The organism is Cryobacterium sp. TMT1-2-1, assembly GCF_004403955.1.
GTDB classification, from domain to species: domain Bacteria; phylum Actinomycetota; class Actinomycetes; order Actinomycetales; family Microbacteriaceae; genus Cryobacterium; species Cryobacterium psychrotolerans.
The window spans coordinates 1-47,634 of sequence record NZ_SOHC01000082.1 but is presented as its reverse complement, the minus strand read 5'-3'; the positions used below and the strand labels follow the sequence as shown (position 1 = coordinate 47,634).

At 68.6% G+C, this 47,634-nt stretch carries 45 protein-coding genes and 2 pseudogenes; 19 read left to right on the top strand and 28 right to left on the bottom strand.

What is annotated here, in order from left to right; genetic code table 11:
* A partial coding sequence (locus E3T33_RS14740; RefSeq protein WP_134575689.1) for a DHA2 family efflux MFS transporter permease subunit occupies positions 1-1,389 on the bottom strand: 1,389 nt, incomplete at its 3' end.
* Positions 1,390-1,476: 87 nt separating this feature from the next.
* Between E3T33_RS14740 and E3T33_RS14735 the strand changes: the two genes are divergently transcribed.
* The 3 genes from E3T33_RS14735 to E3T33_RS14725 all read left to right on the top strand — a co-directional run bounded on the left by E3T33_RS14735 (position 1,477) and on the right by E3T33_RS14725 (position 3,823).
* Positions 1,477-2,400 (top strand): phosphoribosylaminoimidazolesuccinocarboxamide synthase, encoded by a 924-nt coding sequence (locus E3T33_RS14735; RefSeq protein ID WP_092321515.1) that lies wholly within the window; start codon positions 1,477-1,479, stop codon positions 2,398-2,400.
* A gap of 93 nt (positions 2,401-2,493) precedes the next feature.
* The gene (locus E3T33_RS14730) at positions 2,494-2,871 is read left to right on the top strand and encodes a VOC family protein (protein WP_092321514.1); all 378 of its coding nucleotides are present in this window, start codon (positions 2,494-2,496) and stop codon (positions 2,869-2,871) included.
* Between the two features lie 124 nt (positions 2,872-2,995).
* The gene (locus tag E3T33_RS14725; RefSeq protein ID WP_092321513.1) at positions 2,996-3,823 is read left to right on the top strand and encodes a VOC family protein; all 828 of its coding nucleotides are present in this window, start codon (positions 2,996-2,998) and stop codon (positions 3,821-3,823) included.
* 215 nt (positions 3,824-4,038) lie between these two features.
* On the opposite strand, the gene E3T33_RS14720 is transcribed toward E3T33_RS14725, so the two are convergent.
* From E3T33_RS14720 to E3T33_RS14685, 8 genes are all read right to left on the bottom strand, one after another.
* The gene (locus E3T33_RS14720) at positions 4,039-5,253 is read right to left on the bottom strand and encodes a family 1 glycosylhydrolase (protein ID WP_092321512.1); all 1,215 of its coding nucleotides are present in this window, start codon (positions 5,251-5,253) and stop codon (positions 4,039-4,041) included.
* 11 nt (positions 5,254-5,264) lie between these two features.
* Positions 5,265-6,185 (bottom strand): alpha/beta hydrolase, encoded by a 921-nt coding sequence (locus E3T33_RS14715; RefSeq protein WP_134575687.1) that lies wholly within the window; start codon positions 6,183-6,185, stop codon positions 5,265-5,267.
* Entirely contained in the window at positions 6,182-7,963 is a 1,782-nt protein-coding gene (locus E3T33_RS14710) for an ABC transporter ATP-binding protein (RefSeq protein ID WP_134575685.1), read from the bottom strand. The genes E3T33_RS14715 and E3T33_RS14710 overlap by 4 nt, the downstream gene beginning before the upstream one ends.
* Positions 7,960-8,892 (bottom strand): ABC transporter permease, encoded by a 933-nt coding sequence (locus E3T33_RS14705; protein WP_134575683.1) that lies wholly within the window; start codon positions 8,890-8,892, stop codon positions 7,960-7,962. Before E3T33_RS14705 ends, E3T33_RS14710 begins: the two co-directional genes overlap by 4 nt.
* Positions 8,889-9,869, bottom strand: a complete 981-nt coding sequence (locus E3T33_RS14700; protein WP_092321508.1) for an ABC transporter permease — start codon at positions 9,867-9,869, stop codon at positions 8,889-8,891. The genes E3T33_RS14705 and E3T33_RS14700 overlap by 4 nt, the downstream gene beginning before the upstream one ends.
* A gap of 116 nt (positions 9,870-9,985) precedes the next feature.
* Positions 9,986-11,647 (bottom strand): ABC transporter substrate-binding protein, encoded by a 1,662-nt coding sequence (locus tag E3T33_RS14695; protein WP_092321507.1) that lies wholly within the window; start codon positions 11,645-11,647, stop codon positions 9,986-9,988.
* Positions 11,648-11,893: 246 nt separating this feature from the next.
* Positions 11,894-12,985, bottom strand: a complete 1,092-nt coding sequence (locus E3T33_RS14690) for a LacI family DNA-binding transcriptional regulator (protein WP_134575681.1) — start codon at positions 12,983-12,985, stop codon at positions 11,894-11,896.
* Positions 12,982-13,701 (bottom strand): TetR/AcrR family transcriptional regulator, encoded by a 720-nt coding sequence (locus tag E3T33_RS14685; RefSeq protein ID WP_092321505.1) that lies wholly within the window; start codon positions 13,699-13,701, stop codon positions 12,982-12,984. Before E3T33_RS14685 ends, E3T33_RS14690 begins: the two co-directional genes overlap by 4 nt.
* 164 nt (positions 13,702-13,865) lie before the next feature.
* On the opposite strand from E3T33_RS14685, the gene kynA reads away from it, so the two are divergent.
* From kynA to purQ, 5 genes are all read left to right on the top strand, one after another.
* On the top strand, positions 13,866-14,720 hold the full coding sequence (kynA, locus tag E3T33_RS14680) for a tryptophan 2,3-dioxygenase (RefSeq protein ID WP_092321707.1): 855 nt from the start codon (positions 13,866-13,868) through the stop codon (positions 14,718-14,720).
* Positions 14,717-15,625, top strand: coding sequence for a hypothetical protein (locus E3T33_RS14675; RefSeq protein WP_092321504.1), 909 nt, complete (start codon positions 14,717-14,719; stop codon positions 15,623-15,625). Before kynA ends, E3T33_RS14675 begins: the two co-directional genes overlap by 4 nt.
* A gap of 62 nt (positions 15,626-15,687) precedes the next feature.
* Positions 15,688-16,938 carry an aminotransferase class V-fold PLP-dependent enzyme gene (locus E3T33_RS14670; RefSeq protein WP_241982974.1) on the top strand — a complete coding sequence of 417 codons (1,251 nt, stop codon included), beginning with the start codon at positions 15,688-15,690 and terminating at the stop codon, positions 16,936-16,938.
* Between the two features lie 76 nt (positions 16,939-17,014).
* Positions 17,015-17,284, top strand: coding sequence for a phosphoribosylformylglycinamidine synthase subunit PurS (purS, locus tag E3T33_RS14665; protein WP_092321502.1), 270 nt, complete (start codon positions 17,015-17,017; stop codon positions 17,282-17,284).
* Positions 17,284-17,982: a phosphoribosylformylglycinamidine synthase subunit PurQ gene (gene purQ / locus E3T33_RS14660; RefSeq protein WP_092321501.1), complete on the top strand. Its 699-nt coding sequence runs from the start codon at positions 17,284-17,286 to the stop codon at positions 17,980-17,982. The genes purS and purQ overlap by 1 nt, the downstream gene beginning before the upstream one ends.
* 190 nt (positions 17,983-18,172) lie before the next feature.
* Here the strand turns inward: purQ and mgrA are convergent, their stop codons facing one another.
* The 9 genes from mgrA to E3T33_RS14615 all read right to left on the bottom strand — a co-directional run bounded on the left by mgrA (position 18,173) and on the right by E3T33_RS14615 (position 27,334).
* Positions 18,173-19,198 (bottom strand): L-glyceraldehyde 3-phosphate reductase, encoded by a 1,026-nt coding sequence (gene mgrA / locus E3T33_RS14655; RefSeq protein ID WP_134575677.1) that lies wholly within the window; start codon positions 19,196-19,198, stop codon positions 18,173-18,175.
* A gap of 116 nt (positions 19,199-19,314) precedes the next feature.
* The gene (locus tag E3T33_RS14650; RefSeq protein ID WP_134575675.1) at positions 19,315-20,847 is read right to left on the bottom strand and encodes a tripartite tricarboxylate transporter permease; all 1,533 of its coding nucleotides are present in this window, start codon (positions 20,845-20,847) and stop codon (positions 19,315-19,317) included.
* Position 20,848: 1 nt separating this feature from the next.
* Positions 20,849-21,376, bottom strand: a complete 528-nt coding sequence (locus E3T33_RS14645; RefSeq protein WP_134575673.1) for a tripartite tricarboxylate transporter TctB family protein — start codon at positions 21,374-21,376, stop codon at positions 20,849-20,851.
* Positions 21,373-22,374: a tripartite tricarboxylate transporter substrate binding protein gene (locus E3T33_RS14640; protein WP_198417097.1), complete on the bottom strand. Its 1,002-nt coding sequence runs from the start codon at positions 22,372-22,374 to the stop codon at positions 21,373-21,375. The genes E3T33_RS14645 and E3T33_RS14640 overlap by 4 nt, the downstream gene beginning before the upstream one ends.
* 126 nt (positions 22,375-22,500) lie before the next feature.
* Positions 22,501-23,679: an acetyl-CoA C-acyltransferase gene (locus E3T33_RS14635; protein ID WP_134575671.1), complete on the bottom strand. Its 1,179-nt coding sequence runs from the start codon at positions 23,677-23,679 to the stop codon at positions 22,501-22,503.
* Positions 23,679-24,455 carry a 3-oxoacyl-ACP reductase FabG gene (gene fabG, locus E3T33_RS14630; RefSeq protein WP_092321706.1) on the bottom strand — a complete coding sequence of 259 codons (777 nt, stop codon included), beginning with the start codon at positions 24,453-24,455 and terminating at the stop codon, positions 23,679-23,681. The genes E3T33_RS14635 and fabG overlap by 1 nt, the downstream gene beginning before the upstream one ends.
* A gap of 50 nt (positions 24,456-24,505) precedes the next feature.
* Positions 24,506-25,696: an acyl-CoA dehydrogenase family protein gene (locus tag E3T33_RS14625; protein WP_134575670.1), complete on the bottom strand. Its 1,191-nt coding sequence runs from the start codon at positions 25,694-25,696 to the stop codon at positions 24,506-24,508.
* A gap of 17 nt (positions 25,697-25,713) precedes the next feature.
* Positions 25,714-26,133, bottom strand: coding sequence for a thioesterase family protein (locus E3T33_RS14620; protein ID WP_166784510.1), 420 nt, complete (start codon positions 26,131-26,133; stop codon positions 25,714-25,716).
* Complete coding sequence (locus E3T33_RS14615; protein ID WP_134575668.1) at positions 26,126-27,334, bottom strand: CoA transferase; 1,209 nt, start codon at positions 27,332-27,334, stop codon at positions 26,126-26,128. The genes E3T33_RS14620 and E3T33_RS14615 overlap by 8 nt, the downstream gene beginning before the upstream one ends.
* 148 nt (positions 27,335-27,482) lie before the next feature.
* Here E3T33_RS14615 and E3T33_RS14610 point away from each other — a divergent pair, with 148 nt between their 5' ends.
* The 7 genes from E3T33_RS14610 (at position 27,483) to purL (ending at position 35,833) form a co-directional block, all read left to right on the top strand.
* Positions 27,483-28,409: a LysR substrate-binding domain-containing protein gene (locus E3T33_RS14610; protein ID WP_092321493.1), complete on the top strand. Its 927-nt coding sequence runs from the start codon at positions 27,483-27,485 to the stop codon at positions 28,407-28,409.
* 110 nt (positions 28,410-28,519) lie between these two features.
* The gene (locus tag E3T33_RS14605) at positions 28,520-29,686 is read left to right on the top strand and encodes an acyl-CoA dehydrogenase family protein (RefSeq protein ID WP_092321492.1); all 1,167 of its coding nucleotides are present in this window, start codon (positions 28,520-28,522) and stop codon (positions 29,684-29,686) included.
* A gap of 13 nt (positions 29,687-29,699) precedes the next feature.
* Positions 29,700-30,683, top strand: coding sequence for a tripartite tricarboxylate transporter substrate binding protein (locus tag E3T33_RS14600; RefSeq protein ID WP_134575666.1), 984 nt, complete (start codon positions 29,700-29,702; stop codon positions 30,681-30,683).
* A 3-nt stretch (positions 30,684-30,686) separates the two neighbouring features.
* Positions 30,687-31,139: a MaoC family dehydratase gene (locus E3T33_RS14595; protein WP_092321490.1), complete on the top strand. Its 453-nt coding sequence runs from the start codon at positions 30,687-30,689 to the stop codon at positions 31,137-31,139.
* 161 nt (positions 31,140-31,300) lie between these two features.
* Positions 31,301-31,771 carry a DUF3817 domain-containing protein gene (locus tag E3T33_RS14590; protein ID WP_092321489.1) on the top strand — a complete coding sequence of 157 codons (471 nt, stop codon included), beginning with the start codon at positions 31,301-31,303 and terminating at the stop codon, positions 31,769-31,771.
* An 85-nt stretch (positions 31,772-31,856) separates the two neighbouring features.
* Positions 31,857-33,482 carry an AMP-binding protein gene (locus E3T33_RS14585; RefSeq protein WP_134575664.1) on the top strand — a complete coding sequence of 542 codons (1,626 nt, stop codon included), beginning with the start codon at positions 31,857-31,859 and terminating at the stop codon, positions 33,480-33,482.
* Positions 33,483-33,526: 44 nt separating this feature from the next.
* Positions 33,527-35,833: a phosphoribosylformylglycinamidine synthase subunit PurL gene (purL, locus tag E3T33_RS14580; protein WP_134575662.1), complete on the top strand. Its 2,307-nt coding sequence runs from the start codon at positions 33,527-33,529 to the stop codon at positions 35,831-35,833.
* A 100-nt stretch (positions 35,834-35,933) separates the two neighbouring features.
* Here the strand turns inward: purL and E3T33_RS14575 are convergent, their stop codons facing one another.
* From E3T33_RS14575 to E3T33_RS14535, 9 genes and pseudogenes are all read right to left on the bottom strand, one after another.
* Positions 35,934-36,269 carry a DUF6804 family protein gene (locus tag E3T33_RS14575; protein WP_134575660.1) on the bottom strand — a complete coding sequence of 112 codons (336 nt, stop codon included), beginning with the start codon at positions 36,267-36,269 and terminating at the stop codon, positions 35,934-35,936.
* Positions 36,270-36,449: 180 nt separating this feature from the next.
* Complete coding sequence (locus E3T33_RS14570; protein WP_092321485.1) at positions 36,450-37,385, bottom strand: SDR family NAD(P)-dependent oxidoreductase; 936 nt, start codon at positions 37,383-37,385, stop codon at positions 36,450-36,452.
* A complete protein-coding gene (locus E3T33_RS14565) occupies positions 37,382-37,744 on the bottom strand; it encodes a chorismate mutase (protein WP_092321484.1) in 363 nt (120 codons plus the stop codon). The genes E3T33_RS14570 and E3T33_RS14565 overlap by 4 nt, the downstream gene beginning before the upstream one ends.
* 42 nt (positions 37,745-37,786) lie before the next feature.
* On the bottom strand, positions 37,787-38,728 hold the full coding sequence (locus E3T33_RS14560) for a DMT family transporter (RefSeq protein WP_092321703.1): 942 nt from the start codon (positions 38,726-38,728) through the stop codon (positions 37,787-37,789).
* 209 nt (positions 38,729-38,937) lie between these two features.
* Positions 38,938-40,224: an adenylosuccinate synthase gene (locus tag E3T33_RS14555; protein ID WP_092321483.1), complete on the bottom strand. Its 1,287-nt coding sequence runs from the start codon at positions 40,222-40,224 to the stop codon at positions 38,938-38,940.
* A 152-nt stretch (positions 40,225-40,376) separates the two neighbouring features.
* Positions 40,377-40,766: pseudogene (locus E3T33_RS15630) on the bottom strand (DUF3151 domain-containing protein); the annotation flags it as partial.
* 154 nt (positions 40,767-40,920) lie between these two features.
* Positions 40,921-42,051 (bottom strand): hypothetical protein, encoded by a 1,131-nt coding sequence (locus tag E3T33_RS14545; protein WP_134575658.1) that lies wholly within the window; start codon positions 42,049-42,051, stop codon positions 40,921-40,923.
* 104 nt (positions 42,052-42,155) lie between these two features.
* A complete protein-coding gene (locus tag E3T33_RS14540; RefSeq protein WP_092321480.1) occupies positions 42,156-42,530 on the bottom strand; it encodes a DUF4440 domain-containing protein in 375 nt (124 codons plus the stop codon).
* Positions 42,527-43,183, bottom strand: coding sequence for an RNA methyltransferase (locus E3T33_RS14535; RefSeq protein ID WP_134575656.1), 657 nt, complete (start codon positions 43,181-43,183; stop codon positions 42,527-42,529). Before E3T33_RS14535 ends, E3T33_RS14540 begins: the two co-directional genes overlap by 4 nt.
* Before the next feature lie 74 nt (positions 43,184-43,257).
* Here E3T33_RS14535 and E3T33_RS14530 point away from each other — a divergent pair, with 74 nt between their 5' ends.
* The 4 genes from E3T33_RS14530 (at position 43,258) to E3T33_RS14515 (ending at position 46,939) form a co-directional block, all read left to right on the top strand.
* Positions 43,258-43,953 carry a VTT domain-containing protein gene (locus E3T33_RS14530; protein ID WP_134575654.1) on the top strand — a complete coding sequence of 232 codons (696 nt, stop codon included), beginning with the start codon at positions 43,258-43,260 and terminating at the stop codon, positions 43,951-43,953.
* Positions 43,954-44,010: 57 nt separating this feature from the next.
* Positions 44,011-45,306, top strand: a complete 1,296-nt coding sequence (locus E3T33_RS14525; protein ID WP_134575652.1) for an Nramp family divalent metal transporter — start codon at positions 44,011-44,013, stop codon at positions 45,304-45,306.
* Between the two features lie 133 nt (positions 45,307-45,439).
* Entirely contained in the window at positions 45,440-46,084 is a 645-nt protein-coding gene (locus E3T33_RS14520) for a metal-dependent transcriptional regulator (protein WP_092321476.1), read from the top strand.
* A 54-nt stretch (positions 46,085-46,138) separates the two neighbouring features.
* Complete coding sequence (locus E3T33_RS14515; protein WP_092321475.1) at positions 46,139-46,939, top strand: HAD-IIA family hydrolase; 801 nt, start codon at positions 46,139-46,141, stop codon at positions 46,937-46,939.
* A gap of 78 nt (positions 46,940-47,017) precedes the next feature.
* Here the strand turns inward: E3T33_RS14515 and E3T33_RS15360 are convergent.
* Positions 47,018-47,634: pseudogene (locus E3T33_RS15360) on the bottom strand (septum formation family protein); the annotation flags it as partial.

Below are 47,634 nucleotides of genomic sequence, written 5' to 3'. Positions count from 1 at the left end.
CGGCAGGAACAACGCCTGGCCCATGGCCGCGCTGAACCCGGCCTGCAGCGCCTCCGGGAGGCCTCCGGCTCCGGCCGTGCCGCCCTGCGCCGCCGCGCCAGCACCCGCGGGCAGCTCGGCCGAGAGGCGCGCCTGCATGATGGCCGCGATGCCGGCGCTGCCGAGCACGGCGCCCACCTGGCGGGTCGTGTTGTAGACGCCGGATCCGGCACCCGCGTCCCGGGGCGGCAGGTTGCGCGTCGCGGTGGTCGCCAGCGGCGCCCAAATGCCCGCGCTCGCGAACCCGAGCAGGGACAGCGGCAGGAGGAGGTGCCAGATCGGGACATCCTCGGTCAGGATCGAACCGAGCCAGAACAGCGAGCCGGACAGGAAGACCAGGCCGACGAGCGCAATGTACTTGGGGTTCATCCGGTCAACGAGCTTGCCGACGACAGGGGCGAGTGCGCCGGTGATCACGGCCATCGGAACGAAGAGCAGGGCCGACTGGGTGGGGGTGAGCCCGCGCACCGTCTGCGCGTAGATCATCAGCGGGATCGCCATCCCGGTGAAGGCGAAGCCCACCGTGGTGATGGCGAGGTTGGAGAGCGAGAAGTTGCGTTCGGCGAACAGGCCGAGCGGAAGCAGCGGTTCGCCCTTCTGCACCGCCTGCCAGATCACGAAGCCGGCCAGCACGAAGATGCCCGCGAAGATGAGTCCGAGCACGGTGAACGGGCCGGAGATGAGGCCCCAGTCGTAGCGCGGGCCCTCCTGGATTCCGAAGACGATGAGGAACATGCCGACGGCGCTGAGCACGACGCCGAGCAGGTCGAAGCGGTGCTGGTGGGTGGTGAGGGTCGGCACGAGCCGCCAGGCCAGGATGAACGCGACCACGCCGACAGGAGCGTTGATGAAGAAGATCCACTCCCAGCCGGCCGCGTCGACGAGCACGCCGCCGAGGATCGGCCCGGCGAGCGTGGCGACGCCGGCGACGGCGCCCCACAGGCCCATGGCCTGGCCGCGGCGATCCGGCGGGAAGATGCGCGTGATCACGGCCATGGTCTGCGGCGTCATCAGCGCCGCGCCGAGCCCCTGCACCACGCGGGCCACGATGAGCATGGTGATGTCCCCGGAGAGGCCGCACCAGACGGATGCCGCGGTGAAGATCACGAGGCCGCCCAGGTACATGTTCTTCGGGCCGAACCGGTCGCCGAGCCGGCCGGTGATCAGCAGCGGCACCGCGTAAGCGAGCAGGTAGGCGCTCGTCACCCAGATCACCGCGTTGATGTCCGCGTCCAGCCCGGTCATGATCGCCGGGGTGGCGACGGACACGATGGTGCTGTCGACGAGGATCATGAAGAATCCGATGACGAGCGCCCAGAGCGCCGGCCACGGTTTCGTGACGTTTTCCATGTGCTCGGGTCCTTGCTGGAGAGAGTGGGATCGAGGTCTCGCTGACCAACTTCAGTAGCGTACGCGCAGTTGCGAGAGAATGGAGCCGTGACCGCATCCAGCCAGCCGACCGCATCCGCCGCCCTCGACCTTCCGGGCTGGCGGCACGCCTACTCGGGCAAGGTACGCGACCTCTACGTTCCGGACGGAGCGCCGGACCTCGCGGCCGCCGAACGCGTGCTCGTCGTGGCCAGCGACCGGGTGAGCGCGTTCGACCACGTGCTCGAGCCGGGCATCCCGGGCAAGGGCGAGCTGCTCACGACCCTCAGCCTCTGGTGGTTCGACCGGCTGACGGGGGTACCGAACCACCTGCTGCCCGAGCACACCCTGTCCGGGAGCCTGATCCCGGCCGCCGTCGCCGGCCGCGCCATGCTCTGCAAGACCCTCGACATGTATCCGGTCGAATGCGTCGTGCGCGGCTACCTCACCGGCTCCGGCTGGAAGGAATACCAGGCCTCGCAGACGGTGTGCGGCATCCCGCTGCCGGCCGGCCTGCACGACGGCGACCGCCTGCCGGAGCCCATCTACACGCCGGCCTGGAAGGCTCCGCTGGGCGCGCACGACGAGAATATCTCCTTCGAGCGCACGGTCGAGCTGGTCGGGGCGGATGCCGCGGCCGAGCTGCGCGCCCTCTCGCTCGAGATCTTCGGCCGGGCATCCGCGATCGCGGAGGATGCCGGCCTGATCCTCGCCGACACGAAGTTCGAGTTCGGCGCCGACCGGGAGACCGGGCTGACCCGGCTCGCCGACGAGGTGCTCACGAGCGACTCGAGCCGCTACTGGGATGCCGCGGCGTGGCGCTCCGGCCGGACGCCGGCCGAGCGCATGGCCAGCTTCGACAAGCAGATCGTGCGCGACTGGCTCGCCGCACACTGGGACCAGTCCGGAGAGCCGCCGCTGCTGCCGGCCGAGATCGTGGAGCAGACCGCTTCCCGCTACCGGGAGCTGCTGGAGCGGCTGACCGGGGCGTAGCGCCGGCCCCTCGCCGTTTCCGCTGGGTGCCGGACCCCGGCGGCGCGGATGCTCGGATGCGCTCCGGGCGGGGGGCCGGGTAGCCTGCTGCTCATGCGAATCAAGATGTGCAGCATCCATGTCGACGACCCGGCGGCGGCCTTCGAGTTCTACACGCGCACCCTCGGCTTCGAGGAGCTGGTCGTGATGCCCGACTACCTGCTGTACGTGGTGAAGTCGCCCGACGACCCTGACGGGGTCGGCCTGCTCCTCGAGCCGAGCGACAACCCGGTCGCGAAGGCGTACCAGCAGGGTGTGCACGCCCTCGGGCTGCCGGCGATCGTCTTCGGCACCCCCGACGTGCGGGCCGAACACGAGCGGCTGCGCGCCCTCGGCGTGCGTTTCACCGCCGAGCCGACGACGGATCCGGCCGGCACCACGGCGGTCTTCGACGACGGATGCGGCAACCTGATCCAGCTCCACCAGGACTAGCCCGAGTACCGGGCGGGGCGGGGCGGGGAATAGGGCAGGCCCGCGGAATACGGCGGGGGCGGCATCCGTTACTGGTGTCGTGACTACTCGATCTGCAAACGACCTGCTGGCCGCCGACACAGGGATGGGCGCGGTGACCCTGCGCGTCGGCAACCTCGACGCGATGATCGCCTACTACCGCGACGCCGTCACCCTCGAGCTGCAGAGCCACGACGGCCCGGTCGCCGTGCTCGGCCGTGGGACCACGCCGATCGTGATCCTGCAGCACGCACCCGAGCTGGCCGCGCCGGAGCCTCGCTCGGCCGGACTGTTCCACACGGCCATCCTGTTCGACACCCAGGCGCAGCTCGCCGCGGCGGTCTACTCGGTCGGCACGAGGCATCCGGGCAGCTTCACCGGCAGCGCGGACCACCTGGTCAGCCAGGCCTTCTACTTCACCGACCCCGAGGGCAACGGCATCGAGCTCTACTGGGACCGCGACCGGTCCGCCTGGAGCTGGACCCACGGACAGGTCGAGATGGACACCCTCCACCTCGACCCGAACGCGTTCATCTCGGAGCACCTCACCGAGGAGGGACAGGCCCACCCGTCGTTCGGCAACGCCATCGTCGGGCACGTGCACCTGTCCGTCGGCGATGTCGGAAGCGCCCGGGCGTTCTACGTGGACAAGCTCGGCTTCGAGGCCACCGCCACGTTGGGCCCGTCCGCGCTGTTCGTGTCGGCCGGCGGCTACCACCACCACATGGCGATGAACACCTGGAACAGCGCGGGCTCGGGCAAGCGGCGCCTGGCGCTCGGCCTCGGCGAGGTCGACATCATCGTGCCCACCGGCGACGACCTCGGCGCGCTCGGCGAACGGATGTCCCACTTCCGCGTGCAGACCCGCCACGACGGTCAGACCCTCAGCTTCGACGACCCCTGGGCGAACCAGATCACCGTCCGCACGGCGTAGGCGCGAGTCGCCCCGCGCCGAGTTGGCCCGTTCCGGTCGAGTTTGATCGGCACACCAGGCAAACTCGACCGCAAGTGGCAAGGTCGGCGCACCGATGCCGCGGCGTCGCGTCGTTCCCAGGCCGCCGAGAGTCGCCGTTTACGCCGAGGTGACCCGGTAGAACAGCGACACTCGGCGTAAACGGCGACTTTGGGCGAACGCGGGGCGGGGCGCGGCTAGGCGGCGGGGACCGCGACCGGCGCCTCAACGGGCACGTCGGGCAGCGCGTTGGCCTTCGCGACCTCGCCGAGCCAGGCGAGGCTCGGCTTGGGGGTGCGCACGAACGTCTCCCGGTCGACCGCGATGAGCCCGAACGTCGGGCGGAATCCGCTCGCCCACTCGTAGTTGTCCAGGGCGCTCCAGTGCAGGTAGCCGAGCACGTCGATGCCGTCGTCCATGGCCGCCTTCAGCCCGCGCAGGGCGCCGTCGGCGTAGGCGATCCGGCGGGTGTCGTCGGCCGTGGCGATGCCGTTCTCGGTGACCATGACCGGCACGTGCCCGCTCAGCTCCCAGGCAGCGCGCACGCCGAGTTCGAGCGCCGGCGGGAAGAACTCCCAGCCGGTCAGCGTGGTCTCGACGTCGCCCCGAACCGGGATGGGGCCGTCCGGGCCGATGAACGTGCGCGTGTACGCCTGCACGCCGATGAAGTCGTCGCCGCGGGCGTTCTCGAGGTACCAGTCGTCGCTCGGGTAGGCGTATTCGCGCAGCTTCTCGTCCGCGCCGGGCTCGCCCGTGGAGTGGAAGGCCTGGGTGGCGACGGTCCAGCCGGACTTGAGCCCGCTGACCGAGGACAGCACCTCGCGCGAGCGTTTGTGCGACTCGAGCAGGGCATCCGCCACCTGCAGGTCGGGCCGCGGCAGGCCGAACGCGACCAGGTTCGCGGCGGTCTCCCCGCCGGCGAGCATGGCCGCGATGTTCGGCTCGTTGATCGTGCAGACGTAGTCGACGCCCTCGGCGACGATCGGCAGCGCGGCCTCGGTGAAGCGGGCGAACAGGTCGGGCGCGTCGGGGTTGCGCCAGAAGCCGCGCGCGAACATCCACTGCGGCACGGTGAAGTGCATCAGGGTCACGACGGGGTTCAGGCCGAACTCGTGGGCGGTGTCGACCATGCGCCGGTAGTGGTCGATCTCGGCGCGGGAGACTTCGCCGGGCGCCGGCTCGATCCGGCTCCACTCGATGCTGAAGCGGTAGGAGTTCAGGCCGGCATCCGCGAGCAGCTTCATGTCCTCGCGGTAGCGGTGGTAGCTGTCCATCGCGTCGCCGCTGGGCTCGACGATCTGCGTGCCGGCGGCGTGCTCCTTGACCCACCAGTCGTTGTTGACGTTGTTGCCCTCGACCTGGTGCGCGGCGGTCGCGGCGCCCCAGAGGAATCCGTCGGGAAAGTTCTGCATGGTGCTCCTTGTCATCTGGGCTGCCCGGGTTCCGGGCGTGCCCTGCTGTCGGTGGGGTCGGGCGCTGCGGGCGCCTGGCGCCCCCAGAAGTCGTGGAGCACGGCGGCGGTCGCGCCGGGGTTCTCGCGCTGCGGCGAGTGTGCGGCTCCGGGGATGACCAGGTAGGGCGCGTCCAGCCGGGCGGCCATGGCGCGTTGCCAGTCCTGCGGCCAGGCGGCGTCGTCGACGCCGTGGGCGACCAGCACCGGGAGCGCGGTTGCCGCCAGGTCGACGGTCGTGTCGGTCTCGTCGGCGAGAATGCGGATGGCGCCGAGGAGGTTCTCGTCGCTGGTGCGCGCCAGGCGCAGCCGCCTGAACGCCTGGTCGGCGGTGAGCTCCTCGTCGGGCCGGCCGACGAGGAGCGGGTTGTCCCGGTCCCACCAGGCGGCCGATCCTTTCGCCCGCACCAGGGCCGCGTTCTTCGCGTTGCGTCGCGGCCAGCCGTGCGGGCCGGAGCAGAGCAGCGTGATGTCGGCGAAGAGTGCCGGCGAGGCGATCGCGGCGGCGCGCGCCACGATTCCGCCGAAGCTGTGCCCGACGAGGTGCACCGGCCGGCCCTGGCCCACCTGACGCGCGACGGCGAGCAGGTCACCGGCGTACGCGTCCAGGCTGTACTCGTCGACGCCGACCGGGGCGACGGAGTCCGCCTGCCCGCGCTGGCTGTACGCCCAGGCCTCCCAGCCCTCGGCCGCGACGAGCGGCAGGAAATCGAGGAAGTCCTCCTTCGACCCGGTGAAGCCGGGCACGAAGAGCACCACGCCCCGAGGGGCGCCGACCGGCCGCGCGTGCAGCGCGGTCAGGAGCCCGACCGGAAGGGACAGCGCCACGACCTCCACACCGCTCGGCACGGGCATCCGCCCGAAGGGGTCGGTCGGGGCGTACTCGGGCGTCATGCCGAGCCGCCTGGGGTTCTCCGGCCGGGGTTGGGGATCGCGTCGAGCAACCGGACCGTGTAGTCGTGCTGGGGGTTCTGCAGCACGGATGCCGTATTGCCGGATTCGACGACCGCGCCCTTGTTGAGCACCATGATCTGGTCGGTGACCAGCCGCGCGCTCAGCAGGTCGTGGGTGATGTAGAGCATGCTCACGCCCCAGGTTTCGCGCAGGCCCTCGAGCAGGGCGAGCAGTCCGGCGCGCAAGGACACGTCGAGCATCGACACGGGCTCGTCGGCGATGATCACCTGCGGGTCGCTGGCGAGCGCCCTGGCGATCACGACGCGCTGGCGCTGGCCGCCGGAGAGCTGGTGCGGCAAACGGGCCGCGAACTGTTCGACCGGGGTCAGGCCGACGGTTTCGAGCAGTTCGAGCACGCGGCGCCTGGCGTCGCGGCCGCGCAGCCCCGAGTAGTTCACGACCGGTCGGGTGAGCGTGTACTCGACGGTGTGCAGCGGGTTCAGCGCCGCGTACGGGTCCTGGAACACCATCTGCACCTCGCGGTGCAGGCTCTTGAGCCCCCGGCGCTTGACCTTGTCGATCTGGAGGTCGCCGAAGGTGATGGTGCCAGAGGTCGGATGCTCGATCCCGGTGATCATCTTCGCGATCGTGCTCTTGCCGCTGCCGCTCGCTCCGACGAGCGCCATCGACGCTCCCGGTTCGAGGGTGAACGACACGTCGTCGACGGCCAGCACCGGCTGGTCGGCGCGGCTCGGCCGCGGGTACAGCTTGGAGACGCCGGACACGACGATCGCCTGGTGCGCGGCGCGGCCCTCCCGGGTGCGCGCGGGCGCGTGGGTTGGTGCAGGAGTCGGGGCAAGCTCGATGGTCTCGACCGGCTCGACCGGCTCGACCGACTCGACCGACTCGACCACCGGGGCGAGTGTCTCGACAGGCTCGACCACCGAGGCGCGGAGCGAGCCGCGCGACGCGAGCCCCGGCACCTCGACGACCTCCGCGCGCGGGTCGCCGTAGTGGCTGAGCAGCATTCGGGTGTACTCGTGCTGCGGAGCGTTCAGGATGTCCGCCGAGGACGCATCCTCGACGATCTGGCCCTCGTGCATGACCATGACCCGCTCGGTGACCTCGAGCACGATGCCGAGGTCGTGGCTGATCAGCACGGCGGTGAAGCCCATGGACTTCTGCAGCTCGCGAATGGTGTCCATCACGGCGTGCTGCACGAGCACGTCGAGGGCCGTGGTCGGCTCATCGAACACCATCAGCCGCGGTTCGAGCGAGAGCGCCAGCGCGATCGAGACGCGCTGCCGCATCCCGCCGGAGAGCTCCCCCGGGAACCGGTCGAGCACGCTGCCCGGCAGCTCCACCTTGCCGGCGAGCTCCTGCGCACGGGCCTCGCGGTCGCGTTTGGCAACGTGGCCGTGCGCCTCGAAGATGTCGAAGAAGTGGTTCCGGATGCTGCGCACGGGGTTCAGCGCGTTCATCCCGGACTGCAGCACCATGGCGAAGCCGCCCTGGCGCTGCACGCGCACGGCTTTGGGGTCCATCTCGGCGATGTCGACGCCGTCGAAGAGGATGCTGCCGCCGCCGATCATCGCCGGCGGCTTGGACAGCCGGGTCAGCGCGAAGCCGAGGGTGGACTTGCCGGAACCGGACTCGCCGACGAGGCCGACGAACTCGCCCGGCTGCAGGTCGAAGGAGACGTCCTTGACCGCGTAGACGCGTTCGGCGCCCTTCGACGCGTAGACGACGGACAGGTCACGAACGCTCATGAGGCTCATCGTGAGGCTCCTTCCCGGAGGCGCGGATTGCTCAGCCCGTCGACGCCGAAGTTGATCAGGCTCAGCGAGGTGGCGAGCAGGGAGATGCAGAGGCCGGGGGCGAAGAGCACGATCCACTGGCCGGTCAGCAGGGCGTTGCTGTTCTGCGCCCAGAAGAGCATGGTGCCCCAGCTGACGATGGTCGTGTCGCCGAGGCCGAGGAACTCCAGCCCGGCCTCGGCGAGGATCGCGGCGGTCGCCGCGGCGAAGAAGTTCGTCACGATCAGCGAGGTCATGTTCGGCAGGATCTCCCGGAACACGACCCGGCCGGGGCTCTCGCCGCTGAACACGGCGGCGGTGACGAAGTCCCGCGAGCGCAGCGACTGCGTCTGCGACCGGAGCACCCGGGCGCCGGACGCCCAGCCGGTGATCACGACAACGAGGATGATCATCCCGATGCCGCCGTTCTGCAGGTACGCGGCGATCACGATCATCAGCGGCAGCGCCGGGATCACGAGGAAGAGGTTGACCACGAAGTTGATCACGTCTCCGGCGACCGTGCGGATGTAGCCCCAGCTCAGGCCGACCAGCACGGCGATGAGCGTGGCGAAGATCCCGGCGGCGAAACCGACGAAGACGGAGACCCGCGCGCCCCAGATGATCTGGGACAGGACATCCTGCCCGGCGGCGGTCGTGCCCAGCCAGTGGGCCGCGCTCATGTCTTCGCTGCGGCCGAAGCTGTTGTCGGTGGCGCTGTACGGCGCGATCAGCGGGGAGAAGACGGCCAGGGCGATGAAAGCGCCGAGGAGCACGACGCCGATGCGCGCCTTGGGGACGCTCCAGATCGTCGCGATGGCCCGCCAGACGACGCGAAGCGGATTGGCCGGACCGTCGATCTCGGCCGGGACGCCCCGGTTCGGCAGCGCGGTGGACGTGTTCGTGGATGTCATCGCCGTGTCCTCGGGTCCAGGATGCCGTACAGGATGTCGACAATGAAGTTGGCCAGCAGCACGCTGATCGTGATGATCAGGAACAGAGCCTGCATGAGTGGGTAGTCCTGGTTGGTCACCGCCGTGTAGAGCAGGTAACCGACGCCCGGGTAGGCGAAGACCCGCTCGACGAGCAGCGAACCGCCGACGACGGCGCCGAGCGCGAGCCCGAAGGACGTGAGGTTCGGCAGAATGGCGTTCCGGGCCGCGTAGCGCAGCGCGACGGTGCGCGGGCGCAGGCCGTTCGCCTCGGCGAAGGTGACATAGTCCTCGCCGAGCGTGTTGATCATGGTGCTGCGCATCCCGAGGATCCAGCCGCCGAGGGAGGTGATCAGGATCGTCGTGGCCGGCAGGATCGCGTGGTACAGCGCGTCGCCCACGAAGGCGAGCGAGAACTCGGGCGTCGCCGATCGGCTGAAAGCGCCGGAGGTGGGGAACCACCCGCCGACGTAGCCGAGGAAGAAGACCAGCAGCAGTGCGGTCCAGAAGTACGGGAAGGCGCTGGCGAAGGTGCCGCCGACGGTGGGCAGCGTGTCGAGCCAGGTGCCCCGCTTCCAGGCGGCGAGCACGCCCAGCAGCGTGCCGAAGATGAAGGCGATGATCGTGACGAGCCCGACCAGGATGATGGTCCACGGCAGGGCGGCGGTGACGAGTCCGGCGACGCTCTGCGGGAAGAAGGTATAGGAGACGCCGAAGTCGAAGCGGGCGACACTGCCCAGGTAACTCAGGTACTGCTCCCACATGCTGCCGGTCGGCACGCCCAGCTGGGCCTCGACGGCGGCCTTGGTGGCGGGGCTGACCGGGCCGTTCTGCGCGAGCTTGGCGAGCGCGGCGTCGGCGGGCGACCCGGGCATGAGCCTGGGGAGCAGGAAGTTCAGCGTGATCGCTGCCCACAGCGTGAGCGCGAGCAGCCCGACCTTGTTGAGCACAAAGCGCACGGCGATCTCCTTTCGTTCTGGAGTCTGGCGGTGAGGCCGGTGAATCGAGGAAACGGGAGGCCGGCAGCGCGGGCGGGACAGGGCAACCGCCCCGCCCGCGCGTCAGGCCGAAAGGGCTAGGAAGCCTTTTTCAGGTTGGTCAGGATGAGCAACGGCGTCGAGTTCCACGTGTTCGGCGGCGCGTATGCGTTGTCCTCGGTGGGCCAGCCGGTGAAGTTCTTGTCGCTGTAGAGACCCCAGAGTCCGCCATAGAACATGCTGATCACGGGGAGCTGCTCGTACACGACGCCCTGGAGCTCCGCGGCGATCTGCTTCTGCTCTTCCTCGCCGGTGGCTGCCTTGAGGTCGGCCAGCAGGGCGTCGACCTTCGGGTCAGTGAAGCGCTGGAAGTTCGCGGTGGTCGAGGTTCCGACCGGGGTCGCGAACTCGCTGTTCAGCAGGCGGTTGAAGTCCTCGAAGACGCTGCCGGTGCCACCGAAGCCGGTGATCGCGATGTCGAAGTCACCGTTGTTGAGGGCCTTGTAGTACGCGGCCGGCTGCGGCTGGCTGAGCTTGACGTCGATCCCGAGCTTGCCGAGCTGCGCCTGGACCGTCTGCAGTCCCTGCAGCCAGTCGGTGTACCCGTTGGCGGTCGTGATCGTGATCTTGAGCTGCTTGCCGGCCTTGTCGACGAGCTTGTCGCCCTTCTTCGTGTAGCCCGCCTTCTCGAAGGCGGCAAGCGCCTTCTCGGTGTCCTGGCCGATGGCCCCGCTGTTCGGCAGGTCCTCGCTCAGCCATTCCTCCTGGTTGGGCAGCAGCAGACCGGACTGGCCGGCCGCCTCCACGTAACCCTGCTCGGCATCCACGGCGATCTTGTCGCGGTCGAGCGCGAAGCTCAGTCCCTCACGGAAGTCGAGGTCGTTGAAGGGCGCCTTGGTCAGGTTCGGGAGCAGGGCGATCGTGCCGCCCGGGGGGAACCAGTAGCTGTTGTGCTGCTTGTCGGCGTTGACCCAGGTGCCTTCGACGTCGGTCATGAACGCGTAGGCCCAGTCGTAGCCGTTGTTGACGACGTCGAGCTGGCTGTTGGCCGCGGGCAGCACGAGCTTGTCGACGGCGACCTTGTCGGCCTGCCAGTAGTCCTTGTTCTTCTTCAGCGTGTACTCGTTCGGGCTGAACTTGTCGAGCACGTAGGGGCCGCTGGCGACGGGCTCCTCGTTGGTGAAGGTCAGCGGGTCCTTGACGTCCTTCCAGATGTGCTCCGGAACGATGAGCTGCTGGTTGATGATGGCGACGGCCGGGACATCCTCCGCCTTGAGGTGGAAGACGACCGTGTCGTCCTTGACCTCGAGGCTCTTGATGTGCTGCCAGGCGCCCTGCACGTCCAGGGCCGGGGTGGCCTTGATCAGGTTGAACGTGAAGGCCACGTCGGCGGCGGTGAACGCTGTGCCGTCTGACCACTTCACGCCGGTGCGGATGTCGTAGACTACGGTCTGCGCGTCGGGCAGGGTGTTGCCCGTGGCCAGGAACGGCGTCGCCTTGCCGTCGAGGGTGTTGATGACCTGGAGCGGCTCGTACATGTAGGTGGTGGCCACGCGCTTGCTCGGGGAGAACGGGTTGAAGTTCTTCTCGAACGTGGGGGAGCCGTTGTCGGCGGCGACGAGCAGGGAGCCGTCACTCGCCGGAGCGTCGTTGTTTGCCTTGTTCTTGACGTCGATACTGCAGGCGCTGGTTGCCAGCACTGCAGTCACCCCGATTACGGCCAGGGCCGTGCGGGTGATGCGCCCTCTCAGATGCTTCATTGCAGTGGAACTTCCTTCGTGTCGTCGTTGACTGGGGCTGCTGCGGCCGACGTCCTGCCGGGAACAGGAGCGCGCAAAGCGAGTGACATTGAGTGTAAGCGCATACATTCAGCGAGTCAAGTCATTTCTCGCGCGAGGAACCATCCCCTCGCCAGGAGCCCGCTCCCGCTGAGTTGCGGACAAAGTACCTTCGTTGGGGCCATGAGGGTACTTTGTCCGCATCTCAACGCGATGGCGCCTGCCAGGCTAGGCGGACCCCTCGGAGCTTTCCCTCAGCAGCACCTGCACGGGCAGGCGCAGCGAGATGGGCGGCTGGTCGCGCTTGTCGAGCCGGCTGAGCATCGCCCGGACCGCTGCCCGGCCGAGGTCGACCATCGGCTGGTGCACGGTGGTCAGCCGAGGCGTCGACTGCCGGCCGGCCTCGATCCCGTCGAAACCGGTCACGATGACATCCTCCGGCACGCGGATGCCGCGCCGTCGCAGCACGTCGAGCACACCGAGGGCCATCTGGTCGTTGGAGCACACCACGGCGCGGGGCAACTCGCCAGCCGCCACCAGACCTTCGGCGATGGAGCGCGCCTGCATCCGCGAGAAGTCTCCGCGCAGCATCGGGAGGGCGGCGGGGTCGATGTCCCGGGCGGCCAGGGCCTGGACGAATCCCTCGTACCGCTCCGCGTCATCCGGGGAATAGACCGGGCCGCCGATGAAGACGGGAGCCCGCACGCCGTGCCGGTCGATCAGGTGTTCGGTCAGGGTGCGCATGCCTTCGACGTTGCTGACGCTCACATGGTCGAAGTTGTCGCCGCGGCGGGGGCCGGCGACGAGCACGATGGGTATCCTCCGGGAGATATGGTCGAGCAGCGCGTCGGGGACGCTTCGGGCGAGCACCGCCATCCCGTCGACGCGGCCGGCGATGTCGCTGACCATCTCCTCCGGGTTCGTCCCGCGGCCGACGCCCACCAGGAGCGCGAAGCCGCGGCGCCAGGCCTCGAGCTCACTCCCCCGCAGCACCTCGTCGAAGTACAGGTTGGGCGGGCGCACCTCACCCGAGTCGGGCATGTCGACGATGACGTTCACCGGCTCCGACTGGTTGAACTCGGCCTCGTCCAGCTCCTCCATCGCGTCGAACCCGGGGAAGTACAGGCCGAGCACTCCCGTGCGCCGGGCCGCGAGGCTTCGGGCGCTGGCGCTCGGCACGTAGCCGAGCTCCCGCACCGTGGCCAGGACGTGCTCGCGTGTGGATGCGCGTACATCATCGGGACGACGAAGCACCCGGGAGACCGTCGCAATCGACACGCCCGCATGCGCGGCGACGTCGTAGACGGTGGGCGGCTTCATCGGGCCCCGTTTCCTTTCGCCGAGCCGGAGCGGCGGGATGCGACCCGCCTGGCCCGGCGCGACAGGCCGTGCACGGTCGCCTGGAATTCGTTCGGGCTCAGCGGCCTGCCCGGCAGCTTCGGGCGGTCACGGGCGGGTTCGCGCAGGCCGTCGAGCACGATCCCGAGCTGGCGCCGCCACTGGCCGGCATAGCCGTCGCCGAGCGAGCCGAGTGAGCCGACCAGCGTCACGAGCAGGGCCAGGTCGACGGTCTCGACGTCGGCGCGAAGCTCCCCGTCGCGCTTGGCCTGGGCGACGAGCGACGCGATGAACTTGCCGAATTCGGCGGCGGGCTGCGCGGACGGGTCGACCGCGGCCATCCGCTTGAGGATGTGCGGCAGCGAGGGGTCGGCGACGAGCCACTCGGCGACGCGCTCCGCATAGACGACGACGCCGTCCCACGCGCTCGGCGCGGCAACGACTTCCTCGCGGACGGTCTCCAGCTGGGCGAGGGCGATGTCGTAGAGGGCGCGCACGAGGTCGTCCCTGGTCGGGAAGTTACGGTACAGCGTGGCCACGCCGACGTCGGAGCGGCGGGCGATCTCCTCGAGGGACGCGTCGACGCCGTTCTGGGCGATCATCGCCCGCGCCTCGGTGATCAGCCGGTCCCGGTTTTGCCTGGCGTCGCGGCGCCTCGGCAGGGTCCCCTCCTGCGGGCCGCGTGAGGAAGAAGTCATGGCCCCGAGTCTAGGACCACTGGGACCCAATTCACGGAGGGAATCCTCCGCCCAGGCGTCTCGCGGGCGCTGAGTTGCATGGGAAGCTCGTAACACTGAGAATTCAGACAATGGAACCTGGCATCGTGGCCACAAGCTCGCCCGGTTCGGAAAGGGAAATCCCCATGCCGGTTGAGCACAATACCCGCGAGTTCGATCCGGAGATCGTGACCGATTTCCGGGACAAGATGAGCTACGGCTCCTACCTCGCCCTCGACACGCTGCTCAGCGCGCAGAAGCCCGTCAGCACTCCCGAGCACCACGACGAGCTCCTCTTCATCATCCAGCACCAGACGACCGAGCTGTGGCTTAAGCTCGTGCTGCACGAGCTCCGGGCGGCGACCGAGTTCCTCCGCACCGACCAGCTCGCCCCTGCGCTCAAGGCGATCGCCCGGGTCAAGCACATCCAGCGCACGCTGACCGAGCAGTGGTCGGTTCTGGCCACGCTCACCCCGACCGAATACGCCCAGTTCCGCGGGTTCCTCGGCAACTCCTCCGGCTTCCAGTCCTACCAGTACCGCGCGGTCGAGTTCGCGCTCGGCAACAAGAACCGCCGCATGCTCAGCGTCTTCGACAGCGACCCGGATGCGCACGCCCTGCTCAGCGAGGTGCTTGACGCCCCGAGCATCTACGACGAGTTCCTCCGCTACCTGCACCGCGCCGGCCACGACATCCCGGCCGCCGTGCTCGAGCGCGATGTCACCGAGGCCTGGGAGCTGCACCCGGAACTCGTGCAGGTCTTCCGCCGCATCTACGAGAACGCCACGGAGCACTGGGCCGCCTACGAGGCGTGCGAGGAACTCGTCGACCTCGAGGACAACTTCCAGCTCTGGCGCTTCCGCCACCTCAAGACCGTGCAGCGCATCATCGGCATGAAGTCGGGAACCGGCGGATCGAGCGGCGCGGCCTTCCTGCGGAAGGCGCTGGAACTGACCTTCTTCCCGGAGCTCTTCGCCGTGCGCACGGAGGTCGGAACGTGAGCGGCACCGTGCTCCCCTGGTTCCTCGACGCCCACGTGCACCTGGCACTGATCGACCCCTCCGCCCTCGCCGCCGGCGGGATCGCCCGGGTCGTCGACCTGGGCGGCTGGACGCCGGAGCCCGGCGGCACCGCGGCGAGCGGGACCGGCTCTTCGCCGCTCGCAGTCGCCCACGCCGGCCAGTTCCTCGCCGCTCCCGGCGGCTACCCGGGCGCCCAGTCCTGGGCTCCGGCCGGCAGCGTCTGCGAGGTGGCGACGGCGGAGGATGCCGCCGCGGCCGTCGACCGCCAGCTGGCGGGAGGGGCATCCGTGATCAAGGTCACCCTCAACTCGGTGGCCGGCCCCGTGCTCGGCACCGACGTGCTCGCGGCGATCATCGCCCGGGCCCACGAGCGCTCCACGCCGGTCGTCGCCCACGCAGAGGGGGTCGGCCAGGCCGTGCGCGCCTTCATCGCCGGCGTCGACGTACTGGCGCACACCCCGTTCAGCGAGCGCCTCGTGGACGAACTCGTCGACGCGATGGCCGGGCAGATGACCTGGATCAGCACCCTGGACATCCACGGCTGGGGCGAGCCCACCGACGACTTCGCCCGCGCCTCCGACAACCTGCGCCGCTTCCACGCGCATGGCGGACGGGTGCTCTACGGCACCGACCTCGGCAACGGACCGCTGCCGCTCGGGCTCAACCGCCGCGAAATCGACGCGCTGCTTCGCATCGGGATGTCGCCGGACGAGGTGCTCGGTGCCCTCACCTCCGCCTTCCCCGCCGCCGGCTCGGCGAGCGCGAACGCGCACGGCACCGTTAGCGTTATACCCGGCGAGCGCCCGACCGATCCGGCCGGATTCGCCGAATGGGTGTGCACCGCACGCGCGCTCAGCCGCTCCGAGCTCGAGGAATACGTATGACCCCCAGCACCACCCCCGTCGTCGGCGGCGGCCTGGACGCCCACATCGCGTTCGCCCGGCGGATGGACCGCATCGACGGGCTCGCGCACTACCGGGCCAGGTTCGTCGGCACCGAGGCCGGCTCCGACCCGGACGGGCCGCAGCCTGACCCCGTGGCCTACCTGGACGGCAACTCGCTCGGCCGGCCCACACTGGCCGGCGTGGAGCGGATCACCGAGTTCCTGACCGGCGCCTGGGCCACCCGCCTGATCCGAGGCTGGGACGAGGAGTGGATGGAGCTGCCGCTCACCATCGGCGACGACCTCGGCCGCGCCGCGCTCGGCGCCGCTGGCGGGCAGGTCTTCATCGGCGATTCCACCACGGTACTGCTCTACAAGCTCGCCCGTGCCGCCGTGGACTCGCGCCCCGGCCGCACCGAGATCGTGCTCGACAGCGACAACTTCCCCACCGACCGCTACGTGCTCGAGGGCATCGCCGCCGAGCGCGGACTCACCCTCCGCTGGCTGCGCCCCGACCCGGCCGGCGGCGTCACCGTCGAGCAGGTGCGCCGCGCCGTCGGCCCGCAGACCTCGCTTGTGCTGCTCAGCCATGTCGCCTACCGCTCCGGCTTCCTCGCCGACATGCGCGAGATCACGCAGGTCGCCCATGCCGAGGGAGCCCTGGTGCTCTGGGACCTCAGCCACTCCGTCGGGTCCGTCCCGGTCGAGCTCGACCTGTGCGACGTCGACCTGGCCGTCGGCTGCTCCTACAAGTACCTCAGCGGCGGTCCGGGCGCTCCCGCGTTCGGCTACGTGCGCAGCGACCTGCAGGACGTGCTCACCCAGCCGATCCAGGGCTGGATGGGCACGAAGGATGCCTTCACGATGGGCCCGGGGTACGTGCCGGCCACCGGCATCCGCCGTTTCATGAGCGGCACGCCGGCCGTCGTCGGCATGCTCGCGATGCAGGACACCATCGCGATGATCGAGGAAGCCGGGATGGAGCAGCTACGGGCGAAATCCGTGGCCCTGACCGAATTCGCCCTGACCCTCGTCGACGCCTGGCTGGTGCCGCTGGGCGTGACCGTGGCGTCGCCGCGCGAGCATACCCACCGCGGGGGGCACCTCACCGTGAACCACCCGGCGATGCGCCAGGTCACGAAGACGCTCTGGGAGCACGACGTGATCCCCGACTTCCGCGCGCCCGACGGCCTGCGGATCGGCCTGTCGCCGCTGAGTACGAGCTTCGTCGAAACCTACGAGGGCGTCGCGGCGATTCGGGACGTGCTGCGGGGCATCCTGCTCGGCCAGAGCGGGCTCACCGCAGAAGCGTGACCGGCCGGGACAGGCCGGCCGGGGACGGCCTGTAGAATTGGGGAGTCCGCCCCCCGACGCCTCCGGAGTGAGCCCCATGCCAACCATCGTCGTAGAAGTTATGCCCAAGGCCGAGCTGCTTGACCCCCAGGGAAAAGCCGTCGCCGGCGCCCTCGGTCGGCTTGGTAAGACCCGTTTCTCCGGCGTGCGCGTCGGCAAGCGGTTCGAGATCACCGTCGCCGGTCATGTTGATGACGCCGTGCTCGCCGAGGTGCAGGAACTCGCCGACAGCGTGCTCTCCAACTCGGTGATCGAGGACGTCGTCGGCATCCACGTGCTGGAGGCGCCCGCCGGAGAGACGCACTGATGCGCATCGGCGTCGTCACCTTCCCGGGCTCGCTCGACGACCGGGACGCCCAGCGCGCGATCCGGCTCGCCGGCGCCGAGCCGGTCGCCCTCTGGCACGGCGAGCACGACCTGCACGGCGTCGACGCGCTCGTCCTGCCGGGCGGATTCAGCTACGGCGACTACCTGCGCGCCGGCGCGATCGCGAGCCTCTCGCCGATCATGGCCGAGGTCATCGACGCCGCGAACAAGGGGATGCCGGTGCTCGGCATCTGCAACGGCTTCCAGATGCTCGCCGAGGCGCACCTGCTCGAGGGCGGGCTGATCCGCAACGACCACGGCCGGTTCATCTGCCGGGACCAGAAGCTGCGCATCGAGAACAACGCCACCGACTGGACCGGCAGCTTCGAGGCCGGCCAGGAGATCACCATCCCGCTCAAGAACGGCGAGGGCGGCTTCACGGCCTCGGCCGACGCGATCGCCCGCCTCGAGGGCGAAGGTCGCGTCGTCGCGCGCTACCTCGAGGTCAACCCGAACGGCTCGCTGAACGACATCGCCGGCGTGTCGAACGCCCGCGGGAACGTCGTGGGCCTGATGCCGCACCCCGAGCACGCCGTCGAGCCCGGCTTCGGCCCCGACACCGCCGACGCAATGCGTTCCGGCGTCGACGGGCTCACGTTCTTCGCCTCCGCGATCGAACGGGCGCTGGTCTCGCGCTAGCGGGCCTGGTTCGCCGAGCTTGCCTGTTCCGGTCGACTTTGGCCGGCAGACCAGGCAAGCTCGACCGCATCCGTCAAACTCGACGCGCACCGCCCCGAGGCGTCGAAGTTCGCCGATTGCGCCGAGAATCGCCGGTCTAACGGCGACTCTCGGCAGGAACGGCGACTCTCGGCGGAACGCGCCGCGGGCGCTAGACGGCGCCCGACTCGGCCCAGAGGTTGATGGCCAGGTCGACGGCGTGCTCGTCGATGGCGGCGAGCTCGTCGGCGTCGAAGGCCAGGTTCGCGAGGGCCGCGACGTTGGTCTCCAGCTGCGCCACGGATGACGCGCCGACCAGCGCGGAGGTGACTGCGCCTCCGCGCAGGGCCCAGGCCAGGGCGAGCTGCGCGAGCGACTGCCCGCGGCCCGCCGCGATCTCGGTGAGCGCGCGGATGTGGCCGAGCGTCTCCTCGTTGATCATGCTGTCGCTCATCGAACCCGCCGAAGCCGCGCGGGAGCCCTGGGGCACCCCGGTCAGGTACCGGTCGGTCAGCAGGCCCTGCGCCAGCGGCGAGAACGCGATGCAGCCGGCGCCCAGGTCGGCGAGGGTATCGAGCAGCTCGCCTTCGATCCACCGGTTGAACATCGAATACGACGGCTGGTGGATGAGCAGCGGGGTGCCGAGGTCGGCCAGGATCGCGGCCGCCTGCCGGGTGCGCTCCGGCGAGTAAGACGAGATGCCGGCGTAGAGCGCCCGGCCGCTGGTGACCGCGGTGTGCAGCGCGCCCATGGTCTCTTCCAGCGGAGTGTCGGGGTCGGCGCGGTGCGAGTAGAAGATGTCGACGTAGTCGAGGCCCATCCGGTCCAGGGACTGGTCGAGGCTGGACAGCAGGTACTTGCGTGAGCCGAAGTTGCCGTACGGCCCCGGCCACATGTCGTAGCCGGCCTTGGTGGAGACGATCAGCTCGTCGCGGTGGGCGGTGAAGTCCTCACGGAAGATCCGGCCGAAGTTCGTCTCGGCGCTGCCGTAGGGCGGGCCGTAGTTGTTGGCCAGGTCGAAGTGCGTGATTCCGAGGTCGAAGGCGCGGCGCAGGATCGCGCGCTGCGTGTCGATCGGCCTGTCATGGCCGAAGTTCTGCCACAGGCCGAGGGAAATCGCGGGGAGCTGGAGGCCGCTCCGACCGGATCGCCGGTACGGCATGGACTCGTATCTGCTGTCAGAGGGCGCATAGGTCATCCCTCAATGCTGGCAGACCCGAGCCGCCGCCGCAGCCAGATGACGACGGCCCGCCATCGCCATCGCCTGAGCTTCGCACGTCCAATCGCTGCACGCGCGGCGTGCCTGCCGGGGCGCTACTTCGCGTCCACCCGGGTGTCCACGGGGACGGCGGCAGGAGCCGTGGCCTCCCGGGCGCGACGCCTGTTGTTGATGAACGAGTACGCGAGGAACACCGCGAGGATCCCAAAGATGGTCGCCGAGATCGGATCGGTAATGAAGATGTCGAAGCTTCCGCCGGAGATGAGCATCGACTGACGAAACGACCGCTCGAGAATCGGCCCGAGGATGAAGGCGAGGACGAGTGGTCCCGCGTCGAAACCGGTCTTGATCATGATCCAGCCGAAGACGCCGAAGATCAACACCACCCACATGTCGAAGGGATTGTTGTTGATCGAGTACACGCCCACCATGACCACCATGAGGGCGAAGGCCGCGAGGATGCCCGTTCGAACGCGCAGCATTTGAATGAAAATGCCGATCAGTGGGATGTTGAGAATCAACAGCATCACGTTGCCGACATACATCGACGCGATGACGCCCCAGAAGATGTCCGGGCGGTCCTCGATCAGCGAGGGGCCGGGTGTGATCCCCTGCAGCAACAACGCCCCGTAAAGCATCGCGAGCACAACGTTCGAGGGAATGCCGAGGATCAGGAGCGGTATGAAAGCGGATGTCGACGAGGCGTTGTTCGCCGTCTCCGGACCCGCAACCCCCTCAATCGCTCCCTTCCCGAACCTCGACGGGTCTTTCGCGCGCCGTTTCTCGAGCGCATAGGAGGCGAGGGAGGAAATGACGCCGCCGCCACCGGGCAGAACCCCGATCACGAAGCCGAGCAGTGAGCCGCGGGCGATGGCGCCGGAGGAGTCGCGAAAGTCCTTGCGCGATGGCCAGATATTCCTGATCTTCGTCGTGATCGCCTGCGCTTTCTCGGTGCGCTCGAGGCTGTGCAGCAGCTGGCCGACGCCGAACAGTCCCATGGCGATCGCCACAAAGTCCAGCCCGCCGAGCAGCGACGGGATGCCGAAGGTGAAGCGTGCCGTTCCCGTGATCGGGTCCTGGCCCACGGTCGAGAGCAGCAGGCCGATCGCGGCCATGCACAGGCTCTTCATGGTGGACCCCGTGCCCAGGGACGTGACGAGGAAGAGCCCCAGCACCATGATGGCCACGTAGGAGGCCGGCCCCACGGCCACGGCGACCTTCGCCAGCACGGGGGCCAGGAAGGTGAGGCCGATGATGGCCACGGTACCGCCGATGAAGCTGCCGATCGCGCTGATTCCGAGTGCGGGCCCGGCCCGGCCCTGCTTGGTCATCTGGTAGCCGTCAAAGGTCGTGACGACGGATGCCGCCTCCCCCGGGATGCGCAGCAGAACCGAGGTGATCGTGCCGCCATACATGGAGCCGTAGTAGATGCCCGCGAGCATGATCACGGCACTCGTGGCATCCATCGTGTAGGTGATCGGCAGCAGGAGAGCGATCGTGGCCGTCGGGCCGAGACCCGGCAGCACGCCGATGGCTGTGCCGATGACCACGCCCACGAAGACGAACAGGAGGTTCATGGGGTCGAAGGCAACGGAGAAGCCGAGGCCCAGATTGTTCAAGACGTCCATGTCACATTCCGATCAGTCGGGTGATGGTGCCCACGACGATGTCGTCGGGAAAGGGGACACCGAGCAGAACGGCGAAGCCCACGTAGAAGACGGCGGTGCCGCCGACGGCAAGTACGAGGGCAAGGCGCCAGGACTCCTCGCCGAACGCTCGCAACCAGAGCAGGAGCAGGAGGACGGAGGGAGCGACGAAGCCGATCGCCTCAAACAGCAGGATGAAGACGACGAGGCTCAGCACGCCCCCTGCGAGCATGGTCGTGCGCCTGGTCCATTTCTCGTAGGCTTCCGTGTCGGGAACGATCGCGAGGATGCCCGCCGCGATCGTGGCCGCGACGGAAACCACGAACGGCCAGAGCCCGGGTCCGGGGCTGTTGAGTTCGCCGAGCGTGAGGCGCCAGGATCCGATCACGGCAGCGATCCCCGTCGCAAGCAACACGAGCGGGACGAGGCGGTAGCGGCCCGCATGGCGGCCGGGCGTTGCGGCCGGATCGGCCTCAGTACCCTGGGGTGCCTCGAGCTTGATGGCACTCATTTTTGTCCGAGGATGGGTTCGTAGAGGTCCTGCATGTCGGCGAAGATCTCGTCGAGGGCCCCGGCGCCGCTGAACTGCTCCGGTATGAACATCTCGCCCACCTGTTTGATCACGGCCGGGTCGGCCGAACAGGTCTGGAGTTCGGCCTCGAGGGTGGATACGACAGCGTCGGGCAGGCCCTTCGGTCCGACAACGCCGAAGACCGACACGGCATTGACGAGCTCAGGGAATCCCTGTTCGGCCAGGGTCGGCACATCGGGGTACCAGCCCGCCCGTTCCGGGCTGCTCACGGCGAGCGGTACGAACGACCCCTCATCGATACGCGACTGCACGTCCTGGTGGTCGGTGATGAAGAGCGCGTCGACGTGACCGCCGAGCAGGCTCGTGGTCATCTCGGCGTTGCCGACGGCGGGAACGGCGGTGACCTCGATGTCATATTCGTCGCTCAGTCGCTTCAACTCGATGGCCGCGGAGGTCGTTGCCCCGGGGATGGCGACGCTGAGCTTGCCCGGGTGCTTTTCGGCCGCGGCGAAGAACTCGTCGGCGCTCTCGTAGGGGGAATCCTCACCGACCACGAGCACGGTGGGCATCTGCGCCATCACGCCGACCGAGGTGAAGTCTTCGATGCCGTAGTTGAGCTTGTTGATCATGGGGTTCATGACGAGCGGACCGTTCGTGCCCAGGGTCAGGGTGTAGCCGTCCGGTTTGGCACTCGACACCTCCTGCATGGCCAGGCCCCCGCTGGCCCCGGGCTGGTTCTCGATCACGAAGGGCTGCCCGAGACCCTTCTCGAGGCAGGAGGCGAAGGCCAGGGCCGTCACGGTGGAGGGACCGCCGGCGGCGAACGGCACCACGAAGGTGACCGGTTTCGACGGGTAGTCGGCTTCTGCAGCCTGGGAGCCGGCGGCACTGCAGCCGACGAGGCCCATCATGGCCAGTCCGGCGAGTGCGGGCAGGAATACAACGGTGTTCTTCTTCAAAGCTGACCTCATTGTCATCTGTTTTGCGCCTCATGGTGGGGTGATTCTCACCAGCCCATTTCACTGTCGCAGAATCTTAATTACATCTCCAATACTATTTCGCGGGCGTATTGATACCCCAGCCACATGAAAGCGGCGGGCGGCTCAGACCCGTTCGAGCAGCATCGCCGTGCCCTGGCCGAGCCCCACGCACATCGTTGCCAGGCCCCGGCGGGCACCCTCGCGCTCCATGCGGCCCATCAGGGTGATGGCGATGCGCGAGCCCGATGAGCCGAGCGGATGCCCGAGAGCGATTGCCCCGCCGTCCCTGTTCACGATCTGCGGGTCGAGCCCGAGGCGGCGGATGCAGGCAAGCGCCTGCACCGCAAACGCCTCGTTCAGCTCGATCGCCCCCACGTCCCCAACCGACCACCCCGCGCGGCTGAGCACCTTGCGGGTGGCCGGTACGGGGCCGATGCCCATGATCCGCGGGGGCACCCCGGCCGACGCCCCGTCGACGATGCGTGCCCGTGGCTGCAGGCCCAGTCGTTCGATGGCCCGGCCGCTGGCCACGATTACGGCGGAGGCGCCGTCGTTGAGCGTGCTGGAGTTGCCCGCCGTGACGATCCCGCCGGGCCTCACGACCGAGCGCAGGCCCGCCAGCGCCTCGAGGGTGGTTTCGCGCCTCGGACCCTCGTCGTGCTCCACGAGACCCCCTTTCGTGGCCACCGCAACGATTTCGGCCGCGAAGCGGCCGCCGTCGATGGCAGCGAGAGAACGCTCATGCGAGCCCAGGGAAAAGGCATCCGCGTCGTCGCGCGAGATCTTGTCGACCCCCGCGAGTTCCTCGGCCGTCTCGGGCATCGACAGGGTGCTGGTGGACGGAAATCTGGGGTTGATGAAACGTGCTCCGATGCTCGTGTCGGCGATCTCGCCCGGGCGCCCGAATGCCTTCTCGGGTTTAGCGAGCACCCAGGGAGCCCTGGACATGGATTCCACGCCGCCGGCCACGACGATGTCGGCGGCGCCGCTCTTGATCATCTGGGAGGCCAGGATGATGGCGCTCAGGCCGGAGGCACACAGACGGTTGACCGTGAGCCCGGGGATCTCGTCGGGAAAGCCGGCCAGCAGGCTCGCGAGGCGCGCCACATTGCGGCTGTCTTCGCCGGACTGGTTGGCGTTGCCGAGGATCACCTCGTCAATGGCGGCCGGATCGATGCCGGTGCGCTGCACGAGCTCGCCGAGAACCAGCGCCGCCAGGTCATCGGGTCGGATGCCCGACAGGGCTCCGCCATAACGACCAACGGGGGTGCGCACCCCGCCCACGAGAAACGCCTCGGCCATCAGCGCGCACCGCCGTTGATGTAGAGGGTCTGGCCGGAGACGTAGGAGGAATCGTCGCTCGCGAAGAAGGCGATCGCGGCGGCGACCTCCTCTGCAGCGCCCACCCGGCCGAGCGGGGTGCGGTCGGCGACCACCTGCTGGTGGTCCTCCGTGGTGCTTCCCACCCGCTCGGCCGTGGCCGCCGTCATGGCCGTGGCGATATAGCCGGGTGCCACGGCATTCACGGTGATGTTGAACGGGCCGAGCTCGAGCGCGAGGGTGGCAGTCAGACCCTGGATCGCCGCCTTGGCCGCCGCATAGTTCGCCTGCCCCCTGTTGCCGAGGGCCGAGCGGCTGCTCAGGCTCACGATCTTGCCGTACCGCGCCGGCACCATGAATCTCTGGGCCGCCTGGGCGCACAGGAACGCGCTCGTGAGGTTGGTCACGAGCACAGAGTCCCAGTCGGCACGCCCCATTTTGAAGAAGAGGTTGTCGCGCGTGATCCCGGCGTTGTTCACGAGGATGTCGAGGCGGCCAGCCGTTGCGAACACCTCGTCGAACGCCTCGGAAACCCTGAGCTCGTCGGTGACGTCGCAGACGAGGCCGCGGGCAGACCCGCCGGCCGCGACGACCGCGTCAGTCGAGGAGATCTCCTCGGCCGTGGCCGCCGCGCGGTCCCCGTTGAGGTCGAGGATGGCCACCTGCGCGCCTTCTGCCGCCAGGCGCAAGGCCGTGGCCGCACCGATGCCCTGGGCTCCGCCGGTGATCACGGCGACCCTGTTGCTCAGCCTGTTCATTGAATCTCCCTTGATCATTCGTTCTGGTTGTGTGGTCGCGGGCCGCGGGCTCACGCGAACGCGGAAATTCCGGTGATGTCGCGGCCGATCAGCAGCGATTGGATGGAGTCCGTGCCCTCGTAGGTGTGCACGACCTCCATGTCGGTGAGGTGCCTGGCCACGTGGTTCTCCAGCAGCAACCCATTGCCGCCGAGGATGTCGCGGGCCTCCTGGCAGATCCAGCGCCCCTTCTGGGCGGTGTGCATTTTGGCGACGGAAGCCATGGCGCCGGTCATCTTGCCCTGGTCGGACAGGGCGGCCAGGCGAAAGCAGATCAGGTGCATCGCGGTGAGTTCGGCAAGCATGTTGGCGAGCTTGTTCTGCACGAGTTGGTAGCTCGCGATGGGCTTGCCGAACTGCACCCGGTCACGGGCATACGTCACGGCGGCCTCGTAGGCGGCGATGCCGTGCCCGAGGGCCTCCCAGGAGGCCCCGCCCCGGGTGGAATTGAGCACTCGAACGGCGTCCTTGAAGGAATTGCCTTCGACCAGCTTGTTCTCGGCGGGAATGCGAAGGTTGGTGATCATGATGTCCGGCTGCAGAATCGCCCGCTTGCCGATTTTGCCCGTGATGACGGTCGCTTCGTAGCCATCCGGGAACGACCCGTCTGCGTTCTTCTCCATCACGAACGCCTTCACGTGCCCGTCGGACTCGTCGCGGGCCCAGATGACGACGACGTCGGCAAAGCTGGCATTGCCGATCCAGCGTTTGGCTCCGTTGAGCACGTAGTGCGCGCCATCGCGGCGGGCGCTCGTTTCGAGGGCCACCGAGTCGGATCCGTGCCCCGGCTCCGTGAGCCCGAACGCACCCACTAGGTCGAGCGCAGCCAGGCCGGGCAGCCAGCGCTGTTTTTGCTCCGTGCTGCCGAGCATGTTGATGGTACCCATGGTGAGGCCGGTCTGCACGCCGATGAAGGTATTGATCGACCCGTCGGCGCGGGACATTTCGAGGGACACCATTCCCGCTCCCAGCCGGCTCATGCCGGGGCATCCGTACCCCTCGATCGTGCCGCCCACGATGCCGAGCCTGGCGATCTTCGGCACCAGTTCGAAGGGGAACGCGGCCCGGTCCCAGTAGTCGTTGATGATGGGAAGCACTTCGGCGTCGGCGAAGGCACGCACTTTCAGCCGGATGGCCCGTTCCTCGTCGCTCAGGAAGTCGTCGACCAGGTAATAGTCGCTGTTGATCTCTCGGGTGGTCATGTGATGCCTTTCTGTGGCTACTGCTGCGGCGCTGTTTCGGCGATGAACCAGCGTGCGAGGGAGCGGCGCTCCCCGGCTTCGAGCACGCGTGCGGCGCCGTCGGTGGGGCGCACGGGAACCATCACCGTCGAGGCGTCCAGGACCGGGTGGCCCGCCTGAACCCCCGAATAGTGCAGGGTGTAGGACTTGGACCCCACCCGGGAGACCCACACGTCGATCTCGACGGGAGGACCGAATTCGATCGGACGGCGAAAGCTGAGCTGCAGCGCCGCCACGACCGTTGAGGCGTCGACGTTGTCGACATCCGCCATAGCGTGCGCCCTCCACTGCAGCCTGGCTTCCTCGAGCAGCGTCGCCACCCGGGCATTGTTGACGTGTCCGTTCCGGTCCTGGTCGCTCCAGCGCACACCGACGGCGGCGCGGAACGGATCAGTCAACGAGTTGCTCCTCGCGTGTGGCAAGCCAGGAACGCACGAGCGCGGAGCTCTCGTTGAGCTGCGGCGGCGCAAGGTCGTAGGTCACCGGGGTCTGGGAGAACTTCACCGGATGCCGCACCGTGGGAATGCGGCGATCCCCGGTTCCGGCCAGCACGACCGGCTCCAGACCGAGCTTTTCCGCGAGCTCGATGCCACCCTTCACGTCCTGGATGGGCGCACAGGGCAGGCCCAGTTCGGAGAGCAACTCGAACCACTCCGCCGCCGAGCGCCGGGCCAGCTCGTGCTGGAGAATCTCACGCAGCGCGCCGCGGTTCGCGTTGCGTTGCTGCGGCGAACTGAAGCGGACATCCGTCGCCGTCTCGGCGACATCGAGCGCCATGCACAACCTGGTGAATTGAGGGTTGTTGCCCGCGGCGATGATGAGCATGCCGTCGCCGGTGGGCATCGGCTCATACGGGTAGAGGCTCGGGTGCTCGTTGCCCATGCGGGTGGGGATGACGCCGCCCGTGACGTAGGCGGCCGACTGGTTGACCATTCCGGAGAGCGCGGAGGAGAGCAGGTTGAGTTCCACCAGCTGGCCACTCCCGGTGAGGTCCTTGTGGTGCAGGGCGCCCAGGATGCCCATGGCCGCGTGGAGTCCGGTGATCACGTCGAACATGGCCAGACCCGCGCGGTAGGGCTCGGTGTCCTGTCCGCCGGTGAGGCTCATCATGCCGGAGACGGCCTGCACGAGCAGGTCGTACCCGGGTAGCCCCGCCCCCGCCCCGGTGCCGAAACCGGTGATCGAGGCGTAGATCACCTCGGGATTGCGGGTGATGACCGAGTCGTAGTCGAGGTCGAACCGTTCGAGGCCGCCGGGCTTGAAGTTCTCCACCAGGATGTCTGCCCTGGCGGCGAGCTCGTGCGCCACCTCGAGGTCGGCCGCATCGTTCAGGTCGAGCGCAATCGAGTGCTTGTTGCGGTTCACCGAGAGATAGAAGGTGGCCTCGTCGTCGCGCACCGGCGGAATCCAGCCACGGGTGTCGTCGCCCTGCAGGCTCTCCACCTTGATGACCGTGGCGCCCATGTCGGCAAGCAGCATCGTGCAATACGGACCGGCGAGAACGCGGCTGAAGTCCGCCACGACGATGCCGCTCAGCGGCCCGCTGCCCGGTCGACCGAAAATACTGTGCAGCCTCGTTGCTGCGCCAGATTCATCCATTGAATGGCTCCCTGTTCGTCTGTCGTGCCTCCACTGTTGCAAGAGGATTACTGCACGTCCAATATCAATTGCGCCAGTGATTGATACCTCAGCAGCAATAATGCATAAGTGCTTGACACTTTCATGCGCCCTTGGCAATAGTGGAGGCATGGAAATCCAGCAGATTCGAGCCTTCCTGGCGGTGGCCGAGGAACTGCATTTCGGCCGGGCGGCCGAGAAGCTCTTCATCGCGCAACCCCCGCTGAGCCGGGCCATCCAGAACCTGGAGCGCGAACTGGGAACGCTGCTCTTCGCGCGCAGCACTCGCTCCGTGCGGCTCACGCCGGCCGGAGAGGCACTCGTGCGGCCGGCCAGGGATATCCTCGACGGCGTACGGCGGGCCGGGATCGCCGTGGCTTCGGCAGGCAAGGGCGAGACGGGACGGGTGCGGGTTGCCTTCGCCGGGGCTTCCTCGCACGTGATGGTGGGCAAGCTCGCCAAACTCGTTCGGGAAACGCATCCGGGAATCGACTTCGAGCTCTACAGCTCCAACTTCGCGATCCCGGCCCTCGACAAGGTGATCAACAAGGAGATGGAGATCGGCCTGGGGCGGTGGAACTTCATCCCGGCGGGAATCGAGCACCGCGTGATCGCCTACGAAAACCTGGTTATCGCGATCCACTCCAGTCATCCGCTCGCCGATCGGAAATCGGTCTCCATGGCCGATCTCGTCGGTGAACCCTTCGTGACTCTCCCGCAGGACCCCGGAGCGATCCTGCGTGACCACCTGTTTCGATTGGCAAGCACGGCCGGCTTCGTGCCCTCCATCGTGCAGGTCGCTCCCGACACGTGGACCCTGGTCTCACTCGTCGCCGCCGAGATCGGCATTGCGCTCACCGTCTCCACCGTGGCCGAGAACGTCTACTATCCCGGCGTGATCTTCCTCCCGCTCGAGGACGACACGGAGCCCATCCTGCTGCAGCTCGTGTGGCGCAGCGACAATGACAGCCCCGCGCTGCGGGAGGTTTTGAGGCTCTCGGAACGAGTGCTCCCGACACCCGCGGTGGCGCCTGGTGCCGCGATTCATACCGAATAGAGAACAAATTGCCGAGGGATTTGGTATTGGATCGAAAATAGATTTGCTGGCACAGTCGATACCGTGCAGCTGGTCACCCAGCGCGCCAACCCGGCAAAGGAGCCACTCATATGCCCGCGACCACCTCGGATGTCCTGAACCTCGATGGGCTGCTGAGCGCAGCGGAACTCGAACTGCGTGACACGGTTCGACGCTTCGTGCAGGACAGCATCAAGCCGCACATCTCGGACTGGTACGAATCGGCGCACTTTCCGCTCGACATCGTGCAGCAAATGGGAGCGCTCGGGCTCCTCGGCATGCACCTGACGGGCTACGGCTGCCCGGGCCGGTCAAGCGTGGAATACGGCCTCGCCGCCATGGAACTCGAAGCCGGGGACTCCGGCCTGCGCACCTTCGTGAGCGTGCAGGGGTCCCTCGCCATGAGCAGCATCCACAAGTGGGGCTCCGAGGAGCAGAAGACCCGGTTCCTGCCCGAGATGGCGGCCGGCCGGCTGATCGGATGCTTCGGACTCACCGAGCCGACCGCAGGCTCCGACCCGTCGAGCATGGCCACGACCGCCCGCCGTGATGGGGACGGCGGCTGGATACTCGCCGGCTCCAAGCGGTGGATCGGCCTCGCCTCCGTTGCCGACATCGCAATCATCTGGGCGATGACGGAAGACGGCGTGCGCGGTTTCATAGTGCCCACCGACGCTCCGGGCTTCACGGCCACCCCAATCGAGTCTAAGCTCTCGATGCGCGCCTCCATCCAATGCGACATTCTGCTCGAGGATGTTCGCCTTCCGGACGCCGCCCTGCTGCCGGGCGCCCGGGGACTAAGAGGACCGTTCGCTTGCCTGAATGAGGCCCGCTACGGCATCATCTGGGGCGCGATGGGCGCGGCCAGGGACAGCTACGAGGTGGCGCTGGCCTATTCCCTTGACCGCCTTCAGTTCGACAAGCCCCTCGCCGCGTACCAGATCACGCAGCTCAAGCTCGTGAACATGCTGCTTGAGATCCAGAAGGGCACCCTGCTCGCCATCCACACCGGCCGCATGAAGGACGCCGGCGTCCTCGAGCCGGTGCAGATTTCCTTGGGCAAGCTCAACAACGTGCGTGAGGCCCTCGACGTCTGCCGGGAGGCCCGCTCCATCCTCGGTGGCAACGGCATCACGCTGGACTACTCGCCGCTGCGCCACGCGAACAACCTGGAGTCCGTGCGCACCTACGAGGGCACCGACGAGGTGCACACCCTCATTCTCGGCAGCCACATCACCGGCATTCCGGCATTCCGGTAGGCGGGCAGCGATCATGAAGGAGACTCGCAAATACCTCGTGGTTCCCGCAGCAGCCGTCGGGCTGTCGCTCGTGCTGTCCGGGTGCCAGGCCGGCGCGGCCGGCGGCACCACGGCCAACTACCCGTCGAAGGCCGTCACGGTGCTGATGCCGTACGCGGCCGGCGGCCCCTCCGACCTCACGGCGCGGACCCTCTCGTCCTGCCTCGGCGACAGCCTCGGCCAGACCTTCGTGGTGGAGAACAAGGCGGGAGGCAGCGGAGCAGTGGCAATGCAGGAACTGGCGAGCGCAAAGCCCGACGGCCACACCCTCGGCCTCGGAACGGCGGGCACGCTCGTGATGACCCCACTCGTCAACGAGCTGGCCTATTCGCTGGACGACTTCACCCCGCTCGGCGTCATGGCGGAGAACCCCACCCTCATCGTCGTGGGAGACGAGTCCCCCTACGAGAGTGCGAAGGAGTTCTTCGCCGCTGCGGAGAAGCACCCCGGAACACTCACGGTCGGCGTGCCCGGAGCGACCAGCCCGGCCGCGATCGAACTGCAGCGCCTCAGGAACGAGTACGGAGTCGACGTTGTGGCCGTGCCGGCATCCGGAAATGCGGAGATGACCACCAGCCTGCTCGGCGGACACGTCGACGCGTTGTTCATCAACGATCACCCCGACGTCAATTCACGCATCGACGAGGGAACGTTCCGTCCGCTGGCCGCGACAACCTCCGAGCGATTGCGCTGGCTCCCAGAGCTGCCGACGCTGACCGAGCTCGGCTACACCGACCTCGTCAATGCGACATCCGTTTTCGGGTTGTTCGCTCCGAAAGACCTGCCGACGCCCATCATTGAGGATCTCGAGAGCGCCCTCGAGGCCTGCATGACCGACTCCGCCGTGCTCGAACAGCTCGGGGAGAACCTCGTACCGGAGGAGTTCCAGGACGGGGCGGCCCTCGGCGAGAGCCTGGCCGAGATCCAGGCCCTGTACCGACCGATCCTGGAGCGCTGACCCGTGCGCGAAATTCACGGCCTCACCCAGCTCACCGCGCTCGTCGGCGAGGAGCTCGGCGTCAGCGAGTGGCACACCGTGACACAAGACCAGGTGCAGGCTTTCGCCGATGCAACCGGCGACCAACAGTGGATTCACGTTGATCCCGTTGCGGCCGCCGCCGGACCGTTCGGCCTGACGGTGGCTCACGGGTACCTGACGCTCTCCATGATTCCGTTTCTGGCGAAGCAGGTGTACCAGGTCGCCGGACTGCGGATGGTCGTGAACTACGGGCTCAACAAGGTGAGGTTCCCGAACCCCGTTCCGGTGGGCTCCCGGGTGCGCGACCGGCTCACGCTCCTGTCCGTGACCGGGTCGGAACGGGGCCACCAGGCCGTCATTCGCCACCGGATAGAGATCGATGCGCCTGGCCGGCCCGCCTGCGTGGCCGAGACGGTGTCACTCCTGGTCGAATAGTCCGGCCGCCAAGACGGGCCGACACCCGCGCCGGGACGTCTGCGGCTCAAAGCTCAAACGGGGCCGGCGGGAGCGAGACTCAAACTTTCGGCGGATGCCAGGCCCGGCATCCGGTGCGAGGATGGGATCTCACCCTCCCCCTCATTTGGAGTGATGCCCCCGTGTCTCCGCGCCTGTTCTACCGCACCATCGCCATCGCCGAGGCGGTGACCTGGACGCTCCTGCTCACGGGCATGCTGCTCAAGTACGTGCTGCTGCCCGGCGAAACGGGCGACCTGGCCCTGCGGGTCGGCGGCACCCTGCACGGCCTCGTCTTCATCGCCTACGGCATGACCGCGGTGCTCGTGGGTGTCAACCAGCGCTGGAGCCTGCGGCTGATGGTCGCGGCGGTCATCACCGCAATCGTCCCGTACGCCACGATCCCGTTCGACCGCCTGCTGGAGCGTCGCCGCAAGCTCGACGGCGACTGGCGCAGCACGGCGACCAGCGACCCGCGGGACCACACCTGGCTGAGCGTGCTCCTGCGCTGGATGCTGAACCGTCCGGTTCTGCTCGGCACGGTCTTCGTGGTCGGCCTCGTGACGATCATGGCGACCCTGCTGATCATCGGCCCTCCCGGAGGCAGGGCATGACGGCGACGCACACAGGAGGCGCCAGTGGCGGGGAGGTAGCCTGACCGGACGCTCAATCCGAGCGCCGTGTCAAAGGAGACCATTCGTGTTCACGAGCCCGTATCCCGACGTCGACATCCCCGACCTCAGCATCTTCGACTATCTCTTCGGAGAGATCGAAGACACCGACCTCGATCGTGTCGCCGTCGTCGACGGAGCAACCGGAGCCGCCACCAGTTACCGCACCCTGATTGACCAGATCAACCGGATCGCCGGCGCCCTCGCGGCCCGCGGAGTCGCGCCCGGCACGGTCGTCGGGCTGCTCTGCCCGAACATTCCGGCCTTCGCGAGCGTGTTCCACGGGATCCTCCGCGCCGGGGGAAGCGTCACGACCATCAACTCGCTGTACACGCCGCAAGAGATCCAGCGCCAGCTCGAGGACTCGGGGGCGGAGCTGCTCCTGACGGTGTCACCGCTGCTCGGCGGGGCCCGTTCGGCGGCGAGGTCCGCCGGCATCGACGACGAGCGGGTGATCGTGCTCGACGGCGCGGCGGGGCATCCGTCGCTCGCCGACTTGCTGGCCCAGGGAGCGGATGCCCCGCGCGTGTCGTTCGACCCGGCCACCCACGTTGCCGTGCTCCCGTATTCCTCCGGCACGACGGGCCGGCCGAAGGGCGTGCGGCTCAGCCACCGCAATCTCGTGGCCAATGTGCAGCAGGCGCGCGACCTGATCGGCGTCGTCCAGGACGACCGGGTGCTCGCGCTGCTGCCGTTCTTCCACATCTACGGCATGACGGTGCTGCTCAACCTGGCGTTCAAGCAGCGCGCCGCGTTGGTGACCATGGCGAAGTTCGATTTCGCCGAATTCCTGCGGATCATCCAGGACCAGCGCTGCAGCTACGTGTTCATCGCGCCGCCGATCGCCGTGGCCATCGCGAAGCATCCGCTCGTCGAGTCGTACGACCTCACCAGCGTGCACACGGTGCTCTCCGGCGCCGCGCCGCTGAGCGGCGAGCTGGCCGCCGCGGTGTCGACCCGTCTGGGCTGCCGGGTGCTGCAGGGCTACGGGATGACCGAGGCCAGCCCGGTGTCGCACCTGATCCCGATCGACGCGCCGCAGCTCTCCCGCGCCTCGGTGGGGGTGACGGTGCCCAACATGCAGTGCCGGCTCGTCTCCACCGAGACGGGCGAGGAGATCCCCGTGCCCGCCGACGGGGTGAGCGAGCCGGGCGAGCTGCTCGTGCGCGGGCCGAACGTCATGCTCGGCTACCTGAACAACGACGACGCCACCCTCGACACCATCGACGCGGAGGGATTCCTGCACACCGGGGACATCGCCACGGTCGGCGCGGGCGGCGAGGTCACCATCGTCGACCGCAGCAAGGAGCTGATCAAGTACAAGGGCTACCAGATCGCCCCGGCCGAGCTGGAGGCGCTGCTGCTCACCCACCCGCACATCAGCGACGCCGCCGTGATCGGGGTGATGGATGCCGATGGCCAGGAAATCCCGAAGGCGTTCGTCGTCGTCGTGGCCGAGGCATCCGTGCACGGAGACCATGTGATCGCGTTCGTGGCCGACCGGGTTGCGCCGCACAAGAAGGTGCGCCTGGTCGAGTTCATCGACGTGATTCCGAAGTCCTCGTCCGGGAAGATCCTGCGCAAGGACCTGCGTGTGCGGCACGCGGAAGCGGCGGCCACGGCCGCCGAAGTGACACGGAGGCCGGGCAGGTAGACTTGCCGGGTCAAACATCCGTTAGCCCTGGGAGAACGCCACTCGTGACCGCTGTTTCCACCACCCCCTCCCGCGGCGTCGCCGACACCGTTTCGAACGCCCTCGCGACGCCGGAGAAGGACCAGCCGTTCGACGCGCTGGGCCTGACCCCCGGTGAGTACCAGGAGATCCGCGAGATCCTCGGCCGCCGCCCCACCAGCGGCGAACTGGCCATGTACTCGGTCATGTGGAGCGAGCACTGCTCGTACAAGAGCTCCAAGATCTACCTGCGCCAGTTCGGCGAAAAGGTCTCCCCCGCCATGAAGAAGAACCTCATGGTCGGCATGGGCGAGAACGCCGGCGTGCTGGATGTCGGCGAGGGCTGGGCGGTCACCTTCAAGATCGAATCGCACAACCACCCCTCCTACATCGAACCGTTTCAGGGCGCGGCCACCGGCGTCGGCGGCATCGTGCGCGACATCATCTCGATGGGCGCCCGACCGGTCGCCGTGATGGACGCCCTCCGCTTCGGTGACATCGACGACCCCGACACCGCCCGCGTCGTGCACGGCGTCGTCTCCGGCATCTCCTTCTACGGCAACTGCCTCGGCCTGCCCAACATCGGCGGCGAAACCTGGTTCGACAAGGTCTACCAGGGCAACCCGCTCGTCAACGCGCTCTCGGTCGGCGTGCTCCGCCACGAAGACCTGCACCTCGCCAACGCGACCGGGGCGGGCAACAAGGTCGTGCTCTTCGGGGCGCGCACCGGCGGCGACGGCATCGGCGGCGCATCCATCCTCGCCTCCGAAACGTTCAGCGAAGGCGGGCCGACGAAGCGCCCGGCCGTGCAGGTCGGCGACCCGTTCGCCGAGAAGGTGCTCATCGAGTGCTGCCTCGAGCTGTACCGCGACAAGCTGGTCGAGGGCATCCAGGACCTGGGCGCAGCGGGCATTTCTTGCGCGACCAGCGAGCTGGCGTCCAACGGCGACGGCGGCATGTACGTCGAACTCGACAAGGTGCTGCTGCGCGACCCGACCCTCACGGCCGAAGAGATCCTGATGAGCGAGAGCCAGGAACGGATGATGGCCATCGTCACGCCCGACAAGCTCGCCGGCTTCCTCGCGGTCACCGCGAAGTGGGATGTCGAAACCAGCGTTCTCGGCGAGGTCACCGACACCGGCCGGCTCATCATCGACTGGCACGGCGAAGAGATCGTCAACGTCGACCCGCGCACCGTCGCGGTCGACGGGCCGGTGTACGAGCGCCCCGTCGCCTATCCGAGCTGGATCGACGCGCTCCAGGCCGACACGGCATCCGCCCTGCCGCGCCCGACCGACGCCGCCTCGCTCGAGGAGCAGTTCCTGGCCCTGCTCGGCTCGCCGAACCTGGCCGACCCGAGCTGGATCACCGACCAGTACGACCGCTACGTGATGGGCAACACCGCCCTCTCCTTCCCCGACGACGGCGGCATGATCCGCATCGACGAGGAGACCGGGCTCGGCTTCGTCATCGCGACCGACGCGAACGGCCGTTACTGCCAGCTCGACCCGTACCGCGGTGCCCAGCTCGCCCTGGCCGAGGCCTACCGCAACGTGGCCGTGACCGGCGCGGTTCCGGCCGGCATCAGCGACTGCCTCAACTTCGGCTCCCCGGAGAACCCCGAGGTGATGTGGCAGTTCAAGCGGGCCGTCGAAGGCCTCGCCGACGGATGCCTGGAGCTCGAGATCCCCGTCACCGGCGGCAACGTGTCGTTCTACAACCAGACCGGCGACCAGCCGATCCACCCCACCCCCGTCGTCGCCGTGCTCGGCGTGATCGACGACGTCGCCCGCCGCGTGCCGAGCGGCTGGCAGGACGACGGACACAACATCTACCTCCTCGGCATCACCCGCGAAGAGCTCGACGGGTCCGCCTGGGCCGGCGTCATCCACGACCACCTGGGCGGGCTCCCGCCCGAGGTGGACCTCGGCCGCGAGGCCGCGTTGGCCGGGCTGCTGCACGCCGCCAGCCAGCAGGGACTCGTCGACAGCGCCCACGACCTCGGTGCAGGCGGGCTCGCCCAGTCCCTGGCCGAGGCGGTGCTCCGGTTTGGGGTCGGCGCCCGGGTCTGGCTCGGCGACATCTGCGAGCGCGACGGCGTGGACGCATCCGTCGCCCTGTTCTCGGAGTCGACCGGACGCGTGATCGTGTCGGTTCCCCGCGAAGACGACGTGAAGTTCCTCGGCCTCTGCGAGGGGCGGGGCTACCCGGTGCTGCGCATCGGCGTGACGGATGCCTCGGCGCCGGTCCTGGAGGTGCAGGACTACTTCACCGTGCCGCTCGCGGAGATGCAGGCCCGCCACCGCGGCACGCTCCCGTCCCGCTTCGCTTAGGGGGCTGGCTGCTCGAACGCCCCGTTTGTGGCGGTGAGTTGCGGACAAAGTACCGTGAGTTTCACAACGAAGGTACTTTCTCCGCGACTCAGCCGGGGACTCAGTCCTTCTGGACGGGCACCCGGGTCACGACGCCGCAGACGATGAACACGATCGAGGCGATGAACTGGGCGGAGACCCAGCCCTGGCCGTGCAGTTCAATCACGACGATCGGGTTCCAGAGCACGGCGATCGGCACGAGCCCGAGCAGCCACCACCACGCCTTCGCCTGGATCACGAAGACGCAGAGGATCAGCGCGAGGATGCTGACGATGTAGCGGATGACGATGAACCCGTCGACATCGAGCAGGGCGAGCCCGCCCAGGAGCGCCATCGCGCCGAGCAGCCCGGGCGCGAGCGCGGAGCGCGTGAACGTCGGCTCGGCGGGTGTTCCCATGGGACGTTTATCGGCGGGCATCCTCTCACCCTATCGAGGCCCCGCCCGCTCGCCGAACTGTGAGTTTGGCACCTTCCCGGGCCGCGCGAAGGTGCCAAACTCACAGTTCGGCGAGATGTGGTTGGGCGAGATCGGGTTGGGCGGACGGGGTTGGGCGGACGGGGTTGGGTGGGGGCGGGGTCAGGCCGGGAAGGGGACGCCGAGGAGGGCTTCCGAGCGCGACCACAGCCGGGCCGCGATCGCGGCGTCGCGGGAGGTGCGAGTGGGTGCCTGCCGGGCCGGGCGGCCGCGGGTCAACCAGCGCGGGCCGTAGTACTGGCCGCCGACGGCATCCGGGTCGACCGCGGAGCGCACGATCGGCCACGCGCCCTGGTGCTTGCCCTGGGCGCCGATCGCGAGCGGCAGGCCGCCGATGACGCGCTTCCGGCGAGTCGGTTCGTTCACGCCCGGGATGCCGGAGGTCAGGCCCGAGATCGAGTAGCCGGGGTGCGCGACCATGGACTGCACCCCGGCCGGGCCGCCGACGCCGGACTCGCGCAGCCGCCGGTCGAGTTCGAAGCCGAACACCTGCATGGCAATTTTGGACTGCGCATAGGCCTTCCAGAGGTCGTAGCCGGTCTCGAGCTGCAGGTCGTCCAGCGCCGAATCCATCAGGCGGGAGATCATCGACCCCAGGGAGACGACCCGGCTGCCGGGCGTGCGCAGCAACGCCGGAAGCACCTGCGCGGTGAGCGCGAAGTGGCCGAGATAGTTGGTGGCGAAGACGAGCTCGTTGCCGTCAGGGCTGACCTGCCGGTCGCGCGGCGGATGCACGATCCCGGCGTTGAGGATGAGGCCGTCGATGCGCGGGAACTGGAGCAGCGATTCCGACGCCGAGCGCACCGATTCGAGGTCGGCAACGTCGAGGGTGATGGTCGACACGGATGCCCCCTGCACCCGGCCGCGCAGGGCCGCGAGGGCGGCATCCGCCCGGTCGGGATTGCGGCAGGCGAGCACGACGTGCGCGCCGGCGGCGGCGAGCTGCTCGCTCGTGAAATAGCCGAGGCCCGCGTTGGCGCCGGTGACGACGAACGTCTTCCCGGCCAGCGGGGGGAGCGTCCGGGGGTTCCAGCTCACGGAGCGGGGGTCGAGGCTGCCGAACCGCCGGCGGAGGAGTCGGTCCCGGCGATCTGCTCGTGGTGGTGAATGACCTCAGCGATGATGAAATTGAGGAACTTCTCGGCGAAGGCCGGGTCGAGCCTGGCGTCTTCGGCGAGGCCGCGCAGGCGCTGGATCTGCAGCAGTTCGCGGGCCGGGTCGGCCGGTGGCAACCCGTGCGCGGCCTTCAGCCGCCCCACCTGCTGCGTGAACTTGAACCGCTCGGCCAGCAGGTGGATCAGCGCGGCGTCAATGTTGTCGATGCTCTGGCGGATGCCCTGCAGCTCGTCGTTGCCGTTCTCCCCGGCGGGTTCGGGCAGATCTTCGTGTGCGGCCATACTTCGACGATAATGCACTCGGCCCGTCCCCCGGCCCACCCGTTACCCTCGGGCGGCGGGCGGGAACTCGGCCGGCTCCAGGTGCGGCGCGGACGGACCGTGGACCCGGCTGTCCCGCAGCCGCAGCCGGATCCGTTTCTGGGCCAGCAGGATGCCGACCAGCACCAGCAGCGCGCCGACCGGTTCGTGCCAGGAAAAGGTTTCGGCCAGCACGAGGACGCCGAGGACCACGCCGACGACCGGGGTCACATAGGTGACCGTCGACGCGTTCGTGGGCCCCCAGGCCCGCAGGACGTTGATGTTCCAGATGTAGGCCAGGCCGGTGCCGAGGGCACCGAGGGTCAGCAGGCTGAGCACGATCGGCCAGTTCAACGACACGGGAGTCCATGCGAGCACGGGCGTGAGCAGGAGCATGATCGCGCCGCCGATGCCGATGTTCAGGAACGCGAAGGTCGCTCCCGCGATCGGCCGGCCGCTGAGGTGTTTGCGTGTGTAGCTGAAGGTGAAGCCGTAGCAGACGGCCGCGCCGAGGCAGGCCAGCTGGCCCCAGAGATCGCCGGTGAGGGCCGCGTACTGCCACGGGCCGATGATCACGATCACGCCGAGGATACCGACGAGAATGCCGACCGCCTGGCTGCGGCCGAGCTTCTCCACCCGGAAGGCGAGGGTGGCCATCAGCGCCGTCATGATCGGCGTCACCGCGTTGTAGATGCTCGCGAGGCTGGACGAGACGTACTGCTCGGCCCAGGCGAAGAGGAGGTGCGGGACGACGCATCCGGTGATCGCGATGACCGTGAAGTGCAGCCATACGATGCGCTCGCGCGGCAGCACGGGCCCGCCCGCGACGCGGGGCCGGCTGATCATCACGATCAGGCCCAGCGTGAGCCCACCGAGCACGAGCCGCGACCAGGCGACCTGGCCGAAGCTCACCCCGTCGAGGGCGATCTTCATGAACAGGAAGCTGGCACCCCAGACCACGCCCATCCCGAGGAATTGGAGGGTGACGAGGGTCTTGCCTGCTGCCGGGGAGTCGCTCACCAACCGACCCTATCGCGCCGCGCCGACGCCCGAATCGGCTGTCGCCCGTGATGTCCGTAATCCGCCGACACTGCCCCCCGCGAAACTGCAATCGTGCGCGTCATGGGGCGTCCATAACGCGCACGATTGCGGTTTCGCGGGGAGGGAGGGAGGCGTCAGCCGAGCAGGTCGTGGCGAACGACGATGGCCTCGCGGTCGGGGCCGACGCCGATCGCCGAGATGCGCGAGCCGCTCATCGCCTCGAGCGCGAGCACGTAGTCCCGGGCGTTCTTCGGCAGGTCGTCGAACGAGCGCACGCCCGTGATGTCCTCGGTCCAGCCGGGGAACTCCTCGTAGACGGGCTTCGCGTGGTGGAAGTCGGACTGCGACACCGGCACCTCGTCGAAGCGCACGCCGTCGACCTCGTAGGCGACGCAGACCGGGATGGTCGCGAGGCCGGTGAGCACGTCGAGCTTGGTGAGCACGAAGTCGGTGACGCCGTTGATGCGCGCCGTGTAGCGGGCGATCGGGGCGTCGTACCAGCCGCAGCGCCGCGGGCGTCCGGTGGTCGTGCCGAACTCGAAGCCCTGGGCGCGCAGGAACTCGCCCGAGTCGTCGAAGAGCTCGGTCGGGAACGGGCCCGCGCCCACGCGGGTCGTGTACGCCTTCACCACGGCGATGATCCGGTCGATCCGGTTGGGGGCGACGCCCGAACCGGTCACGGCGCCGCCGGACGTGGCGTTCGAGGAGGTGACGAACGGATACGTGCCGTGGTCGACATCCAGCATCGTGGCCTGGCCGCCCTCGAAGAGCACCGTCTTTCCGGCGTCGAGGGCCTGGTGCAGCAGCAGCGCGGTGTCTTCGACCATGGGGCGCAGGCGCTCCGCGTAGCTGAGCAGGTCGTCGACGACCTCGTCGACCGTGATCGCCCGGCGGTTGTAGACCTTGACGAGCATGTGGTTCTTCTGGGCGAGGGCGCCCTCGACCTTCTGCCGCAGGATGTTCTCGTCGAACAGGTCCTGCACGCGGATGCCGACCCGGTTGATCTTGTCGGCGTAGGTCGGCCCGATTCCGCGGCCGGTCGTGCCGATCTGGCGCTTGCCGAGGAAGCGCTCCGTCACCTTGTCGAGGGTGCGGTGGTACTGGGTGATGACGTGGGCGTTGGCGCTCACCTTGAGCTTGGAGACGTCCACTCCGCGGGAGCTGAGCGCGTCGAGCTCCTCGAAGAGCACCTCGATGTCGACGACCACGCCGTTGGCGATGACCGGCGTGACACCCGGGGAGAGAATGCCGGACGGCAGCAGGTGCAGGGCGTACTTCTCGTCGCCGACGACGACGGTGTGCCCTGCGTTGTTGCCGCCGTTGAACTTGACGACGTAGTCGACTCGGCTGCCGAGCAGGTCGGTGGCCTTGCCCTTACCTTCGTCGCCCCACTGGGCTCCGATCAGAACGATGGCTGGCATTAGTTGTCTCCTCGGATGACGAAGGCTTCGGTGGGCGGGGCCGGGTCGGTTCCGGGCGGGGAGGCGGGCGACGAGTGTCTCCCCCCGCCGGGCGTGACCACCCGGATGACCTGGGTCTCGGTGTGCTCGTGCTCGAACCGGTTGATGACGCTCGGGTCCGCGCCGTTCAGGAATGCGGTGAGGCGCTCCACCTCGTCGGTCTCGCCGATCTCGGCAGCGGCCCGGCGCAGCGCGTAGAGCGCGCGCAGCACGCCGCGGTTGGGTTCGTGCGACCACGGGATCGGGCCCTGGCCGCGCCATCCGGCCTTGCGCAGCGAGTCGAGCCCGCGGTGATAGCCGACCCTGGCGTAGGCGTAGGACTCGAGCGTGCGGCCCTCCGCATGGGCGGCGTCGGCCAGTGTGGCCCAGGCCAGGGGTGAGGTCGGATGCGCCGCGACGACCTCGGGGATTCCGCGGCTGCCGGTTCGACTGAGCGCCGCGATCACCTCGGGTTCCGGGGGAAGGAGGGTCTCGGGCTGGTCAAGCAGATTGGCGCCGGTCACACCCCATGCTACCAAGACCCCCTCCGTCCCCTCCGCGAAACTGCAGTCGTGCTCGTTATCGGGGGATTTTAACCCGCCCGTGAGGGGTCGCATATCGACCTTCCCGGGGCCAGCGAAGGTCGATTTGCGACCCCTCACGCGGGGTCAGCCGGCGTCAGGACGCGGGCAGGGTGGGCCAGCGCAGGATGGCGCAGGCGCTCGCACCCGCCGGAAGCTCGCTCGGCGACGCCACGACCACCCGCGCATCCGTCAGGATCGCGGCACGCACGAGGGCGTCCGCTGCCGGAACGGCGCCCAGCTCGCCCGCACCGAGCGCGTCCTCGGACGAGGCGGCCACCCAGGGCCCGCGGTCCAGGGCGATCAGCGTGGAGTCGCCCATGGTGCCCGGCGCGATGATGAGCACGTCCACCTGGCTCTGCTGGAGTCCGCGGGTCACGGCAGCCTGGTCGATTTCGGACAGACCGTCGTTGCGTCCCGTCTCGAGCCGCGTGAGCGCGTCGTACTCGTCGGCGGCAAGGATCGAGGCGATGTGGCGGTGCAGGTCGGCGTCGAGTTCGTCGGTCGTGGCCCCGCCCGGGCGCGTGTTCGTGGGAACCACGGTGAGGATCTTCAGGCTGGCCGGGGAGAGCGCGTCGATCAGGAGTTGCCGGGCCCGCACGTCTCCGGTCACCACGAGCAACTCGGCCCCGCTGTCACGCACGACCTCGTCGATGGCCTCCGCGACGAGCCCCTCATTGCGCTTCCAGACCTCCTCGGTGTGGTGCTGGTAGCGCCCGTTGGCCAGGAAGTCGTCTTCGGACTGCGTCTTGGTCAGGAACTCGGTGTCCCCCTGCACGGCGCGGTGAGCGACGGGCTGGCTGCGGCTGAGCCGGAACTGACGGATCTCGCCGCCGTCCCTGCCCACCTCGGCCACGACGTAGCAGAGGTCCCTCGGCCGCTGGATGAGCAACGGAATCAGCGCCGGCACCGGTCCGTAGTTCACGATGAGTTCGCCCAGCGGCTCCCCCGGCAGCAGTTCGTTGACCTCGACGGCGCCGCCCCGCACGACGAGGAGGCGACTGACCGAACCGCCGACGCCCGGCGGTTCTTCGAGCAGGTCGACGATGACCGCCGCATCGGCTTCGGGGGCGCCGGCATCGATCAGCGCCTCGCGCACCGTGCGCTGCCGGATGGTCCCGGTGCGGCGCGGATCGCTCGTGTCCTGCGTCACATCTGCGTAAACCGTCGACGTGTTCCCCGCGCGACGGTAGAGCTCCGAGAGGCCCTCGTTCCCGAAATCAGCCATGGTCATCGATCCTTTCCGTGGTGCCTAGTAGTGGGACCACGGTAGACCTCGGCTCCGGCTCTGACAACCCTTCGGAATCCGCCCCGGGGCGACCCGTGCGCCGCTTAGACCGGGGTCTGCTGGTGGGCGGCCACGCACCATCCGCCGTTGGCATCGTCGAAGACGTAGGTGGTCGACATGATCGACTCCGTGACCTCGTCGCCGCTCCGGACAACGGCACGGTAGACGACGATTCCGGCGTGCTCGCCGAGGCGGATGACGGCCGGGTCGTGGATCTCGTAGCTGTCCGGGGCCGACGCGCCGGTGAAGGATGCGGCCGCCTGGTCGCGGCTCAGGACCTCGCCCGGCCTGATCATCAGCGCATCCCGGGTCATCGTGCGCCGGTAGTAGCCGGCACCCTGGCCGGCAGCCCTGGCTTGCCACGCCTCGTGTTCCTCGTGCAGCAGTCGGGCGGGCAGATCGTCGGTGATCGCAGTCATGACCCCACGCTAGCGCGTGCGCGTCCGAAGCGGTGCTGCAATATCCAGTCGTGCATGGTGACCGCCGCTGCGGCCGAGGCGTTGATCGACCGGGTGGAGCCGTACTGGCTGATTTCGACGACGGCGTCGGCGGCGGCGATGGCCTCCTCGGAGAGGCCAGGACCCTCCTGGCCGAAGAGCAGCACGCAGCGTTCGGGGAAGCTGAAGGTCTCGATGATGACGCTCCCGGGCACGTTGTCGATGGCGATGATCGGCAGGGTCTCGCCGGCAGCCCAGTCGACGAAGGCCGCGACATCCGGGTGGTGCAGCACGTGCTGGTAGCGGTCGGTGACCATCGCGCCGCGCTTGTTCCAGCGCTTGCGCCCGATGATGTGCACGGTGTCGGCGGCGAAGGCGTTGGCGCTGCGCACGATCGAGCCGATGTTCATGTCGTGCTGCCAGTTCTCGATGGCCACGTGGAACGGATGCCGGTGCTCGTCGAGGTCCGCCACGATCGCGTCCATCCGCCAGTAGCGGTACCGGTCGATCACATTGCGGGTGTCGCCTCCCTCGAGCAGCGCCGCGTCGTACTGGGGCTCGTCCGGCCACTCCCCCTGCCACGGGCCGACGCCGTGGGTGGAGAGTTCGGGCGTCGGATTCTGATGCTCGGTCACCGCTCCACCGTATCCCGCGAACACACATCTCCCGGCGGTTAGTCTGGACGGCCGCAACCGGAAGGACTATTCGCATGCTGCCCACTCTCTTCGGGATCGACTTTCTGGACTCCGAATGGCTGATCGGCTGGTTCGGATCCTTCGTGCTGCTGGGTGTCGCCGCGGTCGTGTTCATCGAAACCGGCTTCATCGTGTTGGCGTTCCTGCCCGGCGACTCGCTGCTGTTCACCGTCGGCCTGCTCACCGCGACCGGCGACGTCCCGTTCCCGATCTGGGTGACCTGCGCGGTCATCTTCGTCGCCGCGTTCGCCGGCGACCAGCTCGCTTACTACCTCGGCCGCAAGGCCGGCCCGGCCGTTTTCGCGCGCGAGGGCAGCCGGTTTTTCAACCCGAAGAACGTGGAACGCACCAATGCCTTCTTCGCGAAGCACGGCGGCAAGGCCGTCATCATCGCCCGCTTCCTGCCCGTGTTTCGCGCCTTCGTGCCGGTGGCCGCCGGGGTCGGCCGCATGCGCTACCGCACCTTCGTCACCTACAACCTGATCGGGGCCTTCGCCTGGGGCGTCGGCCTCACCCTCGTCGGCTACCTGCTGGGGCAGATTGCCTTCGTCGAGAAGTACTCCGAGTACTTCATCATCGGGATCGTGCTGCTGTCCGGGGTTCCGATCCTCTCCGAGTTGTACAAGGGCGGGCGAGAAGCGATGCGCGCCCGCGGCGGGCGCCCGGCGCCCGTGCCCCGCGCATCCATACCTGACGACCTGCGCGAGTAGCAGCGCCCTCGCCCGGGGTGCCTTTCGGGTACCCTAAACCTGCCCTATGATTTCGGTATGCCTAAAGATGACGCCGGGACTCAGGACGACGTGCGACCGGATTCCCCGCGAGCCGCCTCGTCGCCCGAGATCACGACCGTCGCATCCTCGCGCCTGCTCTGGCTGCTCGGCCCGGCCCTCGTCGCCGGCGTCGCCTACCTCGATCCCGGCAACGTCGCCAGCAACATGACCGCCGGCGCCCGCTACGGCTACCTGCTCGTCTGGGTGGTCGTGGCCGGCAACGTGATGGCGTGGCTGATCCAGTACCTCTCGGCCAAGCTCGGCATCGTCACGGGCACGAGCCTGCCGGAGATCCTGGGCGTGCGGATGCGGCGCCCACTCGCACGGCGTCTCTACTGGGTGCAGGCCGAGCTCGTGGCCATGGCCACCGACCTGGCCGAAATCATCGGTGGCGCGGTCGCGCTCCACCTCCTGTTCGGCCTCCCGCTGCTCGCCGGCGGCGTGATCACCGGCGTCATCTCGATGATCGTGCTCACCGTGCAGACCCGCCGCGGGCCGCGCACCTTCGAGCGTGTGATCGTCGCGCTGCTGCTGATCATCGCCGTCGGCTTCACGGCCGGCGTCTTCATCTCCCCGCCGGATGCCGGCGGGGTCGTCTCCGGGCTCGTGCCGCGCTTCGAGGGCACGAACTCGGTCCTCCTCGCCGCGTCCATCCTCGGTGCGACGATCATGCCGCACGCCATCTACGCCCACTCCGCCCTCGCCCGCGACCGGTTCCCCGCGTGGCAGGGCGAGAAGGCGACCAGGCGGCTGCTCTGGGCGACGAAATGGGACGTTTCGATCGCCATGGCCATCGCCGGCACCGTGAACCTCTCGATCCTGCTGCTCGCGGCATCCGCCCTGCAGGGGGTCGCGGGAACCGACACCCTCGAGGGCGCCTACGCCGCCCTGGCGACGACGCTCGGACCGGCGGTCGCCACGATCTTCGCCGTCGGGCTGCTCGCCTCGGGCCTCGCCTCCACCTCGGTGGGCGCCTACGCCGGCGCGGAGATCATGCACGGCCTGCTGCACGTGCGGGTGCCGCTGCTCGCCCGTCGGGTGGTCACACTCATTCCGGCGCTGCTCATCCTCGGCGCCGGCTTCGACCCGACCCAGGCGCTCGTGCTCAGCCAGGTCGTGCTGTCGTTCGGCATTCCGTTCGCGCTCATCCCGCTGGTCTGGCTCACCGCGCAGCGCGGCATCCTGGGCACGTATACCAACCGCTGGTTCACGACCGTCGCCGGGGCCGTCTGCGCCCTGCTGCTCGTGGCGCTGAACGTGGTGCTGCTCGTGCTGCTCTTCACCGGCGCGTGAGCCCGCCCATGTCCCCCTTCATGATCCCGACCCCGTCCCCCATCCCCGCGAAACCGCAGTTGTGCTCGTTATTCGGCGCCCCTAACGAGCACAAGTGCGTTTTCGCGGTGGCGATCGGTAGCCTGAGGGCGTCATGACACACACCACCCCGGCCTCCGAGGACTACCTCAAGACCATCTACGCGCACACCGAATGGCAGCCCGACCCGATCACGCCGTCGGGGCTGGCGATGCGGCTGGGAGTCGCTCCGTCCTCCGTCACCGAAATGGTGAAGAAGCTTGCGGCGATCGGCCTGCTCACGCATGTTCCGTACGGCCCGCTGTCGCTGACGGATGCCGGCCGGTTGCGCGCGACGGCGGTGGTGCGGCGGCATCGACTGATCGAGACCTGGCTCGTGCGCGAGATGGGCTATGACTGGGACGAGGTGCACGACGAGGCGGAGATCCTGGAGCATTCGATCTCCGACCGTCTCCTCGAGGCGATCAACGCCCGGCTCGGCTTCCCGTCCAGCGACCCGCACGGCGACCCGATCCCCGCCGCCGACGGCGCCGTCGACCGGGCGCCCGCCATTCTGCTGGCGGCGGCGCGACCCGGCCACGCCGGAACCGTGCTGCGGATCAGCGATCGCGACCCCGGCATCCTGCGCGATCTCGCGACCGACGGAATCGGTCCGGGCACGCGGCTGGTGGTCGTCGACGCCCTCACCGTGCGTCTGCCGTCGGGTCGCACCCGGCCGCTGACGCTCGAGGCGGCCGGCTCGATCTGGGTCAGCGATTAACCTCCGCGTAACGCGCCCCGGCTAGGCTGGGGGCCCCAGGGAGAGGACCGCTAGATGGCACGTCGTGACGAGATCGAATGCTGGCTCACCGACATGGACGGCGTCCTCGTCCACGAGAGCGCCGCGCTTCCCGGGGCGGCCGCGCTGCTCCAGCAGTGGACCGACGCCGGCACCCCGTTCCTGGTGCTCACCAATAACTCGATCTTCACCCCGCGTGACCTGAGCGCCCGGTTGCGTGCCTCCGGCCTGAACGTGCCGGAAGACCGGATCTGGACTTCGGCGCTGGCCACGGCCGACTTCCTCAAGTCGCAGATCCCCGGCGGCACCGCGTTCGTGATCGGCGAGGTCGGAATCACGACGGCCCTGCACGAGGCCGGCTTCATCATGACCGAGACCAACCCGGACTACGTCGTCGTCGGCGAGACCCGCAACTACTCGTTCGAGGCGATCACCAAGGCGATCCGTCTGCTGCTGGGCGGCGCCCGCTTCATCGTGACCAACCCGGATGCGACCGGGCCGAGCGCGGACGGACCGCTGCCGGCGACCGGAGCGATCGCCGCGCTCATCACCAAGGCCACGGGCATGGAGCCCTACGTCGTGGGCAAGCCCAACCCGATGATGTTCCGCTCGGCGATGAACAAGATCGGCGCGCACTCCGAGAACACGGCCATGATCGGGGACCGGATGGACACCGACATCATCGCCGGCATCGAGGCCGGCCTGCACACGATCCTCGTGATGACCGGCATCAGCGACAAGGCCGAGGTCGGCCGCTACCCGTTCCGCCCCGACGAGATCCTCGCCGGCGTACACGAACTAGTCGCCGCAGAGCCGGCAGAGTCCGACGAAATCTAGCCCGCTCACTCCCCGCGAAACCGCAGTTGTGCGCGCTAAAATGCCCGAATGGCGCGCACAACTGCGGTTTCGCGGAGGTCAGCCGAGCGGCTCGGCCGACGCCCGGCTGAGGAAGCAGTAGTAGTCCCGCTGGCCGCTCGTCCACTGCTCGTCCGTCACCGGGTAGCTGCCCTGCACCTGCAGGTCGGGGATGGCACCGACAGCGGCGAGGTCGATCACACCGGGGGCGCTGCAGAGCGCGTTGATCTGCTCCGCAAGCGCGGCCTCGCCGGGGAACGCGGCATCCGGCTCGCCGGCGAACACGCCGCGGTAGACGAGCTGGGCGGCGTGAGGGGTCGCGCAATCCACGACCGTGAACTCCTCCTCCCACGGGGAGGTGTACGGCTGCAGGCATTCGCCGCCGCGCAGGGCGTCCCAGTCATGCACGCCGACCGGCTGCGGGCCGGTGGCCGGCGCGGTCGGAGTGGGAGTCGGAGTGGCCGTCGGCGTGGTGTCGGCGGATGCCGCGCTGCTCTCGGTCGGCGCGGCGATCGGGGCTGGACCGCCAACCAGCCGTTGCCCGAAGTAGAACAGGGCGACGAGCACGCCGGCCGCGAGCAGGCCGCCGGCCACCCAGGCCAGGACCGTGACAACCCGCCGGCGGTCGGCGGGCTTGCGGGCGGGCTTGCGCGGCACGCCGGCGGACGCGGCAACGG

Bases quoted from the DNA above. Each gene is read 5' to 3' on its own strand.
- E3T33_RS14730 (WP_092321514.1), top strand. From the start codon at position 2,494: ATGCGAATCAAGATGTGCAGCATCCATGTCGACGACCCGGCGGCGGCC.
- E3T33_RS14725 (WP_092321513.1), top strand. From the start codon at position 2,996: ATGGGCGCGGTGACCCTGCGCGTCGGCAACCTCGACGCGATGATCGCC.
- E3T33_RS14720 (WP_092321512.1), bottom strand. From the start codon at position 5,253: ATGCAGAACTTTCCCGACGGATTCCTCTGGGGCGCCGCGACCGCCGCG.
- E3T33_RS14715 (WP_134575687.1), bottom strand. From the start codon at position 6,185: ATGACGCCCGAGTACGCCCCGACCGACCCCTTCGGGCGGATGCCCGTG.
- E3T33_RS14710 (WP_134575685.1), bottom strand. From the start codon at position 7,963: ATGAGCCTCATGAGCGTTCGTGACCTGTCCGTCGTCTACGCGTCGAAG.
- E3T33_RS14705 (WP_134575683.1), bottom strand. From the start codon at position 8,892: ATGACATCCACGAACACGTCCACCGCGCTGCCGAACCGGGGCGTCCCG.
- E3T33_RS14695 (WP_092321507.1), bottom strand. From the start codon at position 11,647: ATGAAGCATCTGAGAGGGCGCATCACCCGCACGGCCCTGGCCGTAATC.
- E3T33_RS14690 (WP_134575681.1), bottom strand. From the start codon at position 12,985: ATGAAGCCGCCCACCGTCTACGACGTCGCCGCGCATGCGGGCGTGTCG.
- E3T33_RS14685 (WP_092321505.1), bottom strand. From the start codon at position 13,701: ATGACTTCTTCCTCACGCGGCCCGCAGGAGGGGACCCTGCCGAGGCGC.
- kynA (WP_092321707.1), top strand. From the start codon at position 13,866: ATGCCGGTTGAGCACAATACCCGCGAGTTCGATCCGGAGATCGTGACC.
- E3T33_RS14670 (WP_241982974.1), top strand. From the start codon at position 15,688: ATGGACCGCATCGACGGGCTCGCGCACTACCGGGCCAGGTTCGTCGGC.
- purS (WP_092321502.1), top strand. From the start codon at position 17,015: ATGCCAACCATCGTCGTAGAAGTTATGCCCAAGGCCGAGCTGCTTGAC.
- purQ (WP_092321501.1), top strand. From the start codon at position 17,284: ATGCGCATCGGCGTCGTCACCTTCCCGGGCTCGCTCGACGACCGGGAC.
- mgrA (WP_134575677.1), bottom strand. From the start codon at position 19,198: ATGACCTATGCGCCCTCTGACAGCAGATACGAGTCCATGCCGTACCGG.
- E3T33_RS14650 (WP_134575675.1), bottom strand. From the start codon at position 20,847: ATGGACGTCTTGAACAATCTGGGCCTCGGCTTCTCCGTTGCCTTCGAC.
- E3T33_RS14645 (WP_134575673.1), bottom strand. From the start codon at position 21,376: ATGAGTGCCATCAAGCTCGAGGCACCCCAGGGTACTGAGGCCGATCCG.
- E3T33_RS14640 (WP_198417097.1), bottom strand. From the start codon at position 22,374: ATGACAATGAGGTCAGCTTTGAAGAAGAACACCGTTGTATTCCTGCCC.
- E3T33_RS14635 (WP_134575671.1), bottom strand. From the start codon at position 23,679: ATGGCCGAGGCGTTTCTCGTGGGCGGGGTGCGCACCCCCGTTGGTCGT.
- fabG (WP_092321706.1), bottom strand. From the start codon at position 24,455: ATGAACAGGCTGAGCAACAGGGTCGCCGTGATCACCGGCGGAGCCCAG.
- E3T33_RS14625 (WP_134575670.1), bottom strand. From the start codon at position 25,696: ATGACCACCCGAGAGATCAACAGCGACTATTACCTGGTCGACGACTTC.
- E3T33_RS14615 (WP_134575668.1), bottom strand. From the start codon at position 27,334: ATGGATGAATCTGGCGCAGCAACGAGGCTGCACAGTATTTTCGGTCGA.
- E3T33_RS14610 (WP_092321493.1), top strand. From the start codon at position 27,483: ATGGAAATCCAGCAGATTCGAGCCTTCCTGGCGGTGGCCGAGGAACTG.
- E3T33_RS14605 (WP_092321492.1), top strand. From the start codon at position 28,520: ATGCCCGCGACCACCTCGGATGTCCTGAACCTCGATGGGCTGCTGAGC.
- E3T33_RS14600 (WP_134575666.1), top strand. From the start codon at position 29,700: ATGAAGGAGACTCGCAAATACCTCGTGGTTCCCGCAGCAGCCGTCGGG.
- E3T33_RS14575 (WP_134575660.1), bottom strand. From the start codon at position 36,269: ATGGGAACACCCGCCGAGCCGACGTTCACGCGCTCCGCGCTCGCGCCC.
- E3T33_RS14565 (WP_092321484.1), bottom strand. From the start codon at position 37,744: ATGGCCGCACACGAAGATCTGCCCGAACCCGCCGGGGAGAACGGCAAC.
- E3T33_RS14560 (WP_092321703.1), bottom strand. From the start codon at position 38,728: ATGGGCGTGGTCTGGGGTGCCAGCTTCCTGTTCATGAAGATCGCCCTC.
- E3T33_RS14555 (WP_092321483.1), bottom strand. From the start codon at position 40,224: ATGCCAGCCATCGTTCTGATCGGAGCCCAGTGGGGCGACGAAGGTAAG.
- E3T33_RS14545 (WP_134575658.1), bottom strand. From the start codon at position 42,051: ATGGCTGATTTCGGGAACGAGGGCCTCTCGGAGCTCTACCGTCGCGCG.
- E3T33_RS14540 (WP_092321480.1), bottom strand. From the start codon at position 42,530: ATGACTGCGATCACCGACGATCTGCCCGCCCGACTGCTGCACGAGGAA.
- E3T33_RS14530 (WP_134575654.1), top strand. From the start codon at position 43,258: ATGCTGCCCACTCTCTTCGGGATCGACTTTCTGGACTCCGAATGGCTG.
- E3T33_RS14525 (WP_134575652.1), top strand. From the start codon at position 44,011: ATGCCTAAAGATGACGCCGGGACTCAGGACGACGTGCGACCGGATTCC.
- E3T33_RS14520 (WP_092321476.1), top strand. From the start codon at position 45,440: ATGACACACACCACCCCGGCCTCCGAGGACTACCTCAAGACCATCTAC.
- E3T33_RS14515 (WP_092321475.1), top strand. From the start codon at position 46,139: ATGGCACGTCGTGACGAGATCGAATGCTGGCTCACCGACATGGACGGC.